Genomic DNA, 49208 nt, shown 5'->3' with positions numbered 1-49208 from the left:
CATCGTCAATCGTGCGCGGCTTGCCGGGGCGTACTTCGTCATAGAGTCCGTTGATGCGCTGCTCCAGAAATCGCAGGCGCCATTTGCCCACTGTGGCGCGCCTGATTTGCAGGCGCTGCGCGATCGCACTGTTGGGTTCGCCGTCAGCGGCCGCCAGCACGATGCGCGCCCGCGTGACCAACGCAGCCGAAATCGAGCGAGAACGCGCGATCGACATCAGTTGCGAGCGCTCGTCTTCGCTCAGCACCAGTTCCGCCTTCGGTCGTCCCATCGCCATGTTGACGTCTCCCGTTCCGTTGACGTCTACATGCTACGCGAACATAGTTCGGTTAACAACGGAACGGGACACTAGCCGCGAACGTTGAGGAGCAGCAAGCACGGCAGATGGCAGAGAGACGCAGCGCAAAGGGGGAGTCATCGTGGAAGCCTCAGACCAACGAAGTTCCCCCCATGCGACTCTCGTAAGGGCGTCCCTCGCCCCGAGCGACTACGATTGATCGCAACGGCGGCTCGACGATCGTATGCGCGAGCTTCTGTAAGTCGGGGCGCGGCCTGCACAATTCAGTCGATCGGGAAAACGCCGCCTCCAGCGCCTCGCACGTATCCAGCGTGCGCCGGTCGCCGCGAAACGGCCCGATGACCTGCAAACCGAACGGCATGCCCACTTCATCCGTGCCGCACGGCAGGCTCGCCGCCGGATTCGTGCACAGCGTAGTCACATACGTCAGTGCCAGCCAGCGATAGTAGTTTTCCTGCGAGCGGCCGCCTACGCGGCTCGCGAACATCTGCGTCCACGGGAACGGCGAAACCGGCGTGGTCGGCGCGAGTATCATGTCGTAGGGGTTGAATAGCTGCTGAAAGCGTCGCGCGATGGCCGTTTGCGCCGCATGCGCCGAGGCGGAATCGGCCAACGTCAACGCGGCGCCCAGCTCGTAATTGGCGCGCGTGTTCGGGCCGAGCGACGCGGGATCGCTCTCGTAGGCCGTGCGCAGCCCCGCGACGAAACTCTCGGCGCGAATCACGTCGAAAGCGCGATGCGCATCGGCGAAATCTACGTCGATCGGCTCGCAAACCGCGAACATCCCGCGCATCGCGTCGAGCTTGCGGCGAAACGTGCGGCGGATATCGTCGTCGACATCGCACACGCCGAAGTCTTCGGTCCAGCCCACGCGCAGGCGACTCAAATCGACCTCGCGCGGCACGAGAAAGGCACCGGCATCCACCTCGTAGCTGAGCGGATCGCCGCTGTCCAGACCGGCCGTAGCCGCGAGTTGAAGGCGCGCTTCCGCCACGTTGCGCCCCATCGGCCCAACCACCGAAATGGGCGTCCAGCCCAGCAGCTTGCGCGGACTCGGCACGAGCCCCGGCGAAGGCCGAAAGCCCACCACGCCGCACAGCGCGGCGGGAATGCGCAGCGAGCCGCCCGTGTCGGAACCGGTACAGACCGGCAGCATGTCGCACGCAAGCGCCACCGCGGAGCCGCCCGACGAGCCGCCCGCGTTGCGGTTCGGATCGAACGGATTGCCTGTTGCGCCCCAGACCGGGTTGCGCGTATTCGCGCCCGCGCCCAGTTCCGGCACGTTGGTCTTGCCGACGACAATCGCGCCGGCCGCCCGCAAACGCGCCACGAGCAGATTGTCCTCGGTAGGCACCAGATCGCGATACAGCGGCGAGCCATGCGTGGTGAGCAAACCCGCCGTGGCTTCCAGATCCTTGATGCCTGCCGGCAAGCCGTGCAGCAGACCGAGCGGCTCGCCGCGCATCACGGCGTCTTCCGCCGCTTGCGCCGCGCGGCGGGCCGCGTCGAAATCGGTGGCGGCCACGGCGTTCACGTACGGATCGAGCGCCTCGATACGCGCGATGCACGCCTCGGTGAGTTCGACCGGCGAAATCGCCTTGCTGCCGATCATCTTGCGCAACTCGGGCGCGGTCAGTTCGACGATATCCATCGCGTCAGCTCGCCGCCTGATCGCCGCGCGGCAGCAGGTGTGCGTAGCGTTCGATGAAGCTCGCGACCACCGCTTCGAAGCGCGCGGTTTCCGCGTCGCCCACCGGCAGACTCAGCACCACGTAACCGCGCCGCGCGATATAGATTCCCTGCTCGACCAGATGGAAAAAGAACAGGTCCTTGAACACGTTCATCGCGGCATTGATGTCGCGCACGGAACGCACGGGGCGCGCGGTGATCTGCAGATTCATCAGCGAGCCGATGCCGATAAAGCGCAGCACCACGCCCGCTGCGGCGAAGCGCGCGTTCAACGCCTCGCGCAACGCATTACCGCGCGCCGTGAGCGCACGCGCCGCGGCGGGCGTGTAGATCTGCGTGAGGCCGGTCCAGCCCGCCGCCATCGTCATCACGTTGTTGTTGAAGGTCCCCGCGTGCTGCAACGCGCCGCGCCTGCGCGGATCGAACAGCGCCATGATCTCGGCGCGGCCGCCGAACGCGCCGAACGACATGCCGCCGCCGATGTACTTGCCGAGCGACGTGAGATCGGGCGTGATGCCGAGCTCGGCTTGCAAGCCGCCCGGCGCGAGCCGCGAGGTCATCACTTCGTCGAACATCAACAATGCGCCATGCGCGCTCGAGAGTTCGCGCAAGCCCCGCAAAAAGGCTGTTTCGCCAACGATGCAACCCGACGCGCCTTGCATCGGCTCGACGAGAATCGCCGCGACTTCAGCGGGATTTTCATCAAGCAAATGCCGCACGCTGTCGAGATCGTTGTATTCAGCGTAAAGAAACTCGTGCGGCACGTTCACGACGCTGGCGCCGCGCCCGAACGTGAGCACGCCGCCGTGGTAGCCGCCCACGAACACGATCACCTTGCTGCGCTTCGTGAAGGCTTTCGCGGTGGCCAGCATCATCAGATTGGCCTCGGTGCCCGAGTTCGTGAAGCGCACCGTTTCGAGCGAGGCGAAGCGTTCGCACACTGCTTTCGCCAGCCGCGATTCGAGCAGATTGTGGCCGCTCAGATTCAGGCCGCCGTCGAGCGCCGCGTCGATGGCCGTGCGAATCTGCGGGTGCGAATGGCCGTAAATGCCTGCGCTGAATTCGGCGATGAAATCGAGGTATTCGTGACCGTCCGCGTCCCACAGGCGGCAGCCTTCGCCTTTTGCCATCGCTAGCGGAAACGGCTCGTAAAACAGCACCGAACGCGTGTTGCCGCCGGGCATGACTTCGGCCGCGCGTTCGTATTGCTGCGCGCTTTGCGGGTTGCGCGCGGCAAACGCGGCAGCGGCAGCCGCCAGCGCGTCGCCGACCGTCGCGGCATCGCTGCGAGCGTGAACCTGCGCTTCGGGAAGAATCGACGTCGTCATTCTGTGTGTTCCTGCTTCGTTGAGCGGTTGATCTTCGAACAATATTTCATTGTACGGTGAATAATTGAATTACGCGGCAGACCGCTCATCAGATCGACTTTTCGCGCGCGCGGTCCTTCATCACCAACAGCGCGGGCAGCGTGAACAATGCGCTGCCCGCGAGCAGCCAACCTGCATTCGCGCTCGCGCCCGTCGAGGCGATCGTCCACGTGGTGAGGAACGGCGAGAAGCCGCCGAGGATGGTCGCGAGGGCGCCGCCGAACGCCACGCCGGTGGAACGCACGCGCGTCGGGAACATCTCCGCGAGCGCCGCCGGACCCGCGCCCGAGTACATCGTGAACACCACGTTCATCAGCAGTTGCGTCCAGAAGAACGTCATGAAACCAATGCCCGAGACGATGAACTGATAGAGCGGATACGAGAGCAGCACGAAGAACGCGCAACTCGCGAGCAGCACGGGTTTGCGGCCGATGCGGTCGGACAACGCGCCCATGAGCGGCGCGACGATCATCACCGTGGCGAGGGAGGCGGTGCTGGTCCACAGCGCCTGCGTGCGCGATATATGCGCGTACTTGTTTGCGAACGTGGGCATATACACCGCCACCATGTACGAGCTCACGGCCCAGAAAATCACGAATGAAAACGCGTGAAAAAGCGACTTCGCGAATTGCGCGCCGCTCAGCGTGTGAGCGCGCGCCGCTTCGCTTTCGAACGACGGCGACTCCTGCACGCGACGGCGTACGTACATGCCCACCGGCCCGAGCAACGCGCCGAGAAAGAACGGAATGCGCCAGCCCCACGAAGCGAGCGCGTTCGTGTCGAGCGCACTGCTCAGGATGGCCGCGACGAGCGAGCCGAGCAGCAGGCCCGCCGCGATGCTCGATTGCTGAAACGCGCCGAAGAAGCCGCGCCGGTTCGCGCCACCCCACTCCACCAGAAATGCGGCCGCCGTGCCCCATTCGCCGCCCGCCGCGAAACCCTGCACGAGACGCGCCGCCACCAGCAGCACGGGTGCCCAGATGCCGATGCGCTCGTACGTGGGCAGGAAGCCGATCGCGACCGTGCTGAGCGCCATCAGGATCATGGTGGTGGCGAGCGTGATGTGACGGCCGCGCACGTCGGCGATGCGGCCGAGCACGACACTGCTGATCGGACGCGCGACGAAACCCACGCCGAACACCGCGAACGAGGCCAGCAACGAGGTGAAGTCGTCCGTCGACGGGAAAAAGTTCTTCGCGATGATCGCCGCGAGAAAACCGTACACCCCGAAGTCGAACCATTCGAGGATATAACCAACCATGCCTGCGCCGATGGCGCGTCGCTGCTCGGCGCGCGACGTGGCGGGCGTGGTGGCATCGAAGGGGGCTGCGTGAGAAGAGCTGCTGTTCATGATCGCGTCCGGCAGAGAGACTGAAAATAGGAGTGAGTTGGCGCAGTGGCGAGCATCAGAACTTGTGGCGAATGCCCACGCGCACGGCTAGCTGCTTGTCGTTGCCCGAGATCGGCAGCGTTACGAGCACGGCGCGTGCACCGCCGTTGGCCTTGTCGTAGTTCGCGCTCAAGTACACGTCAGTGCGCTTGGACAGCAAGTAGTCGAGCACGGCGTTGAATTCGTTCCACTGATACGGCGACATCTTCGAGTAGCCGTAGCCGCCCGCGAGCACGAGATCCGGACGCAGATTGCCGTGCAGAACTACGTTGAAGCTTTGCATGGTCGAGGCATTCGCGCCCTTCTCGTAACGCGTGTTCGTGTACAAGCCCGAGAGGCCGACAATGCCGAAGTCGTACGACGCGCCCACGCCCGCCGTGCGATAACGATCGACCACCACGGCTCGCGACGAAAACGCCACGTTCGTGCCGAGGAAGCTGCTCACGCCCAAGCTGCTGCCGGGCGTAACCGTGTAGTCGTGAATGCTGGTGGTCGCCACGCCAATGCTGAAAGGGCCGTGCTCGTAGGTCGCGCTCAAGCTATAGGCCACACCGTAGTTATTCGCCGGGGCGCTCAGCGAATTGAACGCGTATTGCGCGGAGAAATGCAGGCCGCGCACGGTCGGGCTCACGTAGGTCACGACGTTGTTGAGCCAGTTGCCGGAGATGCGGTCGTGGTCGCCCGCGTCGAACGCGTAGATGCCCGACCAGTAGCCCGAGTGATAGCGGATCAGCGTGGTCGTCATCTGGTCGTAGGTGCGGCCGAGGGAGAGCGTGCCGAAGCGCTCGCTTTGCAGCCCGACATACGCCTGCCGCCCGAATTCCAGGCCGCCCTGTCGCGACGCGCCCGTGTTGGGATTGAAGCCGCCTTCGAGATTAAAGATCGCCTTCAGGCCGCCGCCCAGATCCTCCGCGCCGCGAAAGCCGAAGCGGTCGCCCTGGCTGATGCTGTCGTCCATGCGATACGCGTGATGCCCGCCCTGATTCGACACGTACGTGAGGCCGTCGTCGATCACGCCGTACAACGTCACCGACGATTGCGCGTGCGCGGCGGCGCTCGCCGCCATCAGGCCCATCGCGCTCCCCAACACTTTCCATTTCATAACGATCTCCGATACCCGTCGTGTGAATGTCGCGACTGAACGTTGTCAGTTGCCTGTCGTTCGTCGAACAATGCGTCGTTGTTCAGTGAACAAGGATAGGTTATATGGCGATCAAAATGGAAAGGCAACCAGGAAAAAATGGAGACGCCCTTGGCGTCGCGGTGAAGAGACAGTTGTGCGGTATACAATGAAAGCCTTGTCCGACCCGGCCCCACTTGACCGCACTGGCCAGCGGGCACGCCGGGCGCTTCATCGAATAACGGATCACACGTGAAGAAAGCCACCACAGCAAAGGAAGCCGCAGCAAGAGCAACAAAACCGGCAGCGAAAGCCCCGGCGCGCGCGCCGAAAGCACCGGCTAAGACGTCGGCCAAAACATCGGCGGCAACACCCGCGAAGCGCGCAAACGGCGCGACCCGGAAAAAAGCGGTACCCGCCGACAAAGCGCTCACGCGCGAGCGCATCGTCGCGGTGGCGATCGAGCAGATCGACCAGAACGGCCTCACGGCCTTCAGCCTGCGCGAAGTTGCCCGCCAGCTCGACGTCTATCCCACCGCGGTCTATTGGCACGTGCCCAATCGCGACGCACTGCTCGCCGCCGTGGTCGAAGCAACCATGGCGGGCGTCACGCCGGAAATCGGCGAGCTGAGTTGGCAGGACTGGTTTCGCGAGCTGTTCCGCCGCTACCGCAAGTCGGTGCAGCGGCATCCGAACGTGGCGCAACTGGTGGGCGCGCAACTCGTCTCGAATGCGAGCCTGAGCCCGTTGCTGATCGACCGCATTCTCACGGTGCTATTGCAGGCCGGTTGCGACGAGTCGCGACTCGTCGACATGTACAACGTCGTGGTCGCGAGCATGGTCGGCTTCGCGACGCTCGAATTCGCACCGCTGCCCACCGACGACCTCGCGATCTGGACCAACCAGTTGCAGGAAAAAGTCCACGACATTCGCGCGCTCGAATACCCGACGCTCGCGCGTCATTTGCCCACGCTCGCGAACCGTGCATTCATCGTGCGCTGGCAAAGCGGCAGCGAAGTGCCGCTCGATTCGAGCTTCGACACCTTCGTGGAAGTCACTATCGCGGGCATCGAGCGCATGCTCGCGAAGTGAGTTCGCGGTCAAACCGCTTCAAACGAACGTCAGCAGACGGCGCGGATTGCGCGTGAGCAGCGTGTCGACTTCGTCCTGCGTGAAGCCGTGCCGCAGCATGCGCGGCACGATATTGGCGAAGATATGCTGATAGCCGTGGCCGCCGTAACGGCCCAAACGCGTGCGTGTGCAGATGTCGTGGCTGATCAGCACGCGCTCCGCGTGGCCGTAATCGAACAGTGTGCGCACCATGCGCAGGCGCGCGCCGTCGTTGGGCATGTCGATGTCCGACATCGGATACGCGCTCTGCTCCCAGCCGAACAGATCGAATTCGATCACGCAGCCCGAATCGGCGAGACGCAGCAGGCGTTCGTCGTCGAAAATCGTGCGGTCGATATGGCTGATGATCACGCGCTCCAGCGGAAAACCCAAACGCCGGATCGTATCGACAAGTTCCTGCGGCTGATCCGCGTGACGCCCCGGATGAAGGTTGAGCGCTGCGCCCGTTTCCTGCTGCGCGAGCAGCGCGCCATGCACGACGCGCCGTTCCTGATCCGTCCACGGCGACTGGCAGCCGATCTCCCCGATAATGCCGGCGCGCACCGCCGTGCCCCACGCGCCTTCCGTGATCTGCCCGACCATCTCGCGCGCGAAGTCGTCGATGCTGCGCTGCGCGTTAGCCGGGTCCTGATACTCGTGTACGTAATGGCCGCAGCCCATCACCACCTGCACGCCCGTTTCGCGCGAAATATGCGTGAGGCCTTCGGGATCGGGCTTTAGGCCGCCCGTGGTCAGATCGACGATGGCCGCGCCGCCCGCCGCGCGCAATTCCGCCAGCTCCTCGATCGCCACTTCCTTCTGGTCGAGCCGATAGTTTTTCAGCGACGGCACCTGCCCGTAGTTGATCTTCCAGCAATTGCAGAGGTCGATTTCGGTCGTGTCGTGATCGGCGTCTTCGGCGAGGCGCGGCGGCACGAGGTCGATCAGCAGATGCTCATGCATCAGCGTGGGACCGAGCGCTTCGGGTTCGATCAGACCGAGCACCGTCTGAATGCGACCCTTGCGCGAAAGCGTTTCGTTCATATTGCGGCTTCCATGAGAGCGGTGGAGGCGCGAGCGCAAACAGGACATGCAGGCTCACGTTATCCCCAGGTTGATGCGTCCGCGAGGTGGGAATAAATTTTATTGTACGCTGAACAACAAAAAATTGTCCCTCGGTCAAAAAAATTCGCCGAGGCAATTTTCACGGAGACGACAACCATGAGCAAGCCGAAAGTCATCGTAACCATGGCACCAACGGGCGGCATGGCGCGCAAGAAGCAGAACCCGAACTTGCCCACACAAGCCGACGAAATCGCGCGCGACGTGTACGACTGCTTCAACGCAGGCGCTAGCTCGTGGCGAGGGGGCCGTCGGGCGCCATGAAGTTCGCGTCAAAAGGCGTCTCGATGTAGGCCGGCTCAATAACCGATAGGATCCAGTGAGTTCAGCGCGGCGTGTCATGCCGGCGAGAGCCTCCGTCCAAGAGACGATTTTTTTTCACCCGGAAGGCCTGCGCGCAAATCGCCAAATCCGGCGGAGTCCGCAATGTTGGCGACCGCGAGAGGTTGCCAGTACAGCTCGCAGAGTGGAGAAGGTCACGCGTCCGGGCCGCCGCGCTGCGGGCGAAGCAGAGCGGGATTTCCCTAGGAGAAATGACCACACGTTCAGGGCACGGTATGTATTGCCCGCAACCGCCGCTTCGCACGGCCGCGTCTGTCGAAGCCGCCGCCTATCGAAGTTCGGGCCAGCGATTTTTTCTCACCGTAGGTCGAGATAAAGTCGTTTGTTGAGGAGCGGCGCGTCCGCTACTCTAGATGCACGCACCGATCTGACTGGCGCGTCAAATCAAAAGCGCACGAAAAACGCTCCTTCGACCCATCGCGTCGGGGAAAGGCCGGTAAACATATAAAGCGCAAAGTCCTTGGCGGACGATAATTCAAAATCGTTGGAGACAAACATGGGATTCAATCGTAGAAACTTTCTCATCACCGGAACCGGAGCAGCCTTTGTCGCTGCGACAGGCCTCCTGGATGGTCCGTGGGTTCGGCGCGCCAACGCGGCAGAATTCTCCTATAAGGTCGGCACGAACCTTCCGGCAAATCATCCGCTGAATGTTCGTATTCAAGAGGCAGCGGATGCGATCAAAAAGGAGACAGACGGTCGAGTCGACCTTCGGGTGTTTCCAAATAATCAGCTCGGTGGCGACCCCGACATGTTCTCGCAGTTACGGGCTGGCGCACTGGAGTTTTATACGGTCTCGGGCGCTAATACCCTTTCGACTCTGGTTCCCAAGGCATCCATCTCCGGAGTCGGATTTGCATATAAGGACTATGACCAGGTATTCGCAGCATTCGATGGCGACCTTGGCGCCCATATTCGCGGGCTGATTGGAAAGGCGAATCTGATCGTGCAGGACAAGATCTGGAACAACGGGTTCCGGCAGATCACGACCAGTACAAAGCCCATCAAGACTCCTGCCGACCTCCAGGGGATGAAAATCCGGGTGCCGGGTGGTCGTCTCTGGATCTCGCTGTTCAAGTCGCTTTCCGCCGCTCCGGCGTCGATCAGCTTCAACGAAGTCTATTCTTCGTTGCAGACAAAGGTCGTCGACGGGCAGGAGAACGCGCTGGCTGTAGTAGACACCGCGAAGCTTTACGAAGTCCAGAAATACTGCTCGATGACGAACCACATGTGGGATGGCTACTGGTTGTTGGGCAACAAGACAGCGTGGGAAAAGATGCCACCCACCGTCCGCGACATCGTCTCAAAGCACCTCAATGCGGGGGCACTGAAGCAACGAAAAGACGTAATTCAATTGAACGCCTCCCTGCAAAAGACGCTTGAGGGCAAAGGGCTTGCGTTTAACACCGCTGACGCGAACGCCTTCCGCCAGGCCCTGAAATCCGCGAACTTCTACACGGAGCAGAAGCAATTCTTCGGCGACGAAGAATGGGGTCTTATGGAGAAGTACACGGGGAAGCTGGCATGAGAACGCAAACGCTGAAAGACGTGGACGACGCACTCGAGCAACAGACCAGCGCAACCGTCCACCAGACGACGAAGACGATGCCCCGCTGGCTGTCCCATGTGGACTTTGCGCTAGGCCTGATGGTCTCTGTGCCGGCAGCACTGCTGGTGCTAGCAGAAGTTATCCTGCTCTTCAGCGGTGTTGTTGCTCGTTATGTCCTGCATCATCCGCTGATCTGGAGCGACGAACTCGCTGGCATCCTGTTTCTCTGGCTCGCAATGACAGGTGCCGCTACCGCGTTGCATCGAGGAAGCCACATGCGCATGACGGCACTGGTCAACCGCATGGGCGAGCACTGGTATCCCTTCTGGGACACCGTTTCGATGGTGGCAAGCATGCTTTTTCTCGGACTCGTGCTTGTTCCGTCGATCGCTTACATCAAGCAGCAGTGGGACATTCTGACCCCGACAATGGAGATCAATGACGGCCTACGCGTCGCGGCTATCATCTTCGGGATTGTGTCGATGCTGCTGATCTGCGTGGTCAAGTTGTTAGCAATCGGCTGGAAGACTGCTATCACCGGGATTGCGGTGTCGCTAGTGACTGTGTTTGCGCTGGAACATGCCGGACCGGTCTTGCAATCGCTTGGAAACCTGAACTTAGTGATTTTCTTCGTTGGTGTGGTCGGTTTCACCGTGTTGAGTGGAATGCCTATCGCATTCTCCTTCGGCCTTTCCGTGTTTGCTTACCTTTCAATGTCAACGTCCATGCCGTTGGAAATTGTCGTCAGCCGCATGGACGAGGGAATGTCTCAAATCCTGCTGTTGGCCGTGCCGATGTTTGTTTTCCTCGGGCTTCTCATTGAAATGACAGGGATGGCACGGGCGATGATCAACTTCCTGGCATCGTTGCTGGGTCACGTCCGGGGTGGCCTCTCATATGTTTTGGTTGGCGCGATGTACCTGATTTCCGGGATTTCGGGGTCAAAGGCGGCCGATATGGCGGCCGTTGCTCCGATTCTGTTCCCTGAGATGAAAAAGCGTGGCGAGAATCCCGGCGAGCTCGTCGCACTGCTATCGGCAACCGGCGCGCAGACCGAAACGGTTCCGCCAAGCATCGTGCTCATCACGATCGGATCGGTTACCGGCGTATCAATCTCTGCGCTTTTTACCGGTGGTCTGCTGCCGGGGCTCGTACTGGCGTTCATGTTGTGCATGCTTGTCTGGTGGCGGGCCCGAAAATTCGAACCCGCGTCCTCCGCGAGGGCCGCGTGGTCCTTGGTCGGAAAGGCGTTTGTGGTATCGATCCCGGCGTTGGCCCTTCCGGTTGTCATCCGCATGGCTGTGGTGGAGGGCGTGGCCACTGCAACGGAAGTCTCGACAGTCGGCATCGCGTATTCTGTTGTCGCCGGGCTCATGGTGTATCGATGCTTTGACTGGAAGCGCGTTGGCCCCATGCTCGTGGAGACGGCCGCTCTTTCCGGTGCGATCCTCATCATCATAGGTACGGCTACAGCGATGGCGTGGGCACTCACACAGTCCGGCTTCTCTCACGGACTGGCGGATTTCATGCGGCATCTGCCAGGGGGTGCGTTCACCTTCATGGTTGTGTCAATTTTCATGTTCATCATCTTGGGCAGCGTCCTCGAGGGAATACCTGCCATCGTGCTCTTCGGGCCGCTACTTTTCCCCATTGCCCGGGCTGTCGGCATCCATGAAGTTCAATACGCAATGGTTGTCATTCTGTCGATGGGTTTGGGGCTGTTCTCGCCACCGTTCGGGGTCGGCTATTACGGCGCGTGTGCGGTCAGCAAGATCTCGCCGAACTTGGGCATTCGTCCGATCATGGGTTATATGGCTGCACTGTTCATTGGAATCGTGGTGATCGCAGCGGTACCGTGGATTTCGACCGGTTTTCTGAAAAGCTAAGAGGCGGGTACACGCAGAGATCGAAGAGACTGGGCGCACGTCCAGCCTCTTTGTTTGGAAGTCGCTTCAGGCGATCGTTGGCGATGTTGATAAATTGACAATGCGATTAGAGCTGCGAACCTACTATCGCCAGTCACGATGAGCGCGACGCGCAAACTGCGGCTGGGGCCGCTGCCGATGACCGAGAGCATCAAGCTGACCTTCGCGTGCCCGGCCAGCCTGAAGGCCGACCTCGACCGCTTGCGGCGCTGCACGCGCAGACCTACGGCGAAGCGGTCGATGCCGCGGTGCTGTTTCCGCACATGCTGGAGGCGTTCATGGGCGGGGATCGGGGATTCAGGAAGGAGACGCGGGCAAGGCCACACCGCCGAAGCCAGGCTGATGATGCCGGTTCCGGCGGCAGGCCCAGCTTGCCAAGCGCAGCCGTCTCGGTCGGGCCGGGGCTCAGGCCATTGACCCGGATGCCGAGCGCCCACAGTTCACCCGACAAGGTGCGTGCCAGGGAAAGCAACCCCGCCTTTCCGATGACCTTATCTCCGGCCTTATGGACGAGAGTCTCGTGCTGACCCGTTAGTGCCGCCCCCAGAACTGCCACCTCCGGTGGTCAGAGTTGAATCGAAGCTGACACCGCACCGATCGATTCACGAATCTTGCGCACGTCGCGCGCAGGCGGGCGCCGAAGTGGCGTAAATATTCGCGGCTGAATTGCGATGCGCTTTCATAAGAGACCTGACCGACGTGGTGCAGCGCCTAGGTCCTGCTGTTTGTAATCACCGTAAAGTCGACCGTCTTCCCACATTTCTGGTTGATGCAGTGGGGTTCATGTTTTCCGTGGCGGTTCCCGCTGTGAGGTTCCACGTTACGGAGCAAGCAATGTTGCAGCATCGCGCCGGAGTCATCTCGTGGTGCCATCGCGTGCGACGACAAAAAAGTTTTGGTCGCCCATTTGCCCACCTTTCAGGGCAAGCTGAAGGTTTCGCAAATGAGGCTTTTCGGAAATTACACGGCACAGCGGTGCGCCCACGGCCAGGCGACCGTCAATCTCAAGCGCGTCAGGACCAAGGACTTGTGTGACCTGGCTGGACGTATCTCCGCCTGAGAGAACCAGTCGCTGCAGGTGAGTGGCTTCGAGGACATCATTCGCAATTGCGCCAAGCCGTTGCCCAAGCAATCGTCCACCTTGATGCCGAGCGTCGTCGTGGGTCAGTCCGCGAGCGGTAAAGTACTCGAGCATTTCGGCGATGCGTGTATCGCTCGGACCACGGGCGCTATGCAAAATGACGCTGCGCCCTTCGCTGAGCAGCGCAATCGCGCGGACGGCGATATCTTGAGCTGTCCGTTGCCAGGAATCTTCTCGAACAAGCGCTTTTGCGTCGATGGCGATTTCGGCGAAGCCTGCAGTGATCGCCGCGTCGATCTGTGCGGACGACAGCGGTGAGGCGCTCCCGGAAATGGCAAGGATCTGATTCGCCGGCGCAATACGGTCGTAAGACCGCTGCATTTCGGGAAGACTACCGAGTTCCCGCCACCATTGAGTCAGCGCATATTCGACACCAGACGAGCCGATCGTAAATACGGAGCCGACCGCCGTAGCGTAGTTGTCGAGGAGCCGGCCGACTTCGGTTAGATGACGTGGGGTCACTGAATCGAGCAAGATTCCCGAGTCGCCCGTTGAAATTGCTTCCGACCATGCCAGGTCGACTTCTTCGCGAGTACCTTCCAGACTCGGCAGCTGGAAGCCGGAGAGAGGCAAAGCGGTCTGCAGCGCCAGATGACGCAGAAGATCTCCCTCGGCCATCGGTGTGACAGGGTGGGCGCTCATAATTGGATGGCGATCGATTCGATAAGTCTTGTTGTCGGTACCGGACCGAGCGAACAAATTGCCAAATGCGCAGTAGCGCTTCAATGCCGGCGTACCGGCAACAATCGGAGCTGGATTCCGAGTGATGCCCGCCCGGGCTATCTCCAAGACTCTTCCGATGCTTCCTATCGTCGGGTCGCTATCGAAAGTCGAACAGACTTTGTAGTGAAGGATCGGAGCATCGAGGGCGTGCAGAGCTTCGAAAAGCGGTGGAAGAGACCGGTCCATTTCGGACGGACTCATTCCTCGGCTGTCGCCTGCGACACCGATGGCGTCGAATCCGCCGAGTTGCGATAGTTTTTCGGACGAAGGCGCTTTCAAAAAAAGCGCGCACCTAAGCCCCGCGAAGGCCAGGACCTCAAGAGCGTCCGTCGATCCGGTAAAGTCGTCGCCGTAGAAAGCCAGCCTCAGTGCCGCAGCTGATTGTTCGGATTTTGAGCTCATCCCGGGTCACGCCGATTGAAAGTGAGACAGCGCAGCACGCAGCGCAGGTCGGGACTCCGCGAAGGTGTTCAGGTCGATCCCTTCGACAGCTGCTTCCCACCCTTCCCGCATACTTGCAACACCCGCGGCAATTCCATGCGGATGTCCGATGATTCCGCCGCCCGCCAAATGCATCAGGTCTACGGAACCCAACTGAGCATAAAGATCAGGGGCTTGCGACGCCCACTGGCCTGATGAAAAAACGGGCATCAACGGCTGCACGCCCCCGAACGGTGTCAGGCAGGCACGGGCCGATTCGATGACGGACGCGTCTGGTTCCCAGAACTTGCTGCGAATGCCGTTGACGTGCAGATGATCCACCCCAGCAAGTCGCCACAGCTTCTGATACGCCTTAAAGGAGAATCCAAGTTGCGGATAGCGGGTGAGCGCGCCCCAACCATTGCGGTGACCGTGGATGGGCAGCTGGGCATGCTTGCGAAGGTGCTCGACGCCAGCAAAGCCGACCCAATTAATGCAAACCATCACGCAAGTACCGCCCGCCCGTACCACCGCATCGTGTCGCTGGAGCATCTCGTCGATTGTGCCCGAGATGTTGATTGCGTACATGGGCATACGGCCCATGCGGTCGGCGTGCCGATGAAGGACGGGCATGACGGCTGCGAGACGCTCGTCGAAGCTCGCGTATGTGGGATCAGCGAGAAGCTCGTCGTCCTTGATGAAATCGATGTCTGCGGCGCAGAGACTGTCGACGATCTCTGCCGTCTGTGCGGGAAGCAAGCCAATGCTCGGTTTGATGATGGTGCCGATCATTGGTCTGTCGTAGACCTTAGCGAAGTCGCGGGTTCCGCTAATGCCGAATTGAGGGCCGGGGAACTGGGCGGCGTAGGTTGCCGGCAGATCGATATCGAGCAAGCGTAGCCCTGTCACTTCTCCCAACTCAAACAGATTGCCCGCGACCGTTGACAGGAGGGTCGGCAAGTTAGGACCAATGTTGTCGACCGGAAAGGCGATCTCGATCTCACCCCGGAAATAGACACTCGGGGATCCCTTGCGTTCGACATGAGCACTGTACAGGGAGGGCTCCAGAACAGGGGAGTGCGAATCCACCTTCACTACTCGGGCCCGGGCACGGTTCTTCAGCGCATCACTCTCCCCGGGCAGCGCAAGAAACGTCCCGCTGGACTGTTCGCCTGCGATTACCTCTGCGGCTTTTGCAATCGGTACTGAACTCTCGACGAAATAGCGCGCAGTGAATTCGGTTCTTCGATGGGGGATTTCGACCATGTTTGTCTCTTCGTACTAGGTATTCGAGCTGAAACCGGGCACATGGGGCCTGCCGTGGCCGCCTGCGCTTTAGCCGGGGGATGAGCAGAATATAGATTTGACGTCTCGCGACATCAAACGATATGATTTCTTGACCCTGAGCGAAAAACTCACAATAGGCCGCTTTCGCAAGCAGTGGGCTTCGGGCCCAACAGGAGTCCAGGTGCCTCGTCTTTCATTGAATGCGCTGCGAGCTTTTGAAGCCACGGCGCGCCTGCGAAGTTTCGGTGCTGCCGCTGAAGAACTCAATGTGACTCACGGCGCGGTGAGCAGACATATACGCGCACTTGAAGACCAACTGGGTGTCCTGCTGCTGTCACGCAATGCACACTCGACGGAGCCGACGCCCGAAGGTGCCCAGATGGCGGAAGGCCTGAGCGTGGCGTTCAACCTCATCCAAAAGACCGTCGATCAGTTGAAGCCGGGTCCGTTGACGCTCTCGTGCTCGGCTTCGATCATGATGTACTGGTTGCTGCCACGCCTCTCAAAGCTGAAGAATGCGATCCCGTCGCTTGACCTGAGTTTCAACACTGGTCATGGTGAAATCGACTTCACGCGGGACAAGATAACGGTAGCGATACGGCTGTCCTCCATCCCTGTACCCAAAGGCGTAACCCCTGTCCCGTTGATTGAGGAATGGATCGGCGCAGTTTGCTCCCCGGAATACATGCGCACGAACCGGATCGAAAAACCGGGCGACCTGGCGCGCGCGCGGCTTTTGGCAACCAATACACGACCGTCCGCGTGGGCTGACTGGTACAAAGCGACCTCGACCGTACTCGAGCCTCCGCCCGATATTGCTGAATCGTTTGATCATTTCTATCTTCAGATTCAGGCCGCCAAGTGCGGGTTGGGGGTTGCGGCAGTGCCGAGAATGCTCGTCCGAGACGAACTGGACTCAGCTGGTCTTGTCGCGCCGTTCGGTTTCGTCCCGGGACCGGTGCACCTTGTGCTCTGGGTTGCTCCTCATGCCGAAAATCAGCCGAAGACAGTCGCCCTAGTTGAATGGCTGAGGAACGAGTTGCGTGAGATGGAGACATGAAGCCAGCTGCGGCGTGCTTTCTTGCAGACGAAATCTCGGCATCCTGGCTGTGACTTTTTCTCACTGCCTGATGCTTTATTATCCTTTGACCTAGCCCGCTGCGGCTTCAATAATCTGCTCATGAGATGGCGCGTAGCGCCATCATTCGATCCGCTTCCAGGCATCGGAATCGAAGCCTGCAGCGGTCTTACGCTAAAGGAGACAGCGTGGAGCAGATGAAGCAAAGCGACGCGAGCCGCGTTGCAGTGGTTACAGGTGGCGCGATGGGCATCGGGGCCGATTCGGCGGAACAGCTCGCGAAACGTGGCTATCACGTTGTTCTTGCCGATATCAATAAGAGCGCGGCTGAAGAGGCGGCGTCGAGATTTCAGCGCGCGGGCCTGTCAGTGTCGGCCATTGAGATGGACGTTTCAAATTCAGAGTCGATTGCCGCTGCGTTCGGTGAACTTGACAAAAGACATGGGCGTTGCGACGTGTTGGTCAACGGCGCCGGTATTGCGAAGCTGGTGCCGTTCATCGACTACCCACTGGACACGTTTCTTAAAACGATTCAGGTCAATGTAACGGGGGCGTTCTTGTGCTCCCAGCACGCCGCACGTCTGATGGTAAAGAATCGCTGGGGCCGCATAATCAATATCGCCTCGGTGGCAGGCATGCGAGCGGTCGGTAAAGGCCGCACGGCATACGGCACCTCGAAAGGGGCCGTTATTGCTTTAACCCGCCAGATGGCAGTGGAGCTCTGCGATTACGGCATTACAGCTAACGCAATCGCGCCAGGCCCAGTCGATACGCCGATGACCAAGGCGCTGCATAGTGAAGAGTTCCGCGCCGAATATTCAAACGCGATTCCTATGAAGCGCTACGGCACGACGTCGGAAATCGCTGCGGCGGTGTGCTATCTGGCGTCGGAGGAGGCGGGGTATACGAACGGAATTGTGCTTCCGGTGGACGGCGGATTCCTTGCGTGGGGAGCGGGTGCGGTTTGAACGGGACATGACGACGCTGGCTCGAAGCGCGTCAGAACAATCTGCTGGTTGCGACGTGGTTGTCGCTCGCCAATCGCCTTCAGCCGTCTCCGATATCAAGGCTCTGTGAATAATTTGCCCACCGAACGAATGCTCGATGACGATCATTCGACAATCGTCTTTCCGAGCACGCGAGGCGGTGGCATCTTTTAGCCGTGGTTCCCGAGAAGAACCTTTGTTAGCTTCCGGCTGCGGCTATAAGGTCTCGGGATGGATTTGTAACGGAGGGGCGCGTTCCAATAGAGCACGTGAGGCGATGGGGACGCGTCCTACATTTTCTCGGCCAGCACAGCCTTTTGCCGTCGCAAGTGCGCTAGAAAATGGGCCTGATAATCTACAGAAACGGCGCCGATCACACTAGCTCTTCCTCGGAGATTTCTACGCCAGGCGTTGACTTTGGGAACGTCCGCGAAAATTGACGCGACACCATCTGTCTCTAAGGTGTCGAAGTAGCGAAAGATGGGGGCAAAGACCGCGTCTACCATGCCAAAGGTCTCACCGTCGAAGTATGGACCGAGGCCTGGGACGTTTTCGAGTTGGACCAGCCGTTCTTTGAACGACGTGGCTTTTACTTCGGCGCTGGCATGGTCCTTGGCGTTCAAGTACCCCCACGCCTCGCCCAGGGTCGCTGAGCCAAATTCAATCCAGGCTCGATGCTTGGCGCGTGCCAATGGATTGGCCGGGTAGAGATGTGGGCCGGGTTGCGTTTCGTCCAGATATTCGCAAATCGCCATACTTTCAAACAAGATCTCTTCTTCGCCGTCGGGCTGCTGGATTTGGAGCAAAGGGACCTTGGCAGTCGGTGACAGTGCCAAAAACCAAGCCGGCTTGGCGTTGAGATCCACGTTGATACGCTCGAACGCAACTTGCTTTTCAAGCAAAACGACGGCGGCCCGCTGGACGAACGGGCACAGAGGGTGACTGATCAGAGTAAGCGAGGGCATTGTCATGTAAGGCTCGAATGGTCTGTATGCAGCGGCAGTGCACCAGGATGTTTTCCGTGTCTCTGCTCTTTTTGCTTCGCGGGAGGGGAAAGCGTGATGCCGAACGCAGCACCTGCCACTCGTGCGCGAACAGAAGACGCTTTCCCCGGGCTCCGGCGTTGCTCGATCAGCGATTGAGCATGCGACCGCCATCCACGACGATTTCCGATCCGACCGTCCAACGGGACTCGTCGGAGGCCAGGTACAGCACGGCTTTGGCCACCTCCTCCGGAGTACCGAAGCGGCCGAGTGGGATGGTGGCGGCAATATCCCTGTTGACTTGTTCGCGGTAGGCGTCGGGGATGCCGAGCTTGTCGTACAGCGGCGTGTCGACCGGGCCGGGGCTGACCGCATTGATGCGGACGCTGCGTCCAAGCAGTTCCGCCGAAAGCGTCTTCGACATATTCAGCACCGCAGCCTTGGTGGCCGCATAAACGGAGGAGCGCTCTGCGCCAACATGCGCACTGACGGACGTGTTGAGCACGACCGACGCCGGGCGAGCGAACACCGGCAGCAACGCCTGGAGCAAGAAGTACGGTCCCTTGACATTGACATCGAACGAGCGATCGAACATCTCTTCCGTCCATTCCTCGATCGGCAACCAGACGGATACACCAGCATTGAGAAAGGCAACGTCTAGTTGGCCATAGTGGTCCTTGATGGCTCGTGCCAGTTCCTTTTGGGCAGCGACGCTGGCCGAGTCGGCCCGTAGAACCGGAACCTCGGGTCCAAGTTCGGCTTGCGCCTTGGCGATCGAATCGGGATTGACTCCCGTGACGACGACGCGGGCGCCCTCGGCCAAAAACTGCTTCGCGGTTTCCAGACCGATGCCGCTGGTGCCGCCGGTGATAAGGGTGCGTTTACCTTGCAAGCGCGACATTGACTTCTCCTGTAAGTGACAACCAACCGTGGTCGACAGGGAGAAATGTGCACCTATGCCGATGTGACGATAAGATGGCTGCTTTGAATATATTTCATGCTTCTGTTGCATGAATTGGGGGCCGCGTGGACCGATTTCTCTTGATGACGTGCTTCGCACGGGCCGTCGAGACGGGGAGTTTTTCTGCTGCAGGGCGAGATTTGGGATTGGGCCAACCCAACGTCAGCCGCTATGTAGCCGCGCTGGAGGACCATCTCCAAACGCGGCTGCTGCACCGATCCACACGAAAGCTTGCCCTGACGCCCGAGGGTGAACGCTACTATGCAGATATCCGCCGGATTCTTGACGCGGTGGACGAATCTGAATCGTCTTTCAGGAACAGTGTCGATCCATCGGGACTCTTGCGCGTGGCCTGTCCCACGGCGTTAGCGCATGCATATGTGTTGCCTCAGGTTCCGATCTTTCTGGAGCGATATCCCAGATTGACGCTGGATCTTCAGATCAGCGATCGCTACGTGAACCTTGTAGACGAGGGAGTCGAGCTCGCGATTCGCATTGGACATCTGGAGGACAGTGCGCTACGCGCCAGGCGCATAGGAATGTACGAGCGTGTGGTCGTGGCCAGCAAGGACTATCTGGCGAAACGCGGAGTTCCGGACACACCTGATGACCTGCGCGAACATGATTGCGTGGTCTACACTTTGCTGTCGTCCGGTGCGACATGGCGCTTTCGTGACGCCGATATTCCGGTCTCTGGGAGATTGCGGGTCAACTCACCCGAGGCCGTTCGAGCAGCGGTCACAGCAGGGTTAGGGGTCGGGCATGGGCCGGAATGGCTGTTCGAGGAAGGGTTAAAAAGCGGTCGTTTGCAGTTAATTCTGACCGGGCACTTTGCTCCGGCCGTCCCTGTTCAGATTGTCTATGTTGCAAACAGGTTGCTTCCAACACGGGCCATAGTGTTTATTGAATTCATTTCCGACGTATTTTCAAGGATTTCGGCTTTCAACAAAATCGCATTTCCGAAGCCTTAGGGGATTGATTGCGGCGAATCTAGGAGCATCCGGCAGAACCGAAGCCCGCGAAGCTGCGTCCAGCATCTGGCTCACCGCTCAGGATTTCTTCGGCCAACAGGCCAGACATGCCGACGAGCATTTTCCGGTTCGCAGGTAGCTCGGGAACCGCAAACCCATGTTTCAACGCCACCTTGTGCATCTCCTCGGGGCAGGTGCGGGGACGGAACTGGCCGAGCCACGCGCACTCCTCGGAATTGCCACTCTCGTTTTTCCACACGATTGCGTCGCCAGCGCCGCCGAAGCGCTCGTAGAGCAACTTGTGGCCCGCTTCGTGGTATGCGGTGTTTCGGAGTTCTCTGGCAGCTATCTGCTCTTCCCTGTAATCGATCATCTAATCGAAGACTACACATACACGATCGCCCCCCGTACTAACCCTGATTAATAAATCTTATCGCGGTGAAAAATTCCGTATCTTATTGAACCAATATCGGCTCGATATAGTGGCTCGCTTTCCCGCACGCACCGTCCGCGTGCGGCTGACACGCTGACAATCAGCAGGAGCCGCTTGATGACCACCGACGTCCGCTTCACCGAAATCGAGGATCTGATGCCCGCCGCCGGCGGGTTGCGCGAGATCCGTCACCACATCCATCACCATCCCGAACTTGCGTACGAAGAGCACGACACGGCCGCGCTCGTCGCGGACAAGCTCGGGCAATGGGGCTGGCAGGTGACGCGCGGGGTCGGCAAGACGGGCGTCGTCGGCACGCTGCACGTGGGCGAGGGCACGCGCAGCATCGGCATTCGCGCCGACATGGATGCGCTGCCGATCGTCGAGGCGACCGGCCTGCCGTATGCAAGCGGCACGCACGGCAAGATGCACGCGTGCGGCCACGACGGCCACACGACGATGCTGCTCGGCGCCGCGCAGCATCTCGCGAAGACACGCAATTTCTCCGGCACCGTGCACCTGTATTTCCAGCCGGCCGAAGAGCATGGCGTCGACAGCGGCGCGAAGAAGATGATCGACGACGGCCTGTTCGAGCGCTTCCCGTGCGATGCCGTGTTCGGCATGCACAACCATCCGGGCGCGGCGCCCGGCGTCTTCCTCACGCGGCGCGGCCCGTTCATGTCGGCCGGCGACAAGGCGATCATCACGATCGAGGGCGTCGGCGGCCACGCGGCGCGGCCGCACCTGACGGTCGACCCGGTCGTCGTCGCGGCGAGCATCGTGATGGCATTGCAGACGATCGTCGCGCGCAACGTCGACCCCGCACAGCCGGCGGTCGTCACGGTCGGCTCGATGCACGCGGGCACCGCGAACAACGTGATCCCGAACGGCGCGCGCCTCGAACTCAGCGTGCGCTCGTTCAGCCCCGACGTGCGCGCGCTGCTCAAGCGCCGCATCGTCGAACTGGCCGAAACGCAGGCCGCGAGCTACGGCGCGACCGCGAACGTCGAGTACATCGAAGGCTACCCGGTCGTCGTCAATACGGATGCCGAAACGGATTTCGCCGCGCAGGTCGCGCGCGAACTGGTCGGCGACGCGCACGTGGTCGAGCAGACCGACCTGCTGATGGGCAGCGAGGATTTCGCGTTCATGCTGCAGCAGCGGCCGGGCTCGTTCGTGCGGCTCGGCAACGGCGAAGGCGAGGACGGCTGCATGGTGCACAACCCGAAATACGACTTCAACGACCGCAACCTGCCGATCGGCGCGGCGTTCTGGACGCGTCTCGTGGAGCGTTACCTGGGGCAGTGATCGCGGTGGCGCGCGGCCGGCGCTTCCGGCCGTATTGAGAAGGAGACCGGAATGATGCAGAAAGACAATCTCGCACTGCACCCCGCACCGGCGGTGGCCGTCGAAGCCGGCGCACCCGCCGTCACGCGGCGCGGCGCGATCGCGGCGGCCGTGATCGGCAACTGGCTGGAATTCTTCGATTTCACCGTGTACGGCTTTTTCGCGGTGCTGATCGGCAAGCTGTTCTTCCCGTCGAGCGATCCGACCACGTCGCTGCTGCTGTCGGTCGCGACATTCGCAGCCGGTTTCTTCACGCGGCCGCTGGGCAGCGTCGTGCTCGGCGTCTACGCGGACCGCAAGGGGCGCAAGGCCGCGCTGAACCTGACGATCATGCTGATGGCGCTCGGCACGGGCCTGATCGCGATCGCGCCGACGTATGCGCAGGCGGGCATGGCCGCGCCGCTGCTCGTCGTGTTCGCGCGGCTGATGCAGGGCTTCTCGCAGGGCGGCGAATTCGGCGCGGCGACCACCACGCTGCTCGAACAGGGCGGCACGTCGCGCCGAGCATTCCGCGCAAGCTGGCAGCTCGCGACGCAGGGCGGCGCCGCGCTGATGGGCTCGGGCTTCGCGGCGCTGCTGTCGAACACGATGACGAAGGATGCGCTCGAAAGCTGGGGCTGGCGGCTGCCGTTCCTCGTCGGCGTGCTGATCGCGCCGGTCGGCATGTATCTGCGCCGCCGGCTCGCGGACGATGCGCCCGGCGACAGCCATCATGCGATCGAGCGCGGCGTGCTGCACGAGCTGTTCTCGAAGCACACGCGCACGGTGCTGCTGCTGATGCTCACGGTGATGGGCGGCACGGTGTCGACCTACATCCTGACCTTCTACATGCCGACCTACGCGATCCATACGCTCGGCCTGCCGATGAAGCTGTCGATGTTCGTGGGCGTCGCGTCGGGCTGCGTGATGCTGGTCACGTGCCCGCTGTTCGGCTGGCTGTCGGACAGGATCGGCAGCCGGCGCCTGCCGATCTTCGTCGGCCGCGGCGTGCTGGTCGTACTGCTGTTCCCGGCGTTCTGGCTGATGAACCATCATCCGACGCTGTCGGTGATCCTGCCGCTGACCGCACTGATGCTGCTGTTCTATTCGCTCGGCTCGGCGTCGGAGATGGCACTGATGTGCGAGTCGCTGCCGCGCCATGTGCGCGCGACGGGCATCTCGATCGCGTATGCGCTCGCGGTGACGATCTTCGGCGGCACCGCGCAATTCATCGCAACCTGGCTCGTGAAGACGACCGGCAGCAAGCTCGCGCCGGCCGGCTACGTGGCCGCGTGCGTGGTGCTGTCGCTGGTCGCGGTAGCGATGCTGCGCGAGACGGCTCGGGAGTCGATGGACTGACGCGCGGTGTGACGGGCATCCGGCGCGGGCATCTGGCGGCAAGACGCGCCTACCGCCCGCGCACCATCCTCAGATACGACGCGAGCATCGTCGCGAGTTCCTGCGCGGCCGGCGTGAGCGGCACGGCCGCGCGCTGCAGCAGGCAGACGTCCTGCGATTCCGCCTGCTCGCGCACGGGCACCTTGGCGAGCGCCGCGGCGAACGGCCCGTGCCGCGTGATGGCTTCGGTCTCGAGCGCGAGGCAATCGGTCTGCGTGACGAGCTGCAGCGTCTCGAACATCCCTTCGACGGTCGCGAGGATCTTCGGCGGCGGCTGGCCATGCGCGTCGAAGTACGCGAGCAGCCGGTTGACGACCGGGTCGGCGCTCAGGTTCGGCGAGCGCGTGGACACCCACGCGTAGCCGGCCAGTTCCGCGAGCGATTGCGCGTGCATCGCCGGATGCCCGTTGCGGCAGACGACCACCGGCGCCGACGCATGCAGCGGCGTGACCGCGAGGTCGGTCGTGTCGGTCTGCTTTGCGACGTGCGAGATCGCGAAATCGATCGCACTTTCCCGTAGCCAGCCGATCATCATCCGCGACGTGCCGGTGCGCAGGTGCACGTCGACCTTGTCGAAGCGCGCGCGAAACGCGGTCAGCACGGGCGCGAACGCGTCGATCAGCGGTTCGGTCACGAGACCGAGCGTGACGGTGCCTTCGTATGCGCCGCTCAGTTGCCGGATTTCGCGCTCGACCTGCTCGCACTCGCCGAGGATCGAACCGGAGCGCGCGAGCAGCCGCTGGCCGACGGCCGTCGGCACGATGCCGCGATTGGTGCGCGTGAACAGCGTCGCGCCGAGCGTCGCCTCGAGGCTTTGCAGTTGCTGCGTGACGCCGCTTTGCGCGAGGTCGAGCGCACGTGCCGCGGCGCGCAGGCTGCCGTGCTCGACGACAGCCTGGAAGATGCGAAGCTGGGATAGCGTGAACGCCATGGGCAAGCGCGATGTCGGTGATCGGAAATGGTGATCATGATAAGGCAGCCGATGATTCCGGCGGCGGCGCGCGCGCACTACGATCGCCGGCAGTCCGGCTCATGCCGTTTGCCCCTTTTCCTGCCTCGCGTCGACCATGAAACGCTTCCTCGTCCCGCTCGTTTCCCTGTGCATTGGATTGGCGGCGACATCCGCCAGCGCGCTCGACGCGCACGTCGTGCGTCTCGGCATCGACCCGACCTATCCGCCGATGGACGCGAAGGCGCCCGACGGCAGCCTGAAGGGTTTCGACGTCGATCTCGGCAACGAGATCTGCCGTCGCGCGCAGTTGCACTGCCAGTGGGTCGAGCTCGAGTTCTCCGGGATGATCCCCGCGCTGCAGGCGCGCAAGATCGACGCGATCCTGTCGTCGATGGCGATCACCGAGAAGCGCGAGAAGCAGATCCTGTTCTCGTCGAAGCTGTTCCGTTTCAAGTCGCGGCTCGTCGCGCGGCCCGAGAGCGGGCTCGGCAGTTCGGCGGCGTCGCTGGCCGGCAAGCGCGTCGGCGTGCAGTCGGGCACGCAGTTCGAATCGTGGGCGCTCGCGCACTGGGCGCCGGCCGGCGTCGGCGTGGTGCCGTACAAGAGCCAGGACGACGTGTTCGCCGATCTCGTCAACGGCCGTCTCGACGCCGCGCTGCTCGGCACGGTGGAAGCCGATTACGGGTTCCTGCGCCAGCCGCGCGGCAAGGGCTTTGCGTTTGTCGGTGCGCCGCTCGATATGGGCGATCGCGGTGTCGGCATCGGCATGCGGCAGTCCGATACGGCGCTCAAGGCGTCGATCGACGGCGCGATCGCGTCGATGCTGAAGGACGGCACCTACGACAGGATCGCGAAGCAGTACTTCGATTTCAACCCGTACGGCGACTGAGCGACGTGCATGCCGGGTTCCCCGATTCCCCCGTTTTCATCCGTTCGAGACCATCGATGCAGATTCGCACCACGCCGCTCCTGTCGCCGTCGATCGGCACGCAGCGCACGCTGACGAGCTTTCATTTCGGGCCGGCCGATGCCGGTCGCAAGATCTATCTGCAGGCCGCGCTGCACGCGGACGAGACGCCCGCGATGCTCGCGGCGTTCGTGCTGAAGCAGCGTCTCGCGCAGCTCGACGCGGCAGGCCGGCTCGCGGCCGGGATCGTGCTCGTGCCGGTCGCGAACCCGGTCGGCCTCAATCATCATCTGCTCGGGCAATTCATCGGCCGCTTCGACCTGGCGAGCGGCCGCAACTTCAATCGCGGCTTCCTGCCGCTCGCGGAAATCGCCGCGCGTGCGCGCGACCGGCTCGGCGACGACCCCGAACGCAATCGCGCGATCGTGCGCGAATGCGTCGGCTCGGCGCTCGACGATATCGCGCCGCGCACCGAATTCGACGCGCTGCAGCTCGCGCTGCTGAAGCTGTCGCATGACGCCGATGTCGTGATCGACCTGCATTGTTCGCTCGAAGCGGTGATGCACGTGTATACGAGCGACACCGCGTGGCCGGAGGTCGAGCCGCTGGCGCGCTATCTCGGCGCGGACGTGTCGCTGCTCGCGGAGGATTCCGGCGGGCATGCGTTCGACGATGCGCATCACCTGCTGTGGTCGCAGTTGCGGCAGCACTTGCCGGACGGCACGCCGATGGCGGCCGGCACCGTGGCCGTGACGGTCGAGTGCCGCGGCCAGCGCGATGTGACGTATGAATATGCGGAACACGATGCCGATGCGCTCGTCGACTATCTCGTGTGGTGCGGCGCCGTGCGGGGCGAACGTGCGCCGCTGCCGCCGCTTGCCGCGCCGGCCACGCCGCTCGCGGGCAGCGAGCAGTTCTACGCGCCGGTGAGCGGGATACTCGTGCACCGTGCGGCGATCGGCGCGACGATCCGCGCCGGCGATCCGCTGTTCGACATCGTCGATCCGTTGACGGATGCGATCACGACAATCTCGAGCGGGACCGATGGGGTGTTCTACATGCGGCGCGCGATCCGTTTCGTGACGGCCGGTGCGCCGCTCGGCCGTGTGACGGGCACGGTGCCGGTGCGCACGGGGATGTTGCTCGGCGCGTGACGGGTGTGGCGGGCACCGTGTCCGATACGGGCTTCGCGCAATTTCGTTCTCGTCAAATTGACCGGGCTTCCGCACGTCACTAAATTGAGCGGCGCGGAGTTTGCTCCGTGTTCCGTGAGAAGAACGTTGCAAGGGAGTCAGAGTTGGCGGGCAGCTTGCGCTGCCCGCTTTTTTTATGAGCGGATTGTCGTTTCACCGATACGACAATCGAGCTGGACGCTCACCCCCGTCGCGCCACCAGTTCCGACACCGTCTGCGCGGCCTGCTGCAGCGGCCCGAGAAACTCCTTCACCATCTGCTTCGCGGTATGCCGCTGCGCGTTGCCGCTGATGTTCATCGCCGCGATGATCTGCCCGCGCCGGTTGCGGATCGGCGCGGAGATCGACATCAGGCCCACTTCGAGTTCCTGGTCGACCACGGCCCAGCCTTGCTGGCGCACCTGTGCGATCGTCGCCTTCAGTTCGCCGAGGTCCGTGATCGTGCGCGGCGTGTGCGCGCGGATGTTGCTCTGCGCGAGCGTTTCGTCGAGCGCCGCGTCGTCGAGCGCGGACAGCAGCACGCGGCCCATCGACGTGCAGTACGCGGGCAGCCTGCTGCCGATCGACAGGTTGATCGTCATGATCTTGTGCGTCGGCACGCGCAGCACGTAGACGATCTCGGTGCGGTCGAGCACCGCGGCCGAGCAGCTTTCGTGGATCTGCGCGGACAACTGCTCCATCACGGGATCGGCGAGATTCCAGAACGGCATCGACGTCAGGTACGCGAAGCCGAGCTCGAGGATCTTCGGCGTGAGCCGGAACAGCCGGCCGTCGGCCTCGACGTAGCCGAGCGTCTGCAGCGTGAGCAGGATCCGGCGTGCGCCCGCGCGCGTCAGGCCGGTAGCCGACGCGACCTCGGTGAGCGTCTGCTCCGGACGCGCCGCGTCGAACGCGCGGATCACCGCGAGGCCGCGCGCGAACGACTGCACATAGGAGTCGCCGGGTTTCTGAGTGTCTTCGGTTGTCATGAGCGGGTGGAATATCGTGCAGCCGAGAAGATAGCGCATGGGGCCTGACACGCCAACCGCGCGGCGGACCAGGCGCTTGACAGGTCGTCCCCGCACTCCCTATGATGCGTTGAACGTTCGATACACGATCTTATGTTCGTATATAGAACATTTAAGCGCATCCCGGCGGGTTATGCAAGGGGCGCGCCCCGTTCATTTCCCAGCCTTGCATGTGGCCGGAGCCAGCGCTAGCGCGCCCACTCTGATCGACCGCCGTGGGGCTGGAGTTAGCGCTAAAGCGCTGACCCCAGCCCCACGCCATGAGATCGGACTAAGCGCTAAAGCGCTAACTCTGATCGACCGCCGTGGGGCTGAAGTAAGCGCTAAAGCGCTAACTCCAGCCAACCACGCCATGGGATCGGACTAAGCGCTAAAGCGCCAAGTCCGATCGACAGGAGACACTGATGACCGAAGCTTTTCTGTGTGATGCGATCCGTACCCCTATCGGCCGTTACGGCGGCGCGCTGTCCGGCGTGCGTGCCGACGACCTGGGCGCGGTGCCGCTCAAGGCGCTCGTCGAGCGCAACCGCGACGTCGACTGGACGGCGATCGACGACGTGATCTACGGCTGCGCGAACCAGGCCGGCGAAGACAACCGCAACGTCGCGCGCATGTCGCTGCTGCTCGCGGGCCTGCCGCAGGGCGTGCCGGGTTCGACGATCAACCGGCTGTGCGGCTCCGGGATGGATGCGGTCGGTGTGGCCGCCCGTGCGATCAAGTCGGGCGAGGCCGCGTTGATGGTCGCGGGCGGCGTCGAGAGCATGACGCGCGCGCCGTTCGTGATGGGCAAGGCCGCGAGCGCGTTCGCGCGCCAAGCCGACATCTACGATACGACGATCGGCTGGCGCTTCGTCAATCCGCTGATGAAACAGCTTCACGGCGTCGATTCGATGCCGGAGACGGCCGAGAACGTCGCGGTCGATTACAACATCAGTCGCGCCGACCAGGACCTGTTCGCGCTGCGCAGCCAGCAAAAGGCCGCGCGTGCGCAGCAGGACGGCACGCTCGCCGAGGAAATCGTCGCCGTCACGATTGCGCAGAAGAAGGGCGATCCGGTCGTGGTGTCGCGCGACGAGCATCCGCGCGAGACGTCGCTCGAAGCCCTCGCGAAGCTGAAGGGCGTCGTGCGCCCGGACGGCTCGGTGACGGCCGGCAACGCGTCGGGCGTCAACGACGGCGCCGCTGCGCTGCTGCTCGCGACCGAGGAAACCGCGAAGCGCTTCGGTCTCACGCCGCGCGCACGCGTGCTGGGCATCGCGACGGCCGGCGTCGCGCCGCGCGTGATGGGCATCGGCCCCGCGCCGGCCACGCAGAAGCTGCTCGCGCGGCTCGGGATGACGATCGACCAGTTCGACGTGATCGAGCTGAACGAGGCGTTCGCGTCGCAGGGCCTCGCGGTGCTGCGCATGCTCGGCGTCGCCGACGACGATCCGCGCGTGAACCCGAACGGCGGCGCGATCGCGCTGGGCCATCCGCTCGGCGCATCGGGCGCGCGCCTCGTGACGACCGCGATGTACCAGCTTCATCGCACGAACGGTCGCTTTGCGCTGTGCACGATGTGCATCGGCGTCGGCCAGGGCATCGCGATCGCGATCGAACGCGTCTGACCCGCGTTACGCGGCGAAGCGGCCGGACATGCGCCGCTTCGCCGTTCCCTGAACGATGCGCGGCACGACAATCGTCGTGCCGCGCATCGTCGTTAGCCGGCCTGCGATATCTGCCTGAGGCGTGCGTCGAGCGCGTCGATCTCGCTGTCCGCGAACACCTCGATGCCGTGCTGGCGAAGCAATGCCGCCGTGACGCCGGCCCCCGCATGCCGCCGGTTCGCGAAACTCCCGTCATGAATGAAGGTGCTGCCGCACGACGGACTGCCGTCGGCCAGGATCGCGAAGCGGCAATCGTGCGCGCGTGCGAGTGCCAGCGCGGTTTGCGCGCCGGAGACGAACGGCGCCGTGACGTCGGTTCCGTTCACGTCGACGATGCGTGCGGCGCCCGACAGAACCCGCTGCCCCGATTCACCATCCGCGATTTCGGCGGGCGGGCGCGGCACGCCGAAGCCGCCCGCCAGCTCGGGGCAGACGGGAACGAGACGCCCTTCGCGCTGCCACCGTTCGAGCGCCTCGTGCGCGGCGGTTTTGGCCGAGCCGTTGTAACGCACCGGATGGCCGACCACGCACATGCTGACGAGGATTTTCGGCATGGCCTGCGGCTGCGGTTCGTTCTGCAATTTCGCTCTCCGTGTCGGCCGATGGCGGCTGTGGCAAAGCGGGAAATTCTACGCGTCACTCGCATGCCGGTGCGTCAGGCCATCGGCCCTTCCAGATGAATGTCTTCCGGCTCGAGCGCGTACAGCGCCGGGTCGGGCGACGCGCTGACCGTGAAGCCGAGCCGCAGGTAGAAGTCGATCGTGCGCTGCGACGGCGTCGCCGACACATACAGGCGTTCGGCGCCCATCGCGCGCGCCTGCGCGTGGGCCGCGCGGTACAGCTGCTCGCCGAGCCCGCAGCCGCGCCAGTCGCGGCTCACATGCAGGAACTTCAGTTGCAGCATGTCGTGACACGGGCCGACCGGCCGGCTGTCGACGACGACCGCCGCGACCAGCCGCGCGCCGTCGAACATGCCGCGGAACCAGCCGCCGCGATCGTGGCAGTCGAGCAGGATCGGCGTGTAGTGATCGGCTTCGCCGGCGGGCCAGCCGCCGACATCATAGAACTCGGGAACGAGATGCAGCGCGCCGTCGCGCAGCACATACAGGTGGTCGATGATCTCGCGCCGGTCGATGGTCCACACGAGCGGCACCTCGTCGCGTGCGAGCGTGCGTGCGCAAAGCGCGTCGCGTTCGGCGATGGTACGGCGTGTCATGCGGCCGCCCGGTGCGTGGTGATCCCGCGCGCCCGTGCGTTCTGGCCCGGCGGCCAGCAGATCGCACCGTACGACGTGGACACGCGCTCGAAGCGCTCGCCGCGCGCAGCGGCGACGGGCATCCGGTCGAGCACGTCGGCGCGTTCGAACCGCGCGGGCGGGCCCGCGTCGGCCGGCAGTTGCCGCGCGAAGCCGATCGCTTCGTCGGCGATGTCGACGCCCGTCGCGTCCGCGCCGTCGCCGAGCAGTTCGCGTTCTTCCGGAAACAGTGTCGAGCCGCCATGGCGGAAAAAGTCGGCCTGATCGCCTTTATGGCTGTTATGCGCGACCGTCGCCGTATTCCATGGCAGCCGATTCAGTTCGTGCAATGCCTTTTTCATCGAATTCGAATATTGGTTGAATTGAGCAGAATAGACCGAATTGTTTCGCCGTTCGCAACGAATGCCGGTATTGACACGCCGTGCGGCGAGTTGTGACATGCGGATCGGCGTGCGCGGCGATTATCGCCGGATTATTTGATCGAAATCATGGTGCAGGCCGAATTGCATATTTTATGTGAGGAAAGGGTAAGGTTTTCCGCCGGATTGCCGACAGTAAAAATGAAGACCGTCGTAAAGCGATAAACCGTTTTTCGGCTACTGAGCGCGATTTCAGCGCGACGCGGACGACAGATCCGCCTTTCGGAGCCTTGCATGCGCAACAACCAGCCCGTTACCCAACAAGAATTCGATTTTCCCGACGACGTCACGCTGATGTCGACGACCGATGCCGACGGCACCATCACGTACGCGAACACGACGTTCGCGCAGGTGAGCGGCTTCTCGAACGAGGAGCTCGTCGGCCAGCCGCACAACGCGGTGCGCCACCCGGACATGCCGAAGGAGGCGTTCGCCGACATGTGGGCGACGCTCCGGCGCGGCGAGCCGTGGACCGCGCTCGTGAAGAACCGCCGCAAGAACGGCGATCATTACTGGGTGCGTGCGAACGCGATCCCGGTGATGCGCAACGGCGAGCCGCAGGGCTACATGTCGGTGCGCACGAGGGCGCCGCGCGACGAGACCGAGTCCGCCGATGCGCTGTATCGCGCGTTTCGTCAAGGCAAGGCCGGCCAGCGCCGGTTCCACAAGGGGCTGGTCATCCGCACCGGGCTGCTGCGCATTGCGTCGCTGTCGCAGACGATGTCGGTGCGTGCGCGCGTTCATTCGGCGCTATGCGTACTGGCGCCGGCTGTCATCGGCGCGGGCTGGGCATGCGGGCTGGCCGGCGCCGGGCTCGCGGCGTTTGCCGGCGCGACAGTCGGCGTGGCGGCGGCGGCCGGGCTGTGGCTCGACGCGCAAATCGTGCGGCCGCTGCAGCAGCTGCACGACCAGGCGCTGAACGTCGCGACCGGCGAGAGCCGGCGCGGCGTGCGGATGAACCGCGTCGACGAGATCGGCATGACGCTGCGCACGCTCAACCAGCTCGGGCTGATGTTCCGCTGGCTCGTCGACGACGTCAGCGAACAGGTGCACAACGTACAGCGCGCGAGCAACGAGATCGCGCAGGGCAACAACGACCTGAGCGCGCGTACCGAACAGGCGGCGTCGAGCGTGCAGGAAACAGCCGCGTCGATGGCCGAGATGACGGCGACCGTGTCGAGCAACGCGGAGACGGCGCTGCAGGCGAATCAGTTGTCGGTGTCGGCCAGTGAAGCGGCCGGGCGCGGCGGGCAGGCGGTGAGCGAGGTCGTCGCGACGATGAACGACATCACCGACAGCTCGCGCAAGATCGCGGACATCATCGGCGTGATCGACGGGATCGCGTTCCAGACCAACATCCTCGCGTTGAACGCGGCAGTCGAGGCCGCGCGTGCGGGTGAACAGGGGCGCGGCTTCGCGGTGGTCGCGGGCGAGGTGCGGGCGCTCGCGCAGCGCAGCGCGAACGCGGCGAAGGAGATCAAGACGCTGATCGGCGCGAGCGTCGAGCGGGTCGAATCGGGCGCGCGGATCGTCGACGGCGCGGGCAAGACGATGGAGGACATCGTCACGCAGGTGAAGCGCGTGTCGGACCTGATCGCGGAGATCAGCTCGTCGACGGCCGAGCAAAGCACGGGCGTCGCGCAGGTCGATCAGGCGGTCGTGCACCTGGACAACATCACGCAGCAGAACGCGGCGCTCGTCGAGCAGAGCACGGCGGCGTCGGAAAGCCTGAAACAGCAGGCGACGCGGCTGGTCGATGCGGTGAACGTGTTCAGGTGATCGTCGGGGGCGCGCGCGACTGCGTGCCCGATCAATGAATTGCGGCCATCGCGCGCAATGCGCGTTCAGGTTTTCCGATTCAATCGAAATACGCCAAACGAGAAATATTCGTATTTCATATTTTGCGTTTATGCATTGAATCGAGCCGAAGGGATTGCGCGTAATGATCAGACGAATACCCGTCAAACCGTTGCCTGGCCTGGGGTTTAATTTCATCAATAAACAAATTATTTGGTGAAAACCAGTTGATGCACATTTAATGCATATTTTCCCGAATACGGCATAATGTTTTCGCCGAATTTGCCGAAAGTGCAGGAGCATGACCCACGCGCTTGCGGATCGACCGCAATGCGCGGGGGTCTCGAATCAATCGACAAGCGGGCGCAAGATCCGCTACCCGGAGCTCCTCCACACCATGCGCAATAACCAGCCCGTCACGCAACGCGAATTCGATTTCCCCGACGATGCGACGCTGATGTCGACAACCGATGCCGACAGCCATATCACGTACGCGAATGCGGCATTCATCCAGGTCAGCGGATTTTCTCCCGACGAGATCGAAGGTCAGCCGCACAACGTGGTGCGCCACCCGGACATGCCGAAGGAGGCATTCGCCGACATGTGGGCGACGCTCAAGGGCGGCGAGCCGTGGACCGCGCTCGTGAAGAACCGCCGCAAGAACGGGGACCATTACTGGGTGCGCGCGAACGCGGTGCCGGTGATGCGCAGCGGGCAGCCGAAGGGCTATATGTCGGTGCGCACGAAAGCGTCGCGCGACGAGATCGCCGCTGCCGAGGCGCTGTACAAGGAGTTCCGCGAAGGGCGTGCGGGCAACCGGCATTTTCACAAGGGGCTGATCGTCCGCAAGGGCATTGCGGGCTTCACGTCGCTGTTCCAGACGATGTCGGTGCGCGCGCGGCTTCATGCGTCGCTGTGCGTACTCGCGCCGGTGGTGGTGGCCGGCGGCTGGGCATGCGGGCTGGCCGCCGGCCCGCTGGCGGCGTTCGCGGCGGTAACGGCAGGCGCCGCCGTTGCCGCGGGCCTGTGGCTCGATGCGCAGATCGCGCGGCCGCTCATGCAGTTGCACGGCGAGGCGTTGCGCGTCGCGACCGGCGAGAGCCGCAGCGGCGTGCGGATGAACCGCGTCGACGAGATCGGGATGACGCTGCGCACGATCAACCAGCTCGGGCTGATGTTCCGCTGGCTCGTCGACGACGTCAGCGAACAGGTGCACAACGTGCAGCGCGCGAGCAACGAGATCGCGCAGGGCAACAACGACCTGAGCGCGCGCACCGAGCAGGCGGCGTCGAGCGTGCAGGAAACGGCCGCGTCGATGGCCGAGATGACGGCGACCGTGTCGAGCAACGCGGAGACGGCGCTGCAGGCAAATCAGTTGTCGGTGTCGGCGAGTGAGGCGGCCGGGCGCGGCGGGCAGGCGGTGAGCGAGGTCGTCGCGACGATGAACGACATTACCGACAGCTCGCGCAAGATCGCGGACATCATCGGCGTGATCGACGGCATCGCGTTCCAGACCAACATCCTCGCGTTGAACGCCGCAGTCGAGGCCGCGCGTGCGGGTGATCAAGGACGCGGCTTCGCGGTGGTCGCGGGCGAGGTGCGGGCGCTCGCGCAGCGCAGCGCGAACGCGGCGAAGGAGATCAAGACGCTGATCGGCGCGAGCGTCGAGCGGGTCGAATCGGGCGCGCGGATCGTCGACGGCGCGGGCAAGACGATGGAGGACATCGTCACGCAGGTGAAGCGCGTGTCGGACCTGATCGCGGAGATCAGCTCGTCGACGGCCGAGCAAAGCACGGGGGTTGCGCAGGTCGATCAGGCGGTCGTGCACCTGGACAACATCACGCAGCAGAACGCGGCGCTCGTCGAGCAGAGCACGGCGGCGTCGGAGAGCCTGAAACAGCAGGCGACGCGGCTCGTGGATGCGGTGAACGTGTTCCGCTAATCGCGGGGAGGAGAGGCGACGCGGGCGCGGCGGAGAGGGGCACCGGCCCGCGTCGGACCGCCCGGTTCCGGCCGGGCGGTCAGGGCCCGTCACCGAAGCGACAGGCCCTGAACCGTCACACGGCGAGGCAGAGGTACTTGATCACGACGTAGTCGTCGATGCCGTAGTGCGAACCTTCGCGACCGAGTCCCGACTGCTTGACGCCGCCGAACGGCGCGACTTCGTTCGAGATCAGGCCCGTGTTCACGCCGACCATCCCGTATTCGAGCGCTTCGGCGACCTTCCACACGCGACCGATGTCGCGGCTGTAGAAGTAAGCGGCCAGACCGAACTCGGTGTCGTTCGCGAGGCGGATCACCTCGTCGTCGCTGCCGAACTTGAACAGCGGCGCGAGCGGCCCGAACGTCTCTTCCTTCGCGACCTTCATCGCCGGCGTGACACCCGTCAGCACGGTCGGCTCGAAGAAGCCGTGGCCGAGCGCGTGGCGCTTGCCGCCCGTCACGACGGTCGCGCCCTTCGCGAGCGCGTCCTCGATGTGTGCTTCGACCTTCAGCACGGCCGCTTCGTTGATCAACGGGCCTTGCGTCACGCCCGGCTCGGTGCCGCGACCGACCTTCAGCTGGCCGACCGCCGCCGCGAGCTTCTGCGCGAACTGGTCGTACACGGCTTCATGCACGTAGAAGCGGTTCGTGCACACGCAGGTCTGGCCGCTGTTGCGGTATTTCGATGCGATCGCGCCCTGCACGGCCGCATCGAGATCGGCGTCGTCGAACACGATGAACGGCGCGTTGCCGCCGAGCTCCAGCGATACCTTCTTGACCGTCGCCGCGCACTGCGCCATCAGCAGGCGGCCGACCGGCGTCGAGCCGGTGAACGACAGCTTGCGCACGATCGGGTTCGACGTCAGTTCGCCGCCGATCGCCTTCGGGTCGCCCGTGACGACACTGAACACGCCGGCCGGCACGCCCGCGCGCTCGGCCAGCACGGCCATCGCGAGCGCGGAGAACGGCGTGGCCTCGGCCGGCTTCACGACGATCGGGCAGCCTGCGGCGAGCGCCGGGCCGACCTTGCGCGTGATCATCGCCGCCGGGAAGTTCCACGGCGTGATCGCCGCGCACACGCCGATCGCTTCCTTCGTCACGACGATGCGCTTGTCGCTCGCCGGCGTCGGGATCGTGTCGCCGTACACGCGCTTGCCTTCTTCCGCGAACCACTCGAGGAACGACGCCGCATAGCCGATCTCGCCCTTCGCCTCGGCCAGCGACTTGCCCTGCTCGGTCGTCAGGATCAGCGCGAGGTCGTCGGCGTTTTCCATCATCAGGTCGTGCCACTTGCGCAGGATCGCCGCGCGTTCCTTCGCGGTCTTCTTGCGCCACGCCGGCCATGCGGCGTTCGCGGCGTCGATCGCGTGACGCGTCTCGGCCGTGCCCATCGCGGGCACGGTGCCGAGCAGGCCGCCCGTCGCCGGATTGCGGACTTCGAACGTCTCGCCGTTCGATGCGTTTTGCCATTCGCCGTTGACGTACGCCTGCTGGCGGAACAGCGACGGATCTTTCAGTGCCAGGGTTTCCTGAACCGTGCTCATGTGTATGTAGCCTGCGTTGAAGATGAAGGACGAAACGGCCGCCGCCGTCCTGACGACGGCGGCGGCACATTCAGTTGACGGGAACTCAGGCCGGCACGCCGACCGTTTCCTTCAGCACTTCCTCGAGGATCACGAGCGCTTCGTCGAACACGGCCTGCGGGATCGTCAGCGGGAACAGGAAGCGCACGACGTTCGAGTACACGCCGCATACGAGCAGCAGCAGGCCGCGCTCGAGCGTACGCGCCTGCACGCGCTTCGTGAATTCCGCGTCCGGCTCGCCCGAGCCCGGCTTCAGGAACTCGACCGCGACCATCGCGCCCGGGCCGCGCACGTCGGCGATCTGCGGCACGTCGGCCTGCAGCGCGTTCAGCTTCGCCTTCAGCACGTCGCCGAGTTGCGTGGCGCGTTCGCACAGCTTCTCTTCGTCGATGATCTCGAGCACCGCGTGCGCCGACGCGACCGCCAGCGGGTTGCCCGCGTACGTGCCGCCGAGGCCGCCGGGCGCTGCCGCGTCCATCACGTCGGCACGGCCGACGACGCCCGACAGCGGCATACCGCCCGCGAGGCTCTTCGCCATCGTGATCAGGTCGGCCAGCACGTCGTAGTGCTGCATCGCGAACAGCTTGCCGGTACGCGCGAAGCCGGTCTGGACTTCGTCGGCGATCAGCAGGATGCCGTGCTCGTTACAGATCTTGCGCAGCGCGCGCACGAATTCGGCCGGCGCCGGGTTGAAGCCGCCTTCGCCCTGGACCGGTTCGAAGATGATTGCGGCGACGCGCTTCGGATCGATGTCGGCCTTGAACAGCATCTCGATCGCCTTGATCGAGTCGGCCGTCGTCACGCCGTGCAGCGCGGTCGGGTACGGTGCGTGGAACACGTCGCCCGGGAACGGGCCGAAGTTCAGCTTGTACGGGGCGACCTTGCCGGTCAGCGCCATGCCCATCATCGTGCGGCCGTGGAAGCCGCCCGAGAACGCGATGACGCCCGGACGGCCGGTGGCGGCGCGCGCGATCTTGATCGCGTTCTCGACGGCTTCGGCGCCGGTCGTGAAGAACGCGGTCTTCTTCGGGAAGTCGCCAGGCGCGCGTGCGTTGATCTTCTCGGCCAGCTCGACGTACGACGCGTACGGGACGATCTGGTAAGCGGTGTGCGTGAAGTTGTTCAGCTGATCCGAGATCGCCTTGACGATCTTCGGGTGGCGGTGGCCCGTGTTCAGCACCGCGATGCCGGCGGCGAAATCGATGAAGCGGCGGCCTTCGACATCCCACAGTTCCGCGTTCTCGGCGCGGGCTGCGTAGAAATCGCACATCACGCCGACGCCGCGCGGGGTAGCGGCGTTCTTGCGGGCCTGCAGGTCGGCATTCTTCACGGTCATCTCCTTGATGTTCTTTCCGGTGAGTAGAAAATCGGGCGCGTTGACAGCCCATGGAGGCGACTATAATCACATTTGGCTCTGGCAATCAGAGCCATTTCAATAAATATTCAGGAGCCAATCATGCGCGCGAGCGTGTTGTCGGACTGGCTGGCGCAGCGCCTCGTGCGCGGCGGCGAACAGCCGATCTACCGGCAGCTTCACCGGTTGCTGCAACAGGCGATCCTGTCGCGCGAACTGCCGGCCGGCACGCGCGTGCCGTCGTCGCGGCTCTTGGCCGCCGAGCTCGGGATCGCGCGCAACACGGTCACGCAGGTTTACGAACAGCTTGCGCTCGAAGGTTATGTGAACTCGGCGACGGGCCGCGGCACGTTCGTCGCCGACAGCGCGCCGGACGAGATCGTCGGTGCGCCGCCCGACGCGGCGGCCGGCCCGGCCGTCGTGGTGCCGTCCGCGCGGCGGCTGTCCGCACGCGGCACGCGGCTGGTCGAAGGGGCCGGCGTGTCGAAGCGCCAGGGCGGCGCGTTCATGCCGGGCGTGCCCGATGTGTCGCGATTTCCGGCGCGCGTGTGGACGCGGCTGCACAACAAGTACTGGCGGCGCCTGCGCCCCGACCTGCTGACCTATGCGCCGGGCGGCGGGCTCGCGCTGCTGCGCGAGGCGCTGGCCGACTACCTGCGCACGTCGCGCTCGGTGCGCTGCACGCCCGAGCAGATCGTGATCACGACCGGCATCCACCAGTCGATCGACCTCGCGGTGCGGCTGCTGACCGACCCGGGCGACGCGATCTGGACCGAGGACCCGTGCTACTGGGGTGTGCGCAGCGTGCTGAACGTGTCGGGGCTGACCACGCGGCCGATCCCGGTCGACGACGAAGGCATCGCGCCGTCGGCCGCCGATCTCGCCGAACCGCCGAAGCTGATGCTCGTCACGCCGTCGCACCAGTATCCGCTCGGGATGGTGATGAGCCTCGCGCGGCGGCGGATGCTGCTCGAATATGCGCGCCAGCACGGCTGCTGGATCATCGAGGACGATTACGACAGCGAATTCCGCTACGGCAGCCGGCCGCTCGCGTCGCTGCAGGGCCTCGATACGGCCGGGCAGGTGATCTACGTCGGCAGTTTCGGCAAGACGCTGTTCCCCGGGCTGCGGGTCGGCTACCTGGTCGCGCCGGAGCCGCTCGCGGAAAGCTTCGCGACCGCGAGCGCGGAGCTGTATCGCGAAGGGCAGTTGCTGCAGCAGGCCGTGCTCGCCGAATTCATCGCGGAAGGGCACTTCGTGTCGCATATCCGCAAGATGCGCACGCTGTACGGGCAACGCCGCGAGGTGCTGCTCGATGCGGTCGCGCGCCGCTACGGCGACACGCTGCAGGCGCTCGGCAGCGACGCGGGGCTGCATCTCGTCACGCAATTGCCGGAAGGTGTCGACGATCGCGCGGTCGCGCAGGCCGCGCTCGAACGCAATATCGTCGTGCGGCCGTTGTCCGGCTATTACGCGGAGCGCGGGCGCGCGGCGTCGGGGCTGCTGCTCGGCTATGCATGCGTGCCGGAGGACGAGATCGCGCCGGCATTCGCGACGCTCGCCGAGGCGATCGACGAGCGGGCGTTCGGCGGGGCGGCGGTGGCTGCTTGATGGTCGACGGTGTCGCTGCGTCGCGGAGCAGTGCGAGTCGATCGCCACCGTCTCCCCGTGGCGCGGATGGAACGTACGGGCGGGCGGTGGTGCGACGAAGGTCGTCGGCCCGCGCGCCTACAACCGGATCAGCACCGCACCCGCCACAACCAGCGCGCATGCGGCGAGCCGCTGCGCGCCGGGCCGTTCGCGCATCACGAACCAGCCGATCGCGACCGCGAAGATCGAGCTCGTTTCGCGCAGCGCCGACACGGTCGCGACCGGCAGGTGCCGGTACGCGAGGATCACGATCGCATACGCCGCGAGCGAGATCGTGCCGGCGATCGCGCCCTGCTTGAGCGCGGTGCGCGAGCCGAGCACCGCGCGCGGGCCGCCGCGCACCGCGCAGACGAGCACGAGCTGCGGCACGCTCCACAGCAGGTACACCCACGCGATGTAGCCGAGCGCGCTGCCGGATACGCGCGAGCCGATCCCGTCGCAGATCGAATACGCGGCGATGAACACGCCCGTGAGCAGCGCATACGGCACGCCTTCCCCGGAGAACCTGAAGCCGCGGCGCAGCGCGAGCGACATGATGCCGAACGACACGAGCGCGATGCCGGCGAAGCCGAACGGCGTCGGCCGCTCGTGCAGCACCGCGAACGCGAGCACCGATACGAGCAGCGGCGACATCCCGCGCGCAATCGGATAGATCTGCCCGAACTCGCCGCTGCGATATGCGCGCGCGAGCGTGAAGCAGTACGCGACCTCGAGCGCGGCCGATGCGACGACATACGGCCAGGCGGCGGGCGCCGGCGCGGGCAGCAGCGCGGCGCCGGCGATGCCGAACGCGAGATACGGCAGCGACATCGTGCCGAGCTGGACGAGCCGGTCCTCGCTGACGTGCAGGAACGCATTCCAGATGGCGTGCAGCAGCGCCGAGCACAGCACGAGGCCGATGAACAGGTGATCCATGAACGAGGGGCGGACGAGGGCAGGCGCCGACGATTATGTGGGTATCGGGCGCGCTCGCGCGGAATTGTCGATAATGGCGTGTTGTTATTCACCGGATGCCGACGATGACCGAAGCCACCCAAGCCCAGCCTGCCGTTCCGCGCCTCACGAGCCTCTCGCATGGGGGCGGTTGCGGCTGCAAGATCGCACCGGGCGTGCTGTCCGAACTGCTGAAGCGCGCGACGCCGCCCGCGCTGTTCCCGGACCTGCTGGTCGGCACCGAGACGTCCGACGACGCGGCCGTGTACCGCCTGAACGACGAGCAGGCGATCGTCGCGACCACCGACTTCTTCATGCCGATCGTCGACGATCCGTTCGACTTCGGCCGCATCGCGGCGACCAACGCGCTGTCCGACGTCTACGCGATGGGCGGCAAGCCGATCCTCGCGCTCGCGCTGGTCGGGATGCCGATCAACGTGTTGCCGCACGAGACGATCGCGGCCGTGCTGCGCGGCGGCGAATCGGTGTGTGCGGACGCCGGCATTCCGGTCGCGGGCGGCCATTCGATCGATTCGGTCGAGCCGATCTACGGGCTCGCGGCGATCGGCGTCGTGCATCCGTCGCGCGTGAAGCGCAACGCGGCCGCGCGCGCGGGCGACGTGCTCGTGCTCGGCAAGCCGCTCGGCGTCGGCGTGCTGTCTGCCGCGCTGAAGAAAAACCAGCTCGACGCCGCGGGCTACGCGCAGATGGTTGCGACGACCACCAAGCTGAACCGGCCGGGTGCCGAGCTTGCCGCGCTGCCGGGCGTGCACGCGCTGACCGACGTCACGGGCTTCGGGTTGCTCGGCCATACGCTCGAACTGGCGCGCGGCGCGCATCTCACCGCGCGTGTGCACTACGCATCGCTGCCGTGGCTCACGGGTGTCGAGGCGTTCGTCGCCGACGGCGTGTTCACCGGCGCATCGGGCCGCAACTGGGCCGCGTACGGCACCGACGTGCGGCTCGCCGACGGCCTGCCGCCCGTCGCGCAGGCGCTGCTGACCGATCCGCAGACGTCGGGCGGCCTGCTCGTCGCGTGCGCGCCCGAGGCCGTCGACGAAGTCCTCGCGTGCTTCCGCGCCGACGGCTTCGACCGCGCGGCCGTGATCGGCGAGATGGTGGACGGGGCGGCGCGGGTCGAGGTAGCTTGATCACCGTTCTTCCTGCGGATATTTTGCTGCCGCTGGAATCGATGCCTTTCGTTGACGGCGTCGAGGATCGGTGAGCGATTTCCTGTTCGGGCTGACGATCGCGCTGTCGGTCGGGCCTGTCGCGCTGATGATTGCGAACTACGGGATGCGCGCCGGCACCGCGAGCGGCGTGCGCGCGGCAGTCGGTGTCGCGACGGCCGACGGCTGCTATGCGATCGTCGCGTTCACGATTGGCGCGATGCTCGCGGGCACGCTCGCGTCGCACCTGTTGCTGTTCCGTGTCGGCGGTGCGCTCGTGTTGCTCGCGATGGGCACATGGATGCTGTGGCAGGCGCTGCGAGACCGGCGCCGCACGCTCGACGGCGATGTCCTGACGCCGGGCAATCGCCCGTTCACGTCGATGTTCTTCGTCACGCTCGCGAATCCGCTGACCATCCTGCTGTTCTATGGCTATGCGACGGCTGCCGCCGGTGCGCATCGGCACTGGCTTTTCGGCGCCGCATGCGTGTTTGCCGGCAGCCTCGCGGGGCAACTCGTGTTCGCATTCGGCGGCAGTGCGATCGGGCGCATCGTGAAGTCGCCGGGGTGGCTCGCGGCGAGCCATGTGGTTGCCGCGCTGGTCGTGCTCGGTTATGGCGTCGCGGGGCTCGTGCGCGTGTAGCGGTTCGGGAGCCGGCCGAAGGCGACGTCGACTTCGACGGGTGCGATGCTCGGCGATATGCCGGCGGGCATGCGTTCCTGCCAACCGGATAGCATTCCTGATGGTCGCTGTGCACGGCGACGGTGGGAAACCAACGGCGCACGTCGCCATTGCGCAACACGCACACCGTCGCACGAAACACGGCTGGCCGTTTCGTAGCCGGGTTCCGCATCGCGCGGGCCCGTTCTATACTCCTTCGCGCAGTCTCCGAGAGCCGTTCTCACCCAACATCATCGAAACAAGGGACGCCGATGCTGACTCGCTCCATTCTTTCCGCCGCCGCATTCTCGCTCGCGGCCTGTGCGACCGCGCCGTCGATTGCACAGGACAACCAGGGCAACAACGCGGGCAACACTGCATTTGCCGAGACCGGTGCACAGGGCCGCCCGGTCAAGGTCATGATCATCACGATGTTCGGTCCGGAGGGCCAGGCCTGGCTCGACCGGATCGGCCCGTGGCGCGACATCGCCGTGCCGGGCTTGTCGCCCGACTATCCGGCCGTTCACTGCAACAAGCAGGACGTGTGCGTGGTGACGACCGGCATGGGCTATGCGAACGCGTCGGCGACGATCATGGCGCTCACGTTCTCGCAGCGCTTCGATCTGCGCCGCACGTATTTCCTGATCTCCGGCATCGCGGGCGTCGACCCCGCGCAAGGCACGGTCGGGTCCGCCGCGTGGTCGAAGTACCTCGTCGATTTCAGCCTGCAGTGGGAACTCGATGCGCGCGAGATTCCGTCCGGCTGGAACACGGGCTTTCTCGGCATCAACACGAAGAGCCCGAACGACAAGCCTCCGCTCGACTACCGCACCGAAGTGTTCCAGCTCAATCCGCAACTGACCGACGCCGCGTACGCGCTGTCGCGCAACGTCGTGCTCGCCGACAGCGCGCAGGCGCAGGCCGCGCGCGCGAAGTTCACGTATGCGCCGGCGAACCGGCCGCCGACGGTGATCCAGTGCGACACGTCATCGGGCAACACGTGGTTCTCGGGCACGCTGATCGGCGAGCGCGCGCGCCAGTGGACGAAGATCCTGACGGACGGCAAGGGCACTTACTGCATGACCGCGCAGGAAGACAACGCGACGTACGAAGCGCTCAAGCGCGCGGCGAGCGTGAAGCGGGTCGACCTGTCGCGCGTCGCGGTGCTGCGCACGGGGTCCGATTTCGACCGGCCGTATGCGGGGCAGACGAGCGCCGACAACCTGCTGAACTACGCGGACCAGGGCGGCTTCGCGCCAGCGACCGAAAACCTGTACCGCGCGGGCAATCCGCTCGTGCAGGACATCGTGACGCACTGGGGCGAATGGCGCGACGGCGTGCCGCGCCGCTGATGGCCGGAGGCCGGACGATGACTCAGCCGGCGGTCAATGCGGGTGCGGGGCCGAACGGAACGGCGTCCAGACCGGCGTGGTGTCGTCCCAGTGATCGAGCGGCGAAGGAAGTTGGTCGTTCATCATGTGCTCCTGCAACTAACTGACTCAGCGAGTCGTCGATGGGTGTTTCGCGACGCCGCGCACGGGGTGACCCGCTGCGCGGCGTCGCGCGTTTACCGGCCTCCGCCGGCGAGCTGGTTGCTTTCCGGCATCGAGCGATACGGGCCTTGCGCGAGTTCGAGCCCTTGCGGATACGAAGTCGCCTTGCGCAGGTATGCGAGCGTGCCGTCGCGGCGAGCCTGTTCGACTTCCGCACTCACTTCGGCGCGCGTGCGCGGGCCGTTGTGCTGCGAGTACCACGACGTGTTGCCGTAGTCGCCGGCGTGCGGCGTGCCCGAATCGGCGAAGGCCGGGGCGGACACGGCGAGTGCGAGGGCCAGGGCGGAGAGAAGGTGGCGGCGGTTCATGACATAACTCCAATCTGTCGGAGTTGGCGCTTCAGCGCTCGCTCCGGTCCCATCAAGCGGGATCTGTTCGATGCGCAACGAGGTGCGCGACAGGGTTTACTCTAGGTATCTGTTCGGTCGCGATAAATGCGGCAGACGCGAATTGATTTGTCGTTGCAAAGGAACAATCGTCATCCGCACGGCCTGCAGGGTTATGCGGAAATCGCCGGCAGCCCCATGCAGCGGGGCTCACACGGATGCGACGACGACGCGCGACGACGCACGCGGACGATTGCCGCGCTCGGCACAAAGGATTGCTGCGGATTCAGGAAAGATGGCGGGCACCGCGCGGGAACGCGGCGCGAAGGCGGGACGACGCGCGGGCCTCGCAGCCCGCGCGCGTTGGTTCAGACGATTACGCGACCCACTCGTTGATGACCGGCGTGTCGAGCGCCGGCGCGCGCTCGGCTTCCTCGAACGTGCGCTTGCTGCACGTCGCGTCGAGGCTGCCCTTGCCGCTCAGCAGCGGGCAGCGGTCGAACACTTCGGCGATCCAGTCGACGAACACGCGCACCTTCGGCGACAGATGGCGGCTGTGCGGATACACGACAGAGATCGGCATCGGCAGCGGCTTGATGCCGGGCAGTACTTCCTTGAGCCGGCCTTCGCGCAGGTGCGGCAGCACCATGAAGAGCGGCGGCTGGATCAGCCCGAAGCCTTCGATCCCGCAGGTCACGTACGCATCCGCGTCGTTCACCGACACGATGCTTTCCATCTTGATCTCGGTTTCCTTGCCGTCGATCAGGAACGACCAGTCGATCGTGCGGCCCGTGCGGCTCGAGAAATAGTTGACGGCCTTGTGCTGGCTCAGGTCCTCGATCGTCTTCGGCTCGCCGAAGTGCTCGAGATACGCGGGCGCGGCGACCGTCACGCCTTCGAACAGGCCGACCCGGCGCGCGACGAGCGACGAATCCTGCAGCGCGCCGACGCGGATCACGCAGTCGACGCCTTCCTGCAGCAGGTCGACCGGACGGTCGGACAGGCCGAGCTGCAGGTCGATGTCCGGATAGCGCGTGTGGAATTCGCACAGCGACGGAATCACGAGCAGCCGCCCGATCGAACCCGGCATGTCGATACGCAACTTTCCGTGCGGCTTCCGGTTGTTGGCCTGGAAGCTCGCTTCGGTTTCCTCGACGTCCGCGAGGATCCGCACGCATCTTTCGTAGTACGCGGCGCCGTCCGGCGTCAGCGACAGCCGGCGCGTGGTCCGGTGCATCAGCCGCACGCCGAGGAACGCTTCGAGATTCTGGATGATCGTCGTGACGGACGCCCGTGGCAAGCCGAGCGTTTCTGCCGCCTTGGTGAAGCTGCTTGTATCGACGACGCGAGTAAACACCTGCATGGCCTGAAGCCGGTCCATCACAACCTCCGCAATCTAATTTGCCGCCGGAACAAGAAGGCTGCGCTACCTCGTGGGTGAACGCAGCCTCGGATTGTTCGGGGTCGTTGAATTGTGTTGCCGGATTATAGGCATTTATCCCAATGTCTGCCGGACCCAGAATTCGTTCCATCTCGAAATGGACGCTGCATCGTCATGGACGCTTCTGAATTCAGCAAATTCCTGAAAGCCGCGCTGCCCGCTCAAGCCTTGGCGGGCGCGGCGCTGACGGTTGCCGAAGTGGAAATTCCCGGCTACGCGCAGGACATCGTGCTGCGCCTCTACCGCCGCCCGGACAAGACCGGGCTGCCAGTAGTGCTTTATTTCCACGGCGGCGGTTTCGTCCGCGGTTCGCTCGAAGACGCCGATTTCGCCGCGCGTTTTTTAGCAGAACGCTTACCAGCTCTCGTAGTGTCGGTCGATTATTCGCTCGCGCCGGCCTTTCCTTTTCCGGCCGCGCCGGAGGACGCGTATCGCGCGGCCGTGTGGGCCGCGACGCGTGCCCGCGCGTTCGGCGGCAATCCGAAGAAGATCGGTGTCGCGGGCCACGACGCGGGCGGGCAGCTCGCGAACTGTCTGGCATTCATCGCACGCGACCGCGGCGAAGTGTCGATCGCCGCGCAGGCGCTGTTCGGGCCGATGCTCGACCCGAGCATGACGCGCATCGGCGACGCCGAGCGTCTCGCGTCGGACATCACCGCGCGCGAATGCGCGGCCTGTTATCGCGCGTATCTGCCGCAGGCCGCGCAGCGCATGCACCCGTACGCGGCGCCAATCGAATCGGTGCGCCTCGCGGGGTTGCCGCCGACGCTCGTCGTCACCGCGCAGAACGACGTGCTGCACGTCGAAGCGGAGAAATATGCGGGCTGCCTGATTTCGTCGGGCGTGCTCACGCAGGTGATCCGCTATCCGGACATCACGCACGCCGCGCTCGCGACGCACGAAGCCGCATTCGAGGAAGCCGTGCGCTTCTTCCAGTGCCGCTTCCAGGCGCGCCAGCCGAACCGTTCCGAATAACCAGAACCAATCCACGTTTATTGGAGATCCACATGGCCATCCTACGCACCTCCCGTTCCCGAATCGCGACAGCGGCGATCGTGACGCTCGCCGTCGTCGGCCTCGGAACGTTCGGCGCAATGCGCGTGAACGCGAACGCGCCCGAAAAAGCAGCCGCGCCGCTGCCCGAAGTCGACGTCGCGACCGTCGTGCCGCAGACCGTGACCGACTGGCAAGGTTATTCGGGCCGCCTCGAAGCGATCGAGAAGGTCGACGTACGCCCGCAGGTGTCGGGCACGATCGTCGCGGTGAATTTCAAGGACGGCGCGCTCGTGAAGAAGGGCGACGTGCTGTTCGTGATCGACCCGCGCCCGTACCAGGCCGAAGTCGACCGCGCGGCCGCGCAGCTCGCGGCTGCCCAGGCCCGCAACGGCTATGCGCAGACCGACTGGCAGCGCGCGCAGCGGCTGATCGGCGACAACGCGATCGCGAAGCGCGATTACGACGAGAAGCAGAACGCGGCCCGCGAGGCGACGGCGAACGTGAAGGCGGCCGATGCCGCGCTGGAAACGGCGCGCATCAACCTCGGCTATACGCGGATCACCGCGCCGGTGTCGGGCCGCGTGTCGCGCGCGGAGATCACGGTCGGCAACGTCGTGTCGGCCGGTGCGTCGGCTGCGCCGCTGACGACGCTCGTGTCGGTGTCGCCGATCTATGCGGCGTTCGATGCGGACGAACAGACCTACCTGCAATACATCAACGGCGCGCGCGACGGCCGCAAGGTGCCGGTCGAGCTCGGCCTCGCGAACGAAGCCGGCTACTCGCGCAGCGGCGTGATCGATTCGGTCGACAACCGGCTCGACACGTCGTCGGGCACGATCCGCGTGCGCGCGCGCTTCGACAACGCCGACGGCGCGCTCGTCCCGGGCCTCTACGCGCGCGTGAAGGTGGGCGGCAGCGCGCCGCACCAGGCGCTGCTGGTCGACGACGCGGCGATCAACACCGACCAGGACAAGAAGTTCGTGTTCGTCGTCGACCAGCAGGGCCGCGTGTCGTACCGCGAAGTGCAGCAGGGGATGCAGCACGGCAACCGGCGCGTGATCGTGAGCGGGCTTTCCGCGGGCGACCGCGTGATCGTGAACGGCACGCAGCGCGTGCGGCCCGGCGAGCAGGTGAAGCCGCACATGGTCCCGATGACGGGCGGCGATGCGCCGTCCGCGCCGCTCGCGAGCACCGCGAAGCCGGCCGCACCGGCGAAGGCGGATTCGTAAGCGGCACGCCGCTTCGCATCCGCGTTCAACCAGACAGAGCCAGAAATGAACATATCCAAATTCTTTATCGACCGGCCGATCTTTGCAGGAGTCCTATCGGTGATCATCCTGCTCGGCGGGGTGATCGCGATGTTCCTGCTGCCGATTTCGGAATATCCGGAAGTCGTGCCGCCTTCGGTGATCGTGAAGGCGCAGTACCCGGGCGCGAACCCGAAAGTGATCGCCGAGACGGTCGCGTCGCCGCTCGAAGAGCAGATCAACGGCGTCGAGGACATGCTCTACATGCAGTCGCAGGCGAACAGCGACGGCAACATGACGATCACCGTCACGTTCAAGCTCGGCACCGATCCGGACAAGGCCACGCAGCTCGTGCAGAACCGCGTGAACCAGGCGCTGCCGCGCCTGCCGGAAGACGTGCAGCGGCTCGGCATCACCACGGTGAAGAGCTCGCCGACGCTGACGATGGTCGTGCACCTGATCTCGCCGGACAACCGCTACGACATGACCTACCTGCGCAACTACGCGCTGATCAACGTGAAGGATCGCCTGTCGCGGATCCAGGGCGTCGGCCAGGTGCAGCTGTGGGGTTCGGGCGACTACGCGATGCGCGTATGGCTCGATCCGCAGAAGGTCGCGCAGCGCGGGCTGTCCGCCGAGGACGTCGTGCAGGCGATCCGCGAGCAGAACGTGCAGGTCGCGGCCGGCGTGATCGGCGCGTCGCCGTCGCTGCCCGGTACGCCGCTGCAGCTGTCGGTGAACGCGCGCGGCCGTCTGCAGACGGAAGACGAGTTCGGCGACATCGTCGTGAAGACGACGCCGGACGGCGGCGTCACGCGCCTGCGCGACATCGCGCGAATCGAACTCGATGCGTCCGAATACGGGCTGCGCTCGCTGCTCGACAACAAGCCGGCCGTCGCGATGGCGATCAACCAGTCACCGGGCGCGAACTCGCTGCAGATCTCGGACGAAGTGCGCAAGACGATGGCCGAGCTGAAGCAGGACATGCCGGCGGGCGTCGACTACAAGATCGTCTATGACCCGACGCAGTTCGTGCGTTCGTCGATCAAGGCCGTCGTGCACACGCTGCTCGAAGCGATCGCGCTGGTCGTGATCGTCGTGATCGTGTTCCTGCAGACCTGGCGCGCGTCGCTGATTCCGCTGATCGCGGTGCCGGTATCGATCATCGGCACGTTCTCGCTGCTGCTCGCGTTCGGGTATTCGATCAACGCGTTGTCGCTGTTCGGGATGGTGCTCGCGATCGGGATCGTGGTCGACGATGCGATCGTCGTCGTCGAGAACGTCGAGCGCAACATCGAGAGCGGGATGAACGCGCGGCAGGCGACCTACAAGGCGATGCAGGAAGTGAGCGGGCCGATCATCGCGATCGCGCTGACGCTCGTCGCCGTGTTCGTGCCGCTCGCGTTCATGTCGGGCCTGACCGGCCAGTTCTACAAGCAGTTCGCGATGACGATCGCGATCTCGACGGTGATCTCGGCGTTCAACTCGCTGACGCTGTCGCCGGCGCTGTCCGCGATC

At 64.3% G+C, this 49208-nt stretch carries 41 protein-coding genes and 4 pseudogenes (1 of these 45 running past the window's edge); 22 read left to right on the top strand and 23 right to left on the bottom strand.

Annotation, left to right across the window (positions count from 1 at the left end; genetic code table 11):
- From BT264_RS29930 to BT264_RS40185, 6 genes are all read right to left on the bottom strand, one after another.
- On the bottom strand, positions 1-277 hold a 277-nt coding region (locus tag BT264_RS29930), incomplete at its 3' end, for a helix-turn-helix domain-containing protein (RefSeq protein WP_143156748.1).
- Between the two features lie 151 nt (positions 278-428).
- On the bottom strand, positions 429-1949 hold the full coding sequence (locus BT264_RS29925; protein WP_072445242.1) for an amidase: 1521 nt from the start codon (positions 1947-1949) through the stop codon (positions 429-431).
- A gap of 4 nt (positions 1950-1953) precedes the next feature.
- Positions 1954-3315 carry an aspartate aminotransferase family protein gene (locus tag BT264_RS29920; RefSeq protein ID WP_072445241.1) on the bottom strand — a complete coding sequence of 454 codons (1362 nt, stop codon included), beginning with the start codon at positions 3313-3315 and terminating at the stop codon, positions 1954-1956.
- A gap of 88 nt (positions 3316-3403) precedes the next feature.
- Positions 3404-4705: an MFS transporter gene (locus BT264_RS29915; protein ID WP_072445240.1), complete on the bottom strand. Its 1302-nt coding sequence runs from the start codon at positions 4703-4705 to the stop codon at positions 3404-3406.
- Positions 4706-4760: 55 nt separating this feature from the next.
- Complete coding sequence (locus tag BT264_RS29910) at positions 4761-5846, bottom strand: porin (protein WP_072445239.1); 1086 nt, start codon at positions 5844-5846, stop codon at positions 4761-4763.
- Positions 5843-6298, bottom strand: coding sequence for a hypothetical protein (locus BT264_RS40185; protein WP_256260736.1), 456 nt, complete (start codon positions 6296-6298; stop codon positions 5843-5845). Before BT264_RS40185 ends, BT264_RS29910 begins: the two co-directional genes overlap by 4 nt.
- 19 nt (positions 6299-6317) lie before the next feature.
- Here BT264_RS40185 and BT264_RS29905 point away from each other — a divergent pair, with 19 nt between their 5' ends.
- Complete coding sequence (locus tag BT264_RS29905) at positions 6318-6956, top strand: TetR/AcrR family transcriptional regulator (protein ID WP_256260735.1); 639 nt, start codon at positions 6318-6320, stop codon at positions 6954-6956.
- Between the two features lie 18 nt (positions 6957-6974).
- Here the strand turns inward: BT264_RS29905 and BT264_RS29900 are convergent, their stop codons facing one another.
- A complete protein-coding gene (locus tag BT264_RS29900; RefSeq protein WP_072445237.1) occupies positions 6975-8018 on the bottom strand; it encodes a phosphotriesterase family protein in 1044 nt (347 codons plus the stop codon).
- A 177-nt stretch (positions 8019-8195) separates the two neighbouring features.
- Here BT264_RS29900 and BT264_RS29895 point away from each other — a divergent pair.
- The 4 genes and pseudogenes from BT264_RS29895 to BT264_RS29880 form a co-directional block, all read left to right on the top strand.
- Positions 8196-8330, top strand: a pseudogene (locus BT264_RS29895) (3-keto-5-aminohexanoate cleavage protein); the annotation flags it as partial.
- A 604-nt stretch (positions 8331-8934) separates the two neighbouring features.
- Positions 8935-9966 carry a TRAP transporter substrate-binding protein gene (locus BT264_RS29890; protein WP_072445236.1) on the top strand — a complete coding sequence of 344 codons (1032 nt, stop codon included), beginning with the start codon at positions 8935-8937 and terminating at the stop codon, positions 9964-9966.
- Positions 9963-11873 (top strand): TRAP transporter large permease, encoded by a 1911-nt coding sequence (locus BT264_RS29885; RefSeq protein ID WP_110281409.1) that lies wholly within the window; start codon positions 9963-9965, stop codon positions 11871-11873. Before BT264_RS29890 ends, BT264_RS29885 begins: the two co-directional genes overlap by 4 nt.
- 138 nt (positions 11874-12011) lie before the next feature.
- Positions 12012-12255, top strand: a pseudogene (locus BT264_RS29880) (DUF2274 domain-containing protein).
- A gap of 33 nt (positions 12256-12288) precedes the next feature.
- Here BT264_RS29880 and BT264_RS40585 read toward each other — a convergent pair.
- The 3 genes and pseudogenes from BT264_RS40585 to BT264_RS29865 all read right to left on the bottom strand — a co-directional run.
- Positions 12289-12468: pseudogene (locus BT264_RS40585) on the bottom strand (SDR family oxidoreductase); the annotation flags it as partial.
- A gap of 300 nt (positions 12469-12768) precedes the next feature.
- Positions 12769-14178: a four-carbon acid sugar kinase family protein gene (locus tag BT264_RS29870; RefSeq protein WP_072445235.1), complete on the bottom strand. Its 1410-nt coding sequence runs from the start codon at positions 14176-14178 to the stop codon at positions 12769-12771.
- A 6-nt stretch (positions 14179-14184) separates the two neighbouring features.
- Positions 14185-15462, bottom strand: a complete 1278-nt coding sequence (locus BT264_RS29865) for a ribulose-bisphosphate carboxylase large subunit family protein (RefSeq protein WP_072445234.1) — start codon at positions 15460-15462, stop codon at positions 14185-14187.
- Positions 15463-15592: 130 nt separating this feature from the next.
- Between BT264_RS29865 and BT264_RS29860 the strand changes: the two genes are divergently transcribed.
- Both BT264_RS29860 and BT264_RS29855 read left to right on the top strand, forming a co-directional pair.
- Entirely contained in the window at positions 15593-16543 is a 951-nt protein-coding gene (locus tag BT264_RS29860; protein ID WP_110281410.1) for a LysR substrate-binding domain-containing protein, read from the top strand.
- Positions 16544-16758: 215 nt separating this feature from the next.
- Entirely contained in the window at positions 16759-17529 is a 771-nt protein-coding gene (locus BT264_RS29855) for an SDR family NAD(P)-dependent oxidoreductase (protein ID WP_072445244.1), read from the top strand.
- 308 nt (positions 17530-17837) lie between these two features.
- Here the strand turns inward: BT264_RS29855 and BT264_RS29850 are convergent, their stop codons facing one another.
- Positions 17838-18518 (bottom strand): glutathione S-transferase family protein, encoded by a 681-nt coding sequence (locus BT264_RS29850; RefSeq protein WP_072445233.1) that lies wholly within the window; start codon positions 18516-18518, stop codon positions 17838-17840.
- Between the two features lie 160 nt (positions 18519-18678).
- On the bottom strand, positions 18679-19431 hold the full coding sequence (locus BT264_RS29845) for an SDR family oxidoreductase (RefSeq protein ID WP_072445232.1): 753 nt from the start codon (positions 19429-19431) through the stop codon (positions 18679-18681).
- Between the two features lie 143 nt (positions 19432-19574).
- Between BT264_RS29845 and BT264_RS29840 the strand changes: the two genes are divergently transcribed.
- Entirely contained in the window at positions 19575-20462 is an 888-nt protein-coding gene (locus tag BT264_RS29840; RefSeq protein ID WP_218173360.1) for a LysR family transcriptional regulator, read from the top strand.
- Positions 20463-20481: 19 nt separating this feature from the next.
- On the opposite strand, the gene BT264_RS29835 is transcribed toward BT264_RS29840, so the two are convergent.
- Positions 20482-20835, bottom strand: a complete 354-nt coding sequence (locus BT264_RS29835) for a hypothetical protein (RefSeq protein ID WP_256260734.1) — start codon at positions 20833-20835, stop codon at positions 20482-20484.
- A gap of 177 nt (positions 20836-21012) precedes the next feature.
- On the opposite strand from BT264_RS29835, the gene BT264_RS29830 reads away from it, so the two are divergent.
- Together BT264_RS29830 and BT264_RS29825 are read left to right on the top strand one after the other, a co-directional pair.
- Positions 21013-22203, top strand: a complete 1191-nt coding sequence (locus tag BT264_RS29830) for a M20 aminoacylase family protein (RefSeq protein ID WP_072445230.1) — start codon at positions 21013-21015, stop codon at positions 22201-22203.
- Positions 22204-22257: 54 nt separating this feature from the next.
- Positions 22258-23580, top strand: coding sequence for an MFS transporter (locus BT264_RS29825; protein WP_072445243.1), 1323 nt, complete (start codon positions 22258-22260; stop codon positions 23578-23580).
- Between the two features lie 49 nt (positions 23581-23629).
- On the opposite strand, the gene BT264_RS29820 is transcribed toward BT264_RS29825, so the two are convergent.
- On the bottom strand, positions 23630-24550 hold the full coding sequence (locus BT264_RS29820) for a LysR family transcriptional regulator (protein ID WP_072445229.1): 921 nt from the start codon (positions 24548-24550) through the stop codon (positions 23630-23632).
- A gap of 136 nt (positions 24551-24686) precedes the next feature.
- Here BT264_RS29820 and BT264_RS29815 point away from each other — a divergent pair, with 136 nt between their 5' ends.
- Together BT264_RS29815 and BT264_RS29810 are read left to right on the top strand one after the other, a co-directional pair.
- Positions 24687-25460, top strand: coding sequence for a transporter substrate-binding domain-containing protein (locus BT264_RS29815; RefSeq protein ID WP_072445228.1), 774 nt, complete (start codon positions 24687-24689; stop codon positions 25458-25460).
- A gap of 56 nt (positions 25461-25516) precedes the next feature.
- On the top strand, positions 25517-26632 hold the full coding sequence (locus BT264_RS29810) for a succinylglutamate desuccinylase/aspartoacylase family protein (RefSeq protein ID WP_072445227.1): 1116 nt from the start codon (positions 25517-25519) through the stop codon (positions 26630-26632).
- 220 nt (positions 26633-26852) lie between these two features.
- On the opposite strand, the gene BT264_RS29805 is transcribed toward BT264_RS29810, so the two are convergent.
- Positions 26853-27638 (bottom strand): IclR family transcriptional regulator, encoded by a 786-nt coding sequence (locus tag BT264_RS29805; RefSeq protein ID WP_072445226.1) that lies wholly within the window; start codon positions 27636-27638, stop codon positions 26853-26855.
- A 443-nt stretch (positions 27639-28081) separates the two neighbouring features.
- On the opposite strand from BT264_RS29805, the gene pcaF reads away from it, so the two are divergent.
- A complete protein-coding gene (gene pcaF, locus BT264_RS29800; protein ID WP_072445225.1) occupies positions 28082-29284 on the top strand; it encodes a 3-oxoadipyl-CoA thiolase in 1203 nt (400 codons plus the stop codon).
- A 92-nt stretch (positions 29285-29376) separates the two neighbouring features.
- Here the strand turns inward: pcaF and BT264_RS29795 are convergent, their stop codons facing one another.
- The 3 genes and pseudogenes from BT264_RS29795 to BT264_RS29785 all read right to left on the bottom strand — a co-directional run.
- The gene (locus tag BT264_RS29795; protein ID WP_072445224.1) at positions 29377-29904 is read right to left on the bottom strand and encodes a 2-thiouracil desulfurase family protein; all 528 of its coding nucleotides are present in this window, start codon (positions 29902-29904) and stop codon (positions 29377-29379) included.
- Positions 29905-29978: 74 nt separating this feature from the next.
- A complete protein-coding gene (locus BT264_RS29790; RefSeq protein WP_072445223.1) occupies positions 29979-30539 on the bottom strand; it encodes a GNAT family N-acetyltransferase in 561 nt (186 codons plus the stop codon).
- Between the two features lie 20 nt (positions 30540-30559).
- A pseudogene (locus BT264_RS29785) lies at positions 30560-30919 on the bottom strand (class I SAM-dependent methyltransferase); the annotation flags it as partial.
- Positions 30920-31231: 312 nt separating this feature from the next.
- Between BT264_RS29785 and BT264_RS29780 the strand changes: the two are divergent.
- Positions 31232-32776, top strand: a complete 1545-nt coding sequence (locus tag BT264_RS29780; RefSeq protein WP_072467057.1) for a methyl-accepting chemotaxis protein — start codon at positions 31232-31234, stop codon at positions 32774-32776.
- Positions 32777-33191: 415 nt separating this feature from the next.
- A complete protein-coding gene (locus BT264_RS29775; protein WP_072467056.1) occupies positions 33192-34736 on the top strand; it encodes a methyl-accepting chemotaxis protein in 1545 nt (514 codons plus the stop codon).
- A 115-nt stretch (positions 34737-34851) separates the two neighbouring features.
- Here BT264_RS29775 and gabD read toward each other — a convergent pair whose 3' ends face one another.
- Both gabD and BT264_RS29765 read right to left on the bottom strand, forming a co-directional pair.
- Positions 34852-36321, bottom strand: coding sequence for an NADP-dependent succinate-semialdehyde dehydrogenase (gabD, locus tag BT264_RS29770; protein WP_072444539.1), 1470 nt, complete (start codon positions 36319-36321; stop codon positions 34852-34854).
- A gap of 85 nt (positions 36322-36406) precedes the next feature.
- Positions 36407-37690: a 4-aminobutyrate--2-oxoglutarate transaminase gene (locus tag BT264_RS29765; RefSeq protein WP_110281414.1), complete on the bottom strand. Its 1284-nt coding sequence runs from the start codon at positions 37688-37690 to the stop codon at positions 36407-36409.
- Positions 37691-37816: 126 nt separating this feature from the next.
- On the opposite strand from BT264_RS29765, the gene BT264_RS29760 reads away from it, so the two are divergent.
- On the top strand, positions 37817-39325 hold the full coding sequence (locus BT264_RS29760) for a MocR-like pyridoxine biosynthesis transcription factor PdxR (protein WP_072444541.1): 1509 nt from the start codon (positions 37817-37819) through the stop codon (positions 39323-39325).
- Between the two features lie 117 nt (positions 39326-39442).
- Here the strand turns inward: BT264_RS29760 and BT264_RS29755 are convergent, their stop codons facing one another.
- Positions 39443-40279, bottom strand: a complete 837-nt coding sequence (locus BT264_RS29755; protein WP_072444542.1) for a DMT family transporter — start codon at positions 40277-40279, stop codon at positions 39443-39445.
- Between the two features lie 104 nt (positions 40280-40383).
- On the opposite strand from BT264_RS29755, the gene selD reads away from it, so the two are divergent.
- The 3 genes from selD (at position 40384) to BT264_RS29740 (ending at position 43479) form a co-directional block, all read left to right on the top strand.
- The gene (gene selD, locus BT264_RS29750; RefSeq protein WP_083534240.1) at positions 40384-41448 is read left to right on the top strand and encodes a selenide, water dikinase SelD; all 1065 of its coding nucleotides are present in this window, start codon (positions 40384-40386) and stop codon (positions 41446-41448) included.
- A gap of 70 nt (positions 41449-41518) precedes the next feature.
- Positions 41519-42109 carry a LysE family translocator gene (locus BT264_RS29745; RefSeq protein WP_072444544.1) on the top strand — a complete coding sequence of 197 codons (591 nt, stop codon included), beginning with the start codon at positions 41519-41521 and terminating at the stop codon, positions 42107-42109.
- A 290-nt stretch (positions 42110-42399) separates the two neighbouring features.
- Positions 42400-43479, top strand: coding sequence for a purine-nucleoside phosphorylase (locus BT264_RS29740; RefSeq protein WP_034181744.1), 1080 nt, complete (start codon positions 42400-42402; stop codon positions 43477-43479).
- A gap of 215 nt (positions 43480-43694) precedes the next feature.
- Here the strand turns inward: BT264_RS29740 and BT264_RS29735 are convergent, their stop codons facing one another.
- Together BT264_RS29735 and ceoR are read right to left on the bottom strand one after the other, a co-directional pair.
- Positions 43695-43988, bottom strand: a complete 294-nt coding sequence (locus tag BT264_RS29735; RefSeq protein ID WP_072444545.1) for a DUF4148 domain-containing protein — start codon at positions 43986-43988, stop codon at positions 43695-43697.
- A 394-nt stretch (positions 43989-44382) separates the two neighbouring features.
- Positions 44383-45387 (bottom strand): putative multidrug efflux transcriptional regulator CeoR, encoded by a 1005-nt coding sequence (gene ceoR / locus BT264_RS29730; RefSeq protein WP_072444546.1) that lies wholly within the window; start codon positions 45385-45387, stop codon positions 44383-44385.
- 174 nt (positions 45388-45561) lie between these two features.
- On the opposite strand from ceoR, the gene BT264_RS29725 reads away from it, so the two are divergent.
- The 3 genes in view from BT264_RS29725 to ceoB are tightly spaced (at most 45 nt apart) and all read left to right on the top strand, a layout consistent with a single transcriptional unit that may run on beyond the window.
- A complete protein-coding gene (locus BT264_RS29725) occupies positions 45562-46422 on the top strand; it encodes an alpha/beta hydrolase (protein ID WP_027781544.1) in 861 nt (286 codons plus the stop codon).
- Positions 46423-46454: 32 nt separating this feature from the next.
- Complete coding sequence (gene ceoA / locus BT264_RS29720) at positions 46455-47672, top strand: multidrug efflux RND transporter periplasmic adaptor subunit CeoA (protein ID WP_072444548.1); 1218 nt, start codon at positions 46455-46457, stop codon at positions 47670-47672.
- Between the two features lie 45 nt (positions 47673-47717).
- Positions 47718-49208, top strand: the 5' portion of a protein-coding gene (gene ceoB / locus BT264_RS29715; protein WP_072444550.1) for a multidrug efflux RND transporter permease subunit CeoB. It continues 1710 nt past the right edge of the window; 1491 of the gene's 3201 nt are visible here — the first part of the coding sequence; its start codon is at positions 47718-47720; its stop codon lies beyond the right edge, outside the window.

The organism is Burkholderia sp. NFPP32, from assembly GCF_900119325.1.
Lineage (GTDB): Bacteria > Pseudomonadota > Gammaproteobacteria > Burkholderiales > Burkholderiaceae > Burkholderia > Burkholderia pyrrocinia_C.
The sequence above is the reverse complement of the archived record's forward strand: the minus strand, read 5'-3'. Positions and strand labels throughout refer to the sequence as shown.

Bases quoted from the DNA above. Each gene is read 5' to 3' on its own strand.
- BT264_RS29810 (WP_072445227.1), top strand. From the start codon at position 25,517: ATGCAGATTCGCACCACGCCGCTCCTGTCGCCGTCGATCGGCACGCAG.
- BT264_RS29740 (WP_034181744.1), top strand. From the start codon at position 42,400: ATGCTGACTCGCTCCATTCTTTCCGCCGCCGCATTCTCGCTCGCGGCC.
- ceoA (WP_072444548.1), top strand. From the start codon at position 46,455: ATGGCCATCCTACGCACCTCCCGTTCCCGAATCGCGACAGCGGCGATC.
- BT264_RS29910 (WP_072445239.1), bottom strand. From the start codon at position 5,846: ATGAAATGGAAAGTGTTGGGGAGCGCGATGGGCCTGATGGCGGCGAGC.
- BT264_RS29830 (WP_072445230.1), top strand. From the start codon at position 21,013: ATGACCACCGACGTCCGCTTCACCGAAATCGAGGATCTGATGCCCGCC.
- BT264_RS29775 (WP_072467056.1), top strand. From the start codon at position 33,192: ATGCGCAATAACCAGCCCGTCACGCAACGCGAATTCGATTTCCCCGAC.
- BT264_RS29735 (WP_072444545.1), bottom strand. From the start codon at position 43,988: ATGAACCGCCGCCACCTTCTCTCCGCCCTGGCCCTCGCACTCGCCGTG.
- BT264_RS29725 (WP_027781544.1), top strand. From the start codon at position 45,562: ATGGACGCTTCTGAATTCAGCAAATTCCTGAAAGCCGCGCTGCCCGCT.
- BT264_RS29780 (WP_072467057.1), top strand. From the start codon at position 31,232: ATGCGCAACAACCAGCCCGTTACCCAACAAGAATTCGATTTTCCCGAC.
- BT264_RS29835 (WP_256260734.1), bottom strand. From the start codon at position 20,835: ATGATCGATTACAGGGAAGAGCAGATAGCTGCCAGAGAACTCCGAAAC.
- BT264_RS29920 (WP_072445241.1), bottom strand. From the start codon at position 3,315: ATGACGACGTCGATTCTTCCCGAAGCGCAGGTTCACGCTCGCAGCGAT.
- BT264_RS29865 (WP_072445234.1), bottom strand. From the start codon at position 15,462: ATGGTCGAAATCCCCCATCGAAGAACCGAATTCACTGCGCGCTATTTC.
- pcaF (WP_072445225.1), top strand. From the start codon at position 28,082: ATGACCGAAGCTTTTCTGTGTGATGCGATCCGTACCCCTATCGGCCGT.
- BT264_RS29825 (WP_072445243.1), top strand. From the start codon at position 22,258: ATGCAGAAAGACAATCTCGCACTGCACCCCGCACCGGCGGTGGCCGTC.
- BT264_RS29845 (WP_072445232.1), bottom strand. From the start codon at position 19,431: ATGTCGCGCTTGCAAGGTAAACGCACCCTTATCACCGGCGGCACCAGC.
- BT264_RS29885 (WP_110281409.1), top strand. From the start codon at position 9,963: ATGAGAACGCAAACGCTGAAAGACGTGGACGACGCACTCGAGCAACAG.
- BT264_RS29900 (WP_072445237.1), bottom strand. From the start codon at position 8,018: ATGAACGAAACGCTTTCGCGCAAGGGTCGCATTCAGACGGTGCTCGGT.
- BT264_RS29915 (WP_072445240.1), bottom strand. From the start codon at position 4,705: ATGAACAGCAGCTCTTCTCACGCAGCCCCCTTCGATGCCACCACGCCC.
- BT264_RS29870 (WP_072445235.1), bottom strand. From the start codon at position 14,178: ATGAGCTCAAAATCCGAACAATCAGCTGCGGCACTGAGGCTGGCTTTC.
- BT264_RS29840 (WP_218173360.1), top strand. From the start codon at position 19,575: ATGACGTGCTTCGCACGGGCCGTCGAGACGGGGAGTTTTTCTGCTGCA.
- BT264_RS29820 (WP_072445229.1), bottom strand. From the start codon at position 24,550: ATGGCGTTCACGCTATCCCAGCTTCGCATCTTCCAGGCTGTCGTCGAG.
- ceoR (WP_072444546.1), bottom strand. From the start codon at position 45,387: ATGGACCGGCTTCAGGCCATGCAGGTGTTTACTCGCGTCGTCGATACA.
- gabD (WP_072444539.1), bottom strand. From the start codon at position 36,321: ATGAGCACGGTTCAGGAAACCCTGGCACTGAAAGATCCGTCGCTGTTC.
- BT264_RS29815 (WP_072445228.1), top strand. From the start codon at position 24,687: ATGAAACGCTTCCTCGTCCCGCTCGTTTCCCTGTGCATTGGATTGGCG.
- BT264_RS29805 (WP_072445226.1), bottom strand. From the start codon at position 27,638: ATGACAACCGAAGACACTCAGAAACCCGGCGACTCCTATGTGCAGTCG.
- BT264_RS29760 (WP_072444541.1), top strand. From the start codon at position 37,817: ATGCGCGCGAGCGTGTTGTCGGACTGGCTGGCGCAGCGCCTCGTGCGC.
- selD (WP_083534240.1), top strand. From the start codon at position 40,384: ATGACCGAAGCCACCCAAGCCCAGCCTGCCGTTCCGCGCCTCACGAGC.
- BT264_RS29755 (WP_072444542.1), bottom strand. From the start codon at position 40,279: ATGGATCACCTGTTCATCGGCCTCGTGCTGTGCTCGGCGCTGCTGCAC.
- BT264_RS29850 (WP_072445233.1), bottom strand. From the start codon at position 18,518: ATGACAATGCCCTCGCTTACTCTGATCAGTCACCCTCTGTGCCCGTTC.
- BT264_RS29890 (WP_072445236.1), top strand. From the start codon at position 8,935: ATGGGATTCAATCGTAGAAACTTTCTCATCACCGGAACCGGAGCAGCC.
- BT264_RS29925 (WP_072445242.1), bottom strand. From the start codon at position 1,949: ATGGATATCGTCGAACTGACCGCGCCCGAGTTGCGCAAGATGATCGGC.
- BT264_RS29790 (WP_072445223.1), bottom strand. From the start codon at position 30,539: ATGACACGCCGTACCATCGCCGAACGCGACGCGCTTTGCGCACGCACG.
- BT264_RS29855 (WP_072445244.1), top strand. From the start codon at position 16,759: ATGAAGCAAAGCGACGCGAGCCGCGTTGCAGTGGTTACAGGTGGCGCG.